General features: G+C 69.1%; 56 protein-coding genes and 1 riboswitch (1 of these 57 running past the window's edge). Of the genes, 31 read left to right on the forward strand and 25 right to left on the reverse strand.

All coding sequences use genetic code 11. From position 1 onward, the window contains the following. Nucleotides 1-289: 289 nt before the first annotated feature. From ACO073_RS07390 to ACO073_RS07425, 8 genes are all read left to right on the forward strand, one after another. Entirely contained in the window at nt 290-1,009 is a 720-nt protein-coding gene (locus ACO073_RS07390) for a GntR family transcriptional regulator (RefSeq protein ID WP_421996514.1), read from the forward strand. Beyond that, the gene (locus tag ACO073_RS07395) at nt 1,006-1,839 is read left to right on the forward strand and encodes a transporter substrate-binding domain-containing protein (protein WP_421996515.1); all 834 of its coding nucleotides are present in this window, start codon (nt 1,006-1,008) and stop codon (nt 1,837-1,839) included. The genes ACO073_RS07390 and ACO073_RS07395 overlap by 4 nt, the downstream gene beginning before the upstream one ends. A 1-nt stretch (nt 1,840) precedes the next feature. Next, nucleotides 1,841-2,521 carry an amino acid ABC transporter permease gene (locus ACO073_RS07400; RefSeq protein WP_421996516.1) on the forward strand — a complete coding sequence of 227 codons (681 nt, stop codon included), beginning with the start codon at nt 1,841-1,843 and terminating at the stop codon, nt 2,519-2,521. Further along, on the forward strand, nt 2,521-3,183 hold the full coding sequence (locus ACO073_RS07405) for an amino acid ABC transporter permease (RefSeq protein ID WP_421996517.1): 663 nt from the start codon (nt 2,521-2,523) through the stop codon (nt 3,181-3,183). Before ACO073_RS07400 ends, ACO073_RS07405 begins: the two co-directional genes overlap by 1 nt. Continuing rightward, complete coding sequence (locus ACO073_RS07410) at nt 3,180-3,920, forward strand: amino acid ABC transporter ATP-binding protein (protein WP_421996518.1); 741 nt, start codon at nt 3,180-3,182, stop codon at nt 3,918-3,920. The genes ACO073_RS07405 and ACO073_RS07410 overlap by 4 nt, the downstream gene beginning before the upstream one ends. 97 nt (nt 3,921-4,017) lie before the next feature. Continuing rightward, nucleotides 4,018-4,932: an aminotransferase class IV gene (locus tag ACO073_RS07415; RefSeq protein WP_421996519.1), complete on the forward strand. Its 915-nt coding sequence runs from the start codon at nt 4,018-4,020 to the stop codon at nt 4,930-4,932. 13 nt (nt 4,933-4,945) lie between these two features. Continuing rightward, on the forward strand, nt 4,946-5,830 hold the full coding sequence (locus tag ACO073_RS07420) for a LysR substrate-binding domain-containing protein (RefSeq protein WP_421996520.1): 885 nt from the start codon (nt 4,946-4,948) through the stop codon (nt 5,828-5,830). 101 nt (nt 5,831-5,931) lie between these two features. Then, complete coding sequence (locus ACO073_RS07425; protein ID WP_421996521.1) at nt 5,932-6,630, forward strand: glutathione S-transferase family protein; 699 nt, start codon at nt 5,932-5,934, stop codon at nt 6,628-6,630. Here ACO073_RS07425 and ACO073_RS07430 read toward each other — a convergent pair. Genes ACO073_RS07430 through ACO073_RS07440 form a run of 3 tightly spaced genes read right to left on the reverse strand, consistent with a single transcriptional unit; the run spans nt 6,587 to nt 10,523 of the window. Further along, nucleotides 6,587-8,254 carry a hydantoinase B/oxoprolinase family protein gene (locus ACO073_RS07430; RefSeq protein ID WP_421996522.1) on the reverse strand — a complete coding sequence of 556 codons (1,668 nt, stop codon included), beginning with the start codon at nt 8,252-8,254 and terminating at the stop codon, nt 6,587-6,589. The genes ACO073_RS07425 and ACO073_RS07430 overlap by 44 nt on opposite strands. Beyond that, the gene (locus ACO073_RS07435) at nt 8,251-10,266 is read right to left on the reverse strand and encodes a hydantoinase/oxoprolinase family protein (protein ID WP_421996523.1); all 2,016 of its coding nucleotides are present in this window, start codon (nt 10,264-10,266) and stop codon (nt 8,251-8,253) included. Before ACO073_RS07435 ends, ACO073_RS07430 begins: the two co-directional genes overlap by 4 nt. Beyond that, nucleotides 10,266-10,523, reverse strand: a complete 258-nt coding sequence (locus ACO073_RS07440) for an accessory factor UbiK family protein (protein WP_421996524.1) — start codon at nt 10,521-10,523, stop codon at nt 10,266-10,268. Before ACO073_RS07440 ends, ACO073_RS07435 begins: the two co-directional genes overlap by 1 nt. Nucleotides 10,524-10,622: 99 nt before the next feature. On the opposite strand from ACO073_RS07440, the gene ACO073_RS07445 reads away from it, so the two are divergent. The 5 genes from ACO073_RS07445 to ACO073_RS07465 all read left to right on the forward strand — a co-directional run bounded on the left by ACO073_RS07445 (nt 10,623) and on the right by ACO073_RS07465 (nt 13,884). Then, nucleotides 10,623-11,357 carry an enoyl-CoA hydratase/isomerase family protein gene (locus ACO073_RS07445; RefSeq protein WP_421996525.1) on the forward strand — a complete coding sequence of 245 codons (735 nt, stop codon included), beginning with the start codon at nt 10,623-10,625 and terminating at the stop codon, nt 11,355-11,357. A 6-nt stretch (nt 11,358-11,363) separates the two neighbouring features. Further along, on the forward strand, nt 11,364-12,161 hold the full coding sequence (gene proC / locus ACO073_RS07450) for a pyrroline-5-carboxylate reductase (protein WP_421996526.1): 798 nt from the start codon (nt 11,364-11,366) through the stop codon (nt 12,159-12,161). After that, a complete protein-coding gene (locus tag ACO073_RS07455; RefSeq protein WP_421996527.1) occupies nt 12,158-12,778 on the forward strand; it encodes a TetR/AcrR family transcriptional regulator in 621 nt (206 codons plus the stop codon). Before proC ends, ACO073_RS07455 begins: the two co-directional genes overlap by 4 nt. Before the next feature lie 134 nt (nt 12,779-12,912). Beyond that, nucleotides 12,913-13,347, forward strand: a complete 435-nt coding sequence (locus ACO073_RS07460; protein WP_421996528.1) for a phasin family protein — start codon at nt 12,913-12,915, stop codon at nt 13,345-13,347. A 198-nt stretch (nt 13,348-13,545) separates the two neighbouring features. Beyond that, complete coding sequence (locus tag ACO073_RS07465; protein ID WP_421996529.1) at nt 13,546-13,884, forward strand: tRNA-binding protein; 339 nt, start codon at nt 13,546-13,548, stop codon at nt 13,882-13,884. A 30-nt stretch (nt 13,885-13,914) separates the two neighbouring features. Here ACO073_RS07465 and ACO073_RS07470 read toward each other — a convergent pair whose 3' ends face one another. The 5 genes from ACO073_RS07470 to ACO073_RS07490 form a co-directional block, all read right to left on the reverse strand. Continuing rightward, nucleotides 13,915-15,006, reverse strand: a complete 1,092-nt coding sequence (locus ACO073_RS07470) for a branched-chain amino acid aminotransferase (RefSeq protein ID WP_421996530.1) — start codon at nt 15,004-15,006, stop codon at nt 13,915-13,917. Between the two features lie 106 nt (nt 15,007-15,112). Next, on the reverse strand, nt 15,113-16,468 hold the full coding sequence (locus ACO073_RS07475) for a sensor histidine kinase (protein ID WP_421996531.1): 1,356 nt from the start codon (nt 16,466-16,468) through the stop codon (nt 15,113-15,115). Then, on the reverse strand, nt 16,465-17,178 hold the full coding sequence (locus tag ACO073_RS07480) for a response regulator (RefSeq protein WP_421996532.1): 714 nt from the start codon (nt 17,176-17,178) through the stop codon (nt 16,465-16,467). Before ACO073_RS07480 ends, ACO073_RS07475 begins: the two co-directional genes overlap by 4 nt. Continuing rightward, complete coding sequence (locus ACO073_RS07485) at nt 17,175-17,675, reverse strand: MarR family winged helix-turn-helix transcriptional regulator (RefSeq protein ID WP_421996533.1); 501 nt, start codon at nt 17,673-17,675, stop codon at nt 17,175-17,177. The genes ACO073_RS07480 and ACO073_RS07485 overlap by 4 nt, the downstream gene beginning before the upstream one ends. A 114-nt stretch (nt 17,676-17,789) precedes the next feature. Next, nucleotides 17,790-18,728 (reverse strand): cation diffusion facilitator family transporter, encoded by a 939-nt coding sequence (locus ACO073_RS07490; protein WP_421996534.1) that lies wholly within the window; start codon nt 18,726-18,728, stop codon nt 17,790-17,792. A 151-nt stretch (nt 18,729-18,879) separates the two neighbouring features. On the opposite strand from ACO073_RS07490, the gene ACO073_RS07495 reads away from it, so the two are divergent. The 6 genes from ACO073_RS07495 (at nt 18,880) to ACO073_RS07520 (ending at nt 23,489) form a co-directional block, all read left to right on the forward strand. Beyond that, nucleotides 18,880-19,797: a branched-chain amino acid aminotransferase gene (locus ACO073_RS07495; protein ID WP_421996535.1), complete on the forward strand. Its 918-nt coding sequence runs from the start codon at nt 18,880-18,882 to the stop codon at nt 19,795-19,797. Between the two features lie 61 nt (nt 19,798-19,858). Continuing rightward, a riboswitch (TPP riboswitch) is annotated at nt 19,859-19,974 on the forward strand. Then, complete coding sequence (locus tag ACO073_RS07500) at nt 19,971-20,981, forward strand: FAD-dependent oxidoreductase (RefSeq protein WP_421996536.1); 1,011 nt, start codon at nt 19,971-19,973, stop codon at nt 20,979-20,981. It overlaps the preceding riboswitch by 4 nt. After that, complete coding sequence (gene thiS, locus ACO073_RS07505; RefSeq protein WP_421996537.1) at nt 20,950-21,147, forward strand: sulfur carrier protein ThiS; 198 nt, start codon at nt 20,950-20,952, stop codon at nt 21,145-21,147. Before ACO073_RS07500 ends, thiS begins: the two co-directional genes overlap by 32 nt. Beyond that, a complete protein-coding gene (locus ACO073_RS07510; RefSeq protein ID WP_421997408.1) occupies nt 21,144-21,923 on the forward strand; it encodes a thiazole synthase in 780 nt (259 codons plus the stop codon). Before thiS ends, ACO073_RS07510 begins: the two co-directional genes overlap by 4 nt. Nucleotide 21,924: 1 nt before the next feature. Continuing rightward, complete coding sequence (locus ACO073_RS07515) at nt 21,925-22,527, forward strand: thiamine phosphate synthase (RefSeq protein ID WP_421996538.1); 603 nt, start codon at nt 21,925-21,927, stop codon at nt 22,525-22,527. Next, the gene (locus tag ACO073_RS07520) at nt 22,524-23,489 is read left to right on the forward strand and encodes a ThiF family adenylyltransferase (RefSeq protein ID WP_421996539.1); all 966 of its coding nucleotides are present in this window, start codon (nt 22,524-22,526) and stop codon (nt 23,487-23,489) included. The genes ACO073_RS07515 and ACO073_RS07520 overlap by 4 nt, the downstream gene beginning before the upstream one ends. 161 nt (nt 23,490-23,650) lie before the next feature. On the opposite strand, the gene ACO073_RS07525 is transcribed toward ACO073_RS07520, so the two are convergent. The 9 genes from ACO073_RS07525 to ACO073_RS07565 form a co-directional block, all read right to left on the reverse strand. Next, nucleotides 23,651-24,892: an SMP-30/gluconolactonase/LRE family protein gene (locus ACO073_RS07525; protein WP_421996540.1), complete on the reverse strand. Its 1,242-nt coding sequence runs from the start codon at nt 24,890-24,892 to the stop codon at nt 23,651-23,653. A 75-nt stretch (nt 24,893-24,967) separates the two neighbouring features. Further along, nucleotides 24,968-25,450 (reverse strand): molybdenum cofactor biosynthesis protein MoaE, encoded by a 483-nt coding sequence (locus ACO073_RS07530; RefSeq protein WP_421996541.1) that lies wholly within the window; start codon nt 25,448-25,450, stop codon nt 24,968-24,970. A gap of 1 nt (nt 25,451) precedes the next feature. Beyond that, nucleotides 25,452-25,703 (reverse strand): molybdopterin converting factor subunit 1, encoded by a 252-nt coding sequence (gene moaD / locus ACO073_RS07535; protein ID WP_421996542.1) that lies wholly within the window; start codon nt 25,701-25,703, stop codon nt 25,452-25,454. Between the two features lie 10 nt (nt 25,704-25,713). After that, nucleotides 25,714-26,271, reverse strand: a complete 558-nt coding sequence (pgsA, locus tag ACO073_RS07540) for a CDP-diacylglycerol--glycerol-3-phosphate 3-phosphatidyltransferase (protein ID WP_421996543.1) — start codon at nt 26,269-26,271, stop codon at nt 25,714-25,716. 13 nt (nt 26,272-26,284) lie between these two features. Further along, entirely contained in the window at nt 26,285-28,174 is a 1,890-nt protein-coding gene (uvrC, locus tag ACO073_RS07545) for an excinuclease ABC subunit UvrC (protein WP_421996544.1), read from the reverse strand. Between the two features lie 323 nt (nt 28,175-28,497). Next, entirely contained in the window at nt 28,498-29,223 is a 726-nt protein-coding gene (locus ACO073_RS07550) for a PhoH family protein (RefSeq protein WP_421996545.1), read from the reverse strand. A 279-nt stretch (nt 29,224-29,502) separates the two neighbouring features. After that, nucleotides 29,503-30,849 (reverse strand): guanine deaminase, encoded by a 1,347-nt coding sequence (guaD, locus tag ACO073_RS07555; protein ID WP_421996546.1) that lies wholly within the window; start codon nt 30,847-30,849, stop codon nt 29,503-29,505. Nucleotides 30,850-30,875: 26 nt separating this feature from the next. Continuing rightward, a complete protein-coding gene (locus ACO073_RS07560) occupies nt 30,876-31,268 on the reverse strand; it encodes a hypothetical protein (protein ID WP_421996547.1) in 393 nt (130 codons plus the stop codon). Nucleotides 31,269-31,482: 214 nt separating this feature from the next. Beyond that, complete coding sequence (locus ACO073_RS07565) at nt 31,483-32,268, reverse strand: HpcH/HpaI aldolase family protein (protein ID WP_421996548.1); 786 nt, start codon at nt 32,266-32,268, stop codon at nt 31,483-31,485. 49 nt (nt 32,269-32,317) lie between these two features. Here ACO073_RS07565 and ACO073_RS07570 point away from each other — a divergent pair, with 49 nt between their 5' ends. The 10 genes from ACO073_RS07570 (at nt 32,318) to vapC (ending at nt 41,186) form a co-directional block, all read left to right on the forward strand. Beyond that, on the forward strand, nt 32,318-32,695 hold the full coding sequence (locus ACO073_RS07570) for a VOC family protein (protein ID WP_421996549.1): 378 nt from the start codon (nt 32,318-32,320) through the stop codon (nt 32,693-32,695). 106 nt (nt 32,696-32,801) lie between these two features. After that, on the forward strand, nt 32,802-34,400 hold the full coding sequence (locus ACO073_RS07575; RefSeq protein WP_421996550.1) for an ABC transporter substrate-binding protein: 1,599 nt from the start codon (nt 32,802-32,804) through the stop codon (nt 34,398-34,400). 30 nt (nt 34,401-34,430) lie between these two features. Continuing rightward, nucleotides 34,431-35,378, forward strand: a complete 948-nt coding sequence (locus ACO073_RS07580) for an ABC transporter permease (RefSeq protein ID WP_421996551.1) — start codon at nt 34,431-34,433, stop codon at nt 35,376-35,378. 6 nt (nt 35,379-35,384) lie between these two features. Continuing rightward, nucleotides 35,385-36,278 (forward strand): ABC transporter permease, encoded by an 894-nt coding sequence (locus ACO073_RS07585; RefSeq protein ID WP_421996552.1) that lies wholly within the window; start codon nt 35,385-35,387, stop codon nt 36,276-36,278. Further along, complete coding sequence (locus ACO073_RS07590; RefSeq protein ID WP_421996553.1) at nt 36,275-37,264, forward strand: ABC transporter ATP-binding protein; 990 nt, start codon at nt 36,275-36,277, stop codon at nt 37,262-37,264. The genes ACO073_RS07585 and ACO073_RS07590 overlap by 4 nt, the downstream gene beginning before the upstream one ends. Further along, entirely contained in the window at nt 37,257-38,246 is a 990-nt protein-coding gene (locus ACO073_RS07595; RefSeq protein ID WP_421996554.1) for an ABC transporter ATP-binding protein, read from the forward strand. Before ACO073_RS07590 ends, ACO073_RS07595 begins: the two co-directional genes overlap by 8 nt. Before the next feature lie 76 nt (nt 38,247-38,322). Beyond that, complete coding sequence (locus tag ACO073_RS07600) at nt 38,323-39,939, forward strand: GMC family oxidoreductase (RefSeq protein WP_421996555.1); 1,617 nt, start codon at nt 38,323-38,325, stop codon at nt 39,937-39,939. A 14-nt stretch (nt 39,940-39,953) separates the two neighbouring features. Then, complete coding sequence (locus tag ACO073_RS07605) at nt 39,954-40,409, forward strand: hypothetical protein (RefSeq protein ID WP_421996556.1); 456 nt, start codon at nt 39,954-39,956, stop codon at nt 40,407-40,409. Nucleotides 40,410-40,581: 172 nt separating this feature from the next. Further along, nucleotides 40,582-40,791, forward strand: coding sequence for a type II toxin-antitoxin system VapB family antitoxin (locus ACO073_RS07610; RefSeq protein ID WP_421996557.1), 210 nt, complete (start codon nt 40,582-40,584; stop codon nt 40,789-40,791). After that, entirely contained in the window at nt 40,788-41,186 is a 399-nt protein-coding gene (gene vapC, locus ACO073_RS07615) for a type II toxin-antitoxin system VapC family toxin (protein ID WP_421996558.1), read from the forward strand. Before ACO073_RS07610 ends, vapC begins: the two co-directional genes overlap by 4 nt. 30 nt (nt 41,187-41,216) lie before the next feature. Here vapC and ACO073_RS07620 read toward each other — a convergent pair whose 3' ends face one another. The 5 genes from ACO073_RS07620 to ACO073_RS07640 are packed head-to-tail and all read right to left on the reverse strand — an operon-like array spanning nt 41,217 to nt 46,591. Continuing rightward, nucleotides 41,217-42,281: a ketopantoate reductase family protein gene (locus ACO073_RS07620; RefSeq protein WP_421996559.1), complete on the reverse strand. Its 1,065-nt coding sequence runs from the start codon at nt 42,279-42,281 to the stop codon at nt 41,217-41,219. Nucleotides 42,282-42,291: 10 nt separating this feature from the next. Further along, nucleotides 42,292-43,056, reverse strand: coding sequence for an alpha/beta fold hydrolase (locus tag ACO073_RS07625; RefSeq protein ID WP_421996560.1), 765 nt, complete (start codon nt 43,054-43,056; stop codon nt 42,292-42,294). Nucleotides 43,057-43,065: 9 nt separating this feature from the next. Beyond that, nucleotides 43,066-44,949, reverse strand: coding sequence for an alpha/beta hydrolase domain-containing protein (locus tag ACO073_RS07630; protein WP_421996561.1), 1,884 nt, complete (start codon nt 44,947-44,949; stop codon nt 43,066-43,068). Beyond that, nucleotides 44,943-45,374, reverse strand: coding sequence for a VOC family protein (locus ACO073_RS07635; protein WP_421996562.1), 432 nt, complete (start codon nt 45,372-45,374; stop codon nt 44,943-44,945). The genes ACO073_RS07630 and ACO073_RS07635 overlap by 7 nt, the downstream gene beginning before the upstream one ends. A 17-nt stretch (nt 45,375-45,391) precedes the next feature. Beyond that, complete coding sequence (locus ACO073_RS07640) at nt 45,392-46,591, reverse strand: acyl-CoA dehydrogenase family protein (protein ID WP_421996563.1); 1,200 nt, start codon at nt 46,589-46,591, stop codon at nt 45,392-45,394. 550 nt (nt 46,592-47,141) lie between these two features. Between ACO073_RS07640 and ACO073_RS07645 the strand changes: the two genes are divergently transcribed. Beyond that, nucleotides 47,142-48,002, forward strand: coding sequence for an isocitrate lyase/PEP mutase family protein (locus ACO073_RS07645; RefSeq protein ID WP_421996564.1), 861 nt, complete (start codon nt 47,142-47,144; stop codon nt 48,000-48,002). Nucleotides 48,003-48,018: 16 nt separating this feature from the next. On the opposite strand, the gene ACO073_RS07650 is transcribed toward ACO073_RS07645, so the two are convergent. From ACO073_RS07650 to ACO073_RS07660, 3 genes are all read right to left on the reverse strand, one after another. Further along, complete coding sequence (locus ACO073_RS07650; protein WP_421996565.1) at nt 48,019-48,909, reverse strand: transglutaminase family protein; 891 nt, start codon at nt 48,907-48,909, stop codon at nt 48,019-48,021. Between the two features lie 11 nt (nt 48,910-48,920). After that, nucleotides 48,921-51,419 carry a circularly permuted type 2 ATP-grasp protein gene (locus ACO073_RS07655; RefSeq protein ID WP_421996566.1) on the reverse strand — a complete coding sequence of 833 codons (2,499 nt, stop codon included), beginning with the start codon at nt 51,417-51,419 and terminating at the stop codon, nt 48,921-48,923. 86 nt (nt 51,420-51,505) lie between these two features. Then, the gene (locus tag ACO073_RS07660; protein ID WP_421996567.1) at nt 51,506-54,874 is read right to left on the reverse strand and encodes a DUF2126 domain-containing protein; all 3,369 of its coding nucleotides are present in this window, start codon (nt 54,872-54,874) and stop codon (nt 51,506-51,508) included. Between the two features lie 148 nt (nt 54,875-55,022). On the opposite strand from ACO073_RS07660, the gene ACO073_RS07665 reads away from it, so the two are divergent. Beyond that, a protein-coding gene (locus tag ACO073_RS07665) for an SDR family NAD(P)-dependent oxidoreductase (RefSeq protein ID WP_421996568.1) crosses the window boundary here: on the forward strand, nt 55,023-55,284 show its start. It continues 482 nt past the right edge of the window; only the first 262 of its 744 coding nucleotides appear in the window; the start codon lies at nt 55,023-55,025; its stop codon lies beyond the right edge, outside the window.

Here is a 55,284-nt window from a genome sequence, read left to right on the forward strand (position 1 = left end):
CATATCGTGGTGGGTACCCAACAACCCACTACCCGTAGATTGCCAAAGGATCGGCCTGCCGGCAATAAAAAATCGGGCCGATTTCGGGGAAAGACTCAGTGATTCCATGAATTTAATCCCCAGAGCTAAGATTCGAGTCGTGAAATTCCGCCGTACGAATCGCGTCAGGGTCCCGGCCTTGGCGCCCCGCGGGTTCCGACAAGCGAACGCCCGAACGTGTCCTGAATCCTGTTGTTGCAGGTCCCGCGCGACGCGCTCATGATTGTCGACAATCGACGATTGACGCTTGATGGCTGTAATTTCGTCTCCTGACTCCTTCGCGGCGGCGCCGGGAATCGACCGGCTGCCCAAGGCGACCCTGCGCGCGCACATCGCCGAACGCCTGCGCTCGGCGATCCTGGCCGGCGACATCGCGCCGGGCGCGCCGATCACCGAGACGGCGCTGTCGGCGCGGTTCGACGTGAGCCGCGGGCCGCTGCGCGAGGCACTGCGCCAGCTCGTCGAGGAAGGGCTGCTGGTGACCGTGCCCTACACCGGCACGCACGTCGCCTCGCTGTCGGTTGCCGACGTCCAGGAGATCTATTCGCTGCGCACCACGCTCGAGGTCTTCGCCTTCGAGCTGGTTTGGGACCGTCGCGACGCCGCGTTCCGGGACGAGCTGCACCGGCGCAACCGCGCGCTGCTCGCCAGCATCGATGCCGGCGACGACCGCACCAGCATCTCGACCGAGCTCGAACTGCACGGGCTGGTCTACGAGGCGAGCGGCCACGCGCTGCTGCAGCGCGTCTGGCACGGGCTGCGCGGCCGCCTGCAGCTCTACTGGGCGGCCCACCATCGCGCCCACGGCCGCCGCGGGCCGCGCCGCGACAGCCACGACAGCTACATCGCCGCCGCGCTGGGCGACGATCTCGCCGCGCTGCGGCTCGAGATCGCCGACCACATGCGCCGCGGCGCGGCGGTCACGGAGAAGTTCGTCTCGGGGACATCGAACAAGGGAGACATGACATGACGATCAAGCGTCGCCACGCCCTCATCGGGCTCGGAGCCGGCCTCGCCCTGCCGGTGCTGCTGCCGGCCATCGCGCGCGCCGGTACGCTCGAGGAGGCCAAGAAGCGCGGCACGTTCCGCGTCGGCGTCACCCAGGCGCCGCCCTGGTTCTCCAAGGATCCCAAGACCGGCCAGTGGACGTCGGGTCTCGGCATCTCGATGGGCAAGGCCATGGCCGACAAGCTCGGCGTGAAGATGGAGACGGTCGAGGTGAGCTGGGGCAACGCGATCGCCGCCCTGCAGGCCGACAAGATCGACATCATGTTCATGCTCGACGCCACGGCGGAGCGCAAGAAGGCGGTCGATTTCCCGGCCTCGCCGCTGCTCTACTACTCGCTCGCGGTGCTGGCGCGCGACGACCTGCCAGCGAAGACCTGGGCCGAGCTCGACAAGCCCAGCGTCAAGATCGCGGTGCCGCAGGGCTCGTCGATGGACCGTTTCGTGGGCGAGTTCGCGCCCAAGGCGGACCTGCAGCGCTTCCCGGACAATGCCGCGTCGATCGCCGCCTTCCAGTCCGGCCGAGTCGACGCCGTCTGCCTCTTCCATCCGCCGCTGCTGGCGGCGCGGCAGAAGCTCGGCAAGGGCAAGATCGTGGTGCCGACCCCGGCCAAGTCGCAGGCCTCGAGCGCGGCGGTGCGCCAGGGCGATCCCGCCTTCGTGTCCTGGGTCGATCAGCAGTTCGCCGAGTACTACAAGAGCGGCCAGACGCAGAAATGGTACGAGGCGGCGCTCGCCGACTTCGGCCTCGATCCCAAGCAGGCGCCGCCGGTCATGAAGGAGATGATCAAGTAGCGTGGCCTATCAATGGGATTTCACTCCCGTCGTCGCCAACGCTGACCTGCTGGCGCAGGGGCTGGTCAACACGCTGAAGGTCACCGCCACGTCGCTCGTCTGCGGCCTGGCGCTTGGCCTGGTTCTGGCGCTGTTGCGGCTCTCGCGCCGGCGCCTGGCGTCGTGGCCGGCCGGCTTCGTCATCGAGGTCTTCCGCACCACGCCGCCCCTGGTCCAGCTCTTCTGGTTCTTCTTCGCCCTGCCGCTGATCGCCGGCATCGCGATGACGCCGTTTCTGGCCGCGATCGCGACCTTCTCCATCCAGTCGGCGGCCTTCTTCGCCGAGGTCTTCCGCGCCGGCATCGTGTCGGTCGAGCGCGGCCAGTGGGACGGCGCGCGGGCGATCGGCATGACGCATGGCCAGGCGCTGCGCCGCGTGGTGCTGCCGCAGGCGGTCAAGCGCATGATCCCGGCCTTCCTCGAGCGCGCCATCGAGCTGATGAAGACCACGACCCTGGTCGCCACCATCGCCTATGCCGACCTGCTCTACGCCGCCAACGAGATCGCCCAGAAGACCTTCCGGCCACTCGAGGCCTTCACGGTCGCGGCCCTGATCTATTTCGTCGTCATCACCGCGCTCAGCCTGGTGGCGCGGCGCTTCGAGCGCCGGCTGGCGGTCAGCGGCGAGGCCACGGTGCACTGATGGCGCAGTGGGACTTCGCCTCGGTCCTCGCCAACAGCGACGCGCTGCTGGCCGGTGCGCTGGGCACGCTGCACCTCTTCGCGATCTGCCTCGTGGCCGGCCTCGGCCTCGGGATGGTGGTCGGGCTCGGCCGCTACTCGCACCGGCGGCTCTTCTCCTGGCCGGCCACGGCCTTCGTCGAGTTCTTCCGCAACACGCCGGTGCTGGTCCAGATCCTGTGGTTCTACTTCGCGCTTCCGATCCTGGCGCCGTTCGCGATCAGCCCGCTGGCGGCCGCGGCGCTCGGCATCTCGCTCAACTCGGCGGCCTTCGCGGCCGAGATCTATCGCGGCGGCATCCAGTCGATCGATCGCGGCCAGTGGGACGGCGCGCGGGCGATCGGCATGAGCTGGTCTCAGGCGATGCGGCGCATCATCCTGCCGCAGGCGCTGAAGCGCATGACGCCCGCGCTGACCAACCGCGCCATCGAGATCTTCAAGATGACCACGCTGGCCTCGGCCGTGGCCTATGTCGAGCTGCTGCAGCAGGCCAAGCTGATCGCCTCGCTCAACTTCAACCCGATCGAGGCCTACACGGCGGTCGCGGTCATCTTCTTCGTGTTCCTGTGGCCGCTGGTCCAGGCCACCTACTGGCTCGAGCGGCGGCTGGCGAGGGACGAATGACCATCCTCGCCGTCGCCGGCCTCACCAAGCGTTTCGGCGGCCACACCGTGCTGGCCGGCATCGACCTCGACGTCGCCAGGGGCGAGCGCATCGCCGTGCTCGGCGCCTCGGGCTCGGGCAAGTCGACCCTGCTGCGCTGCCTCAACTTCATGGAGATGCCGGACGGCGGCACGGTCACCCTCGACGGCCGGACGGTCGGCCGCAGCGAGCGCGAGCTCGTGCAGGTGCGCCAGCGCGTCGGCATGGTGTTCCAGCAGTTCAACCTCTTCCCGCACATGACGGCGCTGGGCAACGTCATGGAGGGGCTGCGCACGGTGCGCCGCGTCCCCAAGCAAGAGGCGCAGGCCCGCGCCGAGCGCGAGCTGGCCCGCGTCGGCCTGGCCGACAAGGCGGCGCAGTATCCCGCCCACCTGTCGGGCGGCCAGAAGCAGCGCGTCGCCATCGCCCGCGCGCTCGCCATGGATCCCGAGCTGCTGCTGTTCGACGAGCCGACCTCGGCGCTCGATCCCGAGCTGGTGGGCGAGGTGCTGGGTGTCATCCGCTCGCTGGCCGAGGAGGGGCGGACCATGCTGCTGGTCACCCATGAGCTCGGCTTCGCCTATCACGTGGCGACGCGCGTGATCTTCCTGGCCGACGGCACGATCCACGAGCAGGGCACGCCCGACGAGGTACTGAAGCATCCGCGCCGCGAGCGCACCCGGGCGTTCATTGCCCGCCACAAGGAATTCAGTCTCTAGCGCGTTCAGACGCGCTGGCGGGCGGCAGCGCCTTCCGAGGCGAGAGAGCCCGCACGGTGCAGAACAGATGAGATCGGACGTAAAGGAAACGAGCGACATGACGACGGAGCAGGCAAGCGCCCAGGCCTACATGGCCGATGCGCGCAACGAGCAGGTGCTGGTCTACGTCAACGGCGCGTTCGTGCCGCGCGACGAGGCGCGCGTCTCGGTGTTCGATTCCGGCTTCGTGCTGGGCGACGGCGTGTGGGAAGGGCTGCGCCTGGTCAAGGGCCGGCTGATCAGCCTCGAGGCCCATCTCGACCGGCTGTTCGAGGGCGCGCGCTCGATCCAGCTCGACATCGGGCTCGACCGCGCGGGCGTCGTGAAAGCGGTGCAGGACACGCTCGACCGCAACGGCATGACCGACGGCGCGCACATCCGGCTGATGGTGACGCGCGGCGTCAAGAAGACGCCCAACCAGGACCCGCGCTTCGTGATCGGCCCGGCCACCATCGTCATCGTGGCCGAGTACAAGAGGCCGGTGCCCGAGGCCAAGGAGAAAGGCTATGCGCTTTTCACCTCGACCTTCCGCACGACCGGGCCCGACCAGTTCGACCTGCGCCTGAACTCGCATTCGCGCCTGAACCTGATCCAGGCGCTGATCCAGGCCATCAACGCCGGCGCCGACGAGGCGCTGATGCTCGATCCCCGCGGCTTCGTCGCCTCGTGCAACTCGACCAACTTCTTCATCGTGCGCGGCCGCGAGATCTGGACCTCGACCAGCCTCTACAGCTTCAAGGGCATCACCCAGGCCAACGTGGTCGACGCCTGGCGCGCCGCCGGCCACGTCGCGCGCGAATGCGACTTCACCCTGGCCCAGGTCTACTCCGCCGACGAGGCCTTCGTGACCGGCACGCTGGGCGGCGTCACGCCCGTGACGAAGGTCGACGGCCGCCTCATCGCCGACGGCAAGGCCGGCAAGGTCACCAAGGAGGCGAGCGATCTCTACTTGCGGTCGGTCGGCGCCCTCTGACTAGAATGGCGGCATGAGCCCGCTTCCCCTGCGCTCGATCGAGGCCTTCGTCGTGGTCGCGCGCGAGCGTGGCTTGGGCCGCTCGGCCAGCCGGCTCGGCATCACCGTGCCGGCGGTGAGCCGCCGGCTCCGCATCCTCGAGCAGCACCTCGGCACCCGCCTGTTCGATCGCACGCCGCGCGGCCTCGCGCTCACCGCCGCCGGCGAGCGCTACATCGCCGAGCTCGGCCCTGCCTGGGACTCTGTGCGCGCCGCCACGGAGGCGGCGCGGATGCCCCGGCGGGGCCGCTCGCTCACGGTCAGCGTCATCCCGACCTTTGCGGCCAACTGGCTGGTGCCGCGGCTGGTCGACGGCCATGCGCGCCTGCGCGGCCTCGACGTGTCCCTGGAGACGTCGGCGGACATTATCGAGCTCGCCGAGCGCCGCGACCTCGATTGCGCCGTCCGTCTCGGCCGGGGGCCGTGGGCCGGCACGGTGAGCGAGCGGATCCTGCCCATAGAGGCCTACCCGGTGGCGCGTCCGGGGTTCGTCGCCGGCGACCGCCTGGGCGGCGCGGCGGACCTGGCCCGCCACACGCTGGTCGGCTCCAGCCACCAGCCCGACTTCTGGCCGGAATGGTTCCGGCTGAACGGCGCGGCCTTCCACTGTGGCGCCTGCCGCAGCTTCGACAACCTGCAGCTCGTCTACGAAGCCGCCGCAGCCGGGCTCGGCATTGCCATCGGCCTCGACCCGCTGGTGCGCCCTTACGTGGAAAACGGCCGGCTCGTGCGCCTGCGGCCGGACGCCGTCACGCTCTCGCGCAGCTTTCACCTCGTGCGGCGCGCCGACGGCGCGGCCGACCGGCGCGTCGCGCGTTTCGGCGCGTGGCTGCGGACCGAGGCGGCGCGCGCCGCCTGAGCCTTCAGGATTCCTGAAGCCGCGCGTCGCGGGACTGAATGTCCGTGCGGCAACCCCCTCGTTACCGTCGGCCATCATCCGACCGCGCAAGGACGCCACCCGTGACCGCCTATCGCCTCCACTACTTCCCGGAATCCGGCAACAGCTACAAGCTCGCGCTGATGCTCACCCTGTGCGGCCAGACCTTCGAGCCGGTGTGGACGGATTTCGGCGGCGGCGTCACGCGGACGGCGCGCTGGCGGGCAACGGTGAACGAAATGGGCGAGATTCCCGTGCTGGAGGAGGACGGCAAGCGGCTCACCCAGACGGCGCCGCTGCTGCTGCGCCTCGCCGGGCGCTACGGCCGGTTCGGCGGCCGCGACGACGACGAGCGCTTCGAGGTCCTGCGCTGGCTGTTCTGGGACAATCACAAGCTCACGGGCTATCTCGCGACCTATCGCTACCACCGCGCCTTCACGCCCGCGCCCGACGCGGCGGTCCTCGCCTACCTGCGCCGGCGCATCGACGACTATCTCTCCATCCTGGAAAGGCACGTCGGCGAGCGCCCGTTCGTGGTCGGCGACCGGCCGACCGTCGCCGACCTGTCGATGATGGCCTATCTCTCGTTTCCCGGGCACGAGGCGGGCTACGACCTCGCGGTCTCCCATCCCGGCATCCACGCCTGGCTGTCACGGCTGGCCGGCCTGCCCGGCTGGCAGGCGCCGTACGACCTGCTGCCCGGTCCGCGCCTGCGCTGCTACGTCGAGGAGTGGGCGGCTACTCCGCCGCCAGCTTCCGCGCCGCCCGCGGATCGCGGGTGAGGAGCCCATCGGCGAGGTCGCGCTCGATCAGGGAGTCGGGACGCTCGCCGAGGCGGCCGAAGCCGCCGCCGCCGCCCACGAACATCTCGACCACGTCGCCCTTGCCGAGGTCGACGGCGGCCTTGCTCTTCAGCTCCTGCACGGTGCCGTCGGCGCGGTGGATGCGGCAATAGCCGCGCTGTCCGGGCTCGCCGCCCTGCAGCCCCTCGGGGGCGAGGCGGAAGCGGTCGGAGTAGATGGCGAGCTGCACGTCGTCGCGCAGGATCTCGCAGCGGCGGGAGAAGCCCGCGCCGCCGCGCCGCGCGCCCAGGCCGAACGAATCGGGCGCGAGCTCGTAGCCGACGATGCGGAAGAAGTCGTAGTCGATGTCGAGCGATTCGACCGGTGCGTTGGAGCAGTTGCTGAGCGGCGAATCGACCGCGTCGCAGCCGTCGGCATCCTTCGACGCGCCGTAGCCGCCGCCGAAGATTTCGAGATAGACGCTGTAGCCCCGCTCGCCGAGATGGCTGAGGCAGAAGGCCGTGGTGCAGTCGAAGCCGGTGGCGATCACCTTGTCGGGCAGCGCCTGGGCCAGCGCCTTCATGACGGCGTTGAACACGCGGTAGGCCGGGATCATGCGCGCCCGCACCGGCGCCGGCGGCCGCGGGTTGAGCAGCGAGCCGTAGGGCACCTTGATGCGGATCGGCCGCGCCATGCCCTCGTTGTAGAGGATGTCGGGGCTGGTCAGCACCGACTTCACGCAGGCGAGCGCGGCGGAGAGCGTGCTGGAATAGGGGCAGTTCAGGTTGCGCTTGACCTGCGGGCAGGTGCCCTCGAAGTCGATCTCGACCGAATCCTCCTTGATCGTGACCTGCGCCTTGATGACCAGCGGATCGTCGCTGAGACCGTCGTCGTCGATCGCATCCTCGCCGTGGAAGGTGCCCTTGGGCGCCTGGGCGATGGCGGCGCGGACGCGGCGCTCGGAATAGTCCTGCATCTCGGCCATCGCCGCCTCGACCTTGTCGGCGCCGTAGCGCTCGCAGAGCTGGCGGACGCGCTCGGCGCCGATGGCGTTGGCGGCGAACTGGGCGTTGAAGTCGCCGATCGTGAGGTCGGGCACGCGCACGTTGGCCGTCACCAGCCGCTCGAACGAGCCGCCGTTCCAGTCGTGGGCGAAGCTGTACTTGCTGGGCGGGAAGCGGAGCCCCTCCTGGTAGACGTCGGAGGCGTGGATGTTGAGCCCCGGCGCGCCGCCGCCGAGATCGAGGTGATGGGCCACCGAGGCGCCGAAGCCCACGACGCGGCCGGCGACGAAGATCGGCGTGAAGATGAACACGTCGGGAATGTGCTGGCCGCCCTCGAACGGGTCGTTGTTGATCAGGAAGTCGCCTTCCTTCAGCGTCTCGACGGGATGGCGCTTCAGGCAGGCGCGCAGCGTCTCGCCGATCGGGCCGAGCTGCATGGGGATGAGCTCGGCCTGCGCCACCGTGTTGCCGTGGCGATCCATCAGGCCGGCCGAGCCGTCGCGCGCCTCGCGCAGGATGGTCGAGTAGGCCGAGCGGATCAGCTTCACGCCCATCTCGCGCGCCGCGGCGATCAGCGCCTGGCTGATGACGGCATAGTCGATCGGACTGAGAGCGGTCATGTCGGTCTCCGCAGGATCAGGTTGTCGGCCTCGTCGAGCGTCGCCGTCCAGCCGGGCGGCACCCAGGTCGTGGCGGTATAGCCCTCGATCACGGCCGGGCCGGCGACCGCCTGGCCGGCCGACAGCGCCTCGGCGGTGTGGCGGGCGCAGTCGATCCAGTCCTCGCCGTGGAAGACGCGCGTGCTCTCGGCCGGTCCCGCCGCCAGCCGCTCGCGGTCGAGGCGCGGCGGCGTGCCGATCGGGAGCGTGGCGCCGACGCGCAGGGTCACGATCTCGACCGGCCGGTCGAGCGTGGCGCCGTGCATGAAGGTGCGATGATGGGCGTCGGCGAACAGCGCGGCGAGGGAGGTCGCGTCGAGCGCATCGACCCTGTCGGCCGGGACCTCGACGCCGACCTCGAAGGCCTGGCCGACGAAGCGCATGTCGAGCGTGTGGGTGTAGACCAGCGCGCCGGGGAGCTTCATGTCGGCGAACTGCGCCGCCAGCCGCGCCCGCATCTCACCGAACAGCCGGCCGGCCTCGGATGCGGCCGCCTCGTCGAGCTTCATCTTGCGCGTGACGGCGTCGAACTTGGTGTAGTCCGAGGCGACCAGACCGTAGGCCGAGATGACGCCGGCATTGGGCGGCACGACGATGGTCGCGATGCCGAGCTCCTCGGCGATGCGGGCGGCGTGCAGCGGCCCGGCGCCGCCGAACGGCACCAGCGCATAGTCGCGCGGGTCGCGGCCGCGCTCGGTCGAGACGAGCTGGATGGCGCGCACTATGTTGGCGTCGGCGAGCTGCAGGGCAGAGGACGCCGCCTGCTCGACGCTCAGCCCGAAGCGCCCGGCCAACGGCTCGAAGGCGCGCCGCGCCGCCGCGCCGTCGAGCTCCATGCGGCCGCCCAGGAAGGCGCCGGGCCGGATGGTGCCGATCACGATATGGGCGTCGGTCGTGGCGGGCTCGGTGCCGCCCTTGCCGTAGCAGGCGGGACCGGGATCGGCGCCGGCGCTCTGCGGGCCGACGCGCAGCATGCCGCCATCGTCCACCCAGGCGAGCGAGCCGCCGCCGGCGCCTACCGACACGATGTCGAGCACCGGCGTGCGGATCGGCAGGCCGTCGATCTCGCTTTCCGAGGCGAGGGACGGCCTACCGTCCTGCACCAGGCAGACGTCGGTCGAGGTGCCGCCCATGTCGAAGGTGATGAGGTCGCGGAAGCCCGAGCGCGCCGCCTGGCGCGTCGCGCCGACCACGCCGGCCGCCGGTCCCGAATAGAGCGCGGTGATGGCGCTCTGGCGCATCGCCTCGGCCGGCAGCCGTCCTCCGTTCGACTGCATGACCGTGAAGCGGCCCGTGAAGCCGGCGCCCGCCAGCTTGTCCTCGAAGCGGTGCAGGTAGCCGTCGATCACCGGCTGGACATAGGCCGAGAGCAGCGTCGTGGAGGCGCGCTCGAACTCGCGGAACTCGCGCGCCACCTGGTGGCTCGCCGTCACCAGCACGTCGGGCAGCGCCGCGGTGACCAGCGCCGACAGCCGCTGCTCGTGCGCCGGGTTGGCATAGGCGTTGAGCAGGCAGATCGCGACGGCGCGGTAGCCGCCGGCCCGCAATGCCGGGATCAGGGCGGCCGCGACCGCCGCCTCGTCGAGCGGCGTCTCGACCGTGCCGTCGGCGGCAAGCCTTTCGCTCACCTCGAAACAGTCCCTGCGCCGCACCGGCGGCGCCGGCTTGGCGTAGAACAGGTCGTAGATGTTGCGCCGGTCGTGGCGCTGCATGAACAGGAGGTCGCGGAAGCCTGCCGTCGCCACGAAGGCCACGGCCGCGCCCTTGCGCTCCAGCACGGCATTGGTGGCGACGGTCGAGCCGTGGCCGAGATCCTCGATGGCGGCGAGATCGACGCCCGACGCCGTCAGCGCGGCAAAGGCGCCGACGTCGGGGCTGCGCGGCGTGCTCGGCACCTTGGTGACGACGACCCTGCCGCCCTCGACGGCCACCAGGTCGGTGAAGGTGCCGCCGACCTCGACGCCGACGCGCATCAGGCCTGCGGCCCGCCCAGCCGGGTCTGCAGCTCGGCGATCTGCTTCCTGAGCTCCTCGTTCTCCTCGCGGGCCTTGGCGGCCATCGCCTTCACCGCCTCGAACTCGTCGCGGCGGGGGATGTCCATGCCGTCGAGGATCTTGGCGATCTGGTCACGGAAACGGGCCTCGACCTCGTCCTTCACGCCGCTCAGCGCGCCCATGGCGCCGTTGGCCACCTTGGTGAGGTCGTCGAGAAAGGGGTTGCGGGTCTGCATGGCTGTGACTCCTGACGCGGCCTTCTCTTGGGATGCGTCGAGTATGGGCGGCTGGTAGCATCCCATCAAGAACGCCAGGGGATTCAATCGGAGGACGCCGTGGGTCTGGTCAACGTCGAATCGAGCGAAGGCATCACCACCATCACCATGACGCGCGCCGAGAAGCGCAACGCGCTGAATCAGGCACTGTGCGACGAGCTCATGGACGCCTATGTCGCCTTCGAGGCCGGCGGCGACCAGGTGGCCATCCTCCAGGCTGAAGGGCCGGCCTTCTGCGTCGGCGCCGACCTCAAGGAACCGCCCGGCGCGATGTGGAAGGCGGTGCCGCATGTCAGCCACAAGCTCAGCAAGCCGGTGATCGCCGCGACCCAGGGCTGGGTAATCGGTGGGGCGATCTGCATGGTCATGACCTGCGACCTGATGGTGTCCGCCGACACGACCAAGTTCATGTATCCGGAGGCCAAGGTCGGCGTGTTCGGCGGCCTGATGCCCGGCATCGTGTCGCGCATGCCGCACAAGGTCGCCATGGAGCTGCTGCTGCTCGGCGAGGAGATCTCCGTGAAGCGCGCCTACGATGTCGGCTTCGTGAACAAGGTCGTGCCGCTCGGCGAGGAACGGCAGGAGGCCCGTCGCATGGCCAAGGTGATCGCCGATTCCGCGCCGCTGGTCATCCGAACGCTCCGCGACTTCGCCAACCAGACCCTGCCGCGCGGCCCGGCCGAGATCTTCGTGCCGGAACGCTTCAAGCTCGAGCGCATCGCCGGCAGCGAGGACCGCAAGGAGGGCGCCACTGCCTTCCGCGAGAAGCGCGCCGCGCGCTTCAAGGGGCGGTAGGCGGCGATGGGCGGGCTGCTGCTGGTCGGCTGCGGCAAGATGGGCGGCGCCATGCTGGACGGCTGGCTCGCCCGCGGGCTCGCGGCGACCGACATCGTGGTCGCCGAGCCGGTCGAGGCCCTGCGTCCCGGCAAGCCCGGGCTGCGCACCGTGTCCTCGTCCGCCGAGGTCAGCCAGCGGCCCGACATCGTCGTGCTGGCGGTGAAGCCGCAGTCGATGGACGAGGTGCTGCCCGACCTGCGGCGCTTTGCCGACCAGGGCGCGGTGTTCCTGTCGATCGCAGCCGGCAAGACCCTCACCTACTTCGCCGGCCATCTCGGTGCCGGGGCCAAGATGGTGCGCTCGATGCCCAACACGCCGGCTGCGGTGCGCCAGGGCATCACGGTGGCGACGGCCTCGCCCGGTGTCTCGGCGGCGGAGCGCCAGCGCTGCCACGACCTGCTCGAGGCGGTCGGCCAGGTCCTCTGGGTCGAGGACGAGGCCCTGCTCGATCCGGTGACCGCGCTCTCGGGCAGCGGGCCGGCCTATGTCTTCCTGCTGGTCGAGGCGATGGCTGCCGCCGGCGCCAAGCTCGGCCTCGCCCCCGACATGGCCATGCAGCTCGCCCGGGCGACGGTTGCCGGCAGCGGCGAGCTGCTGCGCCAGTCGAGCGAACCGGCCGGTCAGTTGCGCGTCAACGTGACCAGCCCCGGCGGCACCACGGCCGAGGCGCTGAAGGTGCTGATGGCGTCGGACGGAATCCAGCCGGTGTTCGACAGGGCCCTGGCGGCGGCTTCGCGTCGCTCGAAGGAGCTTGCGGGATGACCGACACTGCGGAGGCTGCGGTCGATGCCTTCATCACCTTGGTCGCTGAGCGGGGCTTCGTCGACGTCACGCTGCCCGACGTCGCCGAAGCGGCCGGCATCGGCCTTGCCGATCTCCATCGCGTCCATGCCGACAAGGTGGCACTGACGGCCGCCTTCATGGCGCGGGTCGATGGGCAGGTGCTGGGCGGCACGTCCACGCGCCGCGACCCGGAGGAGACGCCGCGCGACCGGCTGTTCGACGTCATGATGCGCCGCTACGACGCGCTGAGGCCCTACCGCGAGACCCTGCGGGCGATCCGGCGGGCGGCGACGCGGGATCCGCTGCTCGCCATCGCCATCGGTCCGGCCCTGCGCCGGTCGATGGGCGCCATGCTCCAGGCTGCCGGACTGCCCAGCGAAGGCCTGGCCGGAGCGGTGCGCGAGAACGGCCTGCTCGCCATCCACTATGCCGTCTCCCGTACCTTCGACCGCGACGAGACCGAGGACCTGTCGAAGACGATGGCGGCCTTGGACAGCCGGCTCAAGGTCGCGGAGCGCTGGTCGCAACTCTTTGAAAAATATAAGAGAAGTCGGCCTGAGGCGAAGGCGGACGGATTTGGCTCACCCTCCGGGTAGATTTTTTGTGCGGTGCACAAAAACTCCCCTTGACTTGGTGCAGCGCAAGCATACATTCACGTCGTTGTGCACCGCAGCATAGCGGTCAGATGACTTTCCGCGCCTCTTCAGCTTGCCTTGCCCCAGGAGAATCCATGTACGCCAACGGCACCTTCAAGAATCCGTTCACCGACTTCGACTTCACCAAGATTGCCGGCGAGTTCAAGCTGCCGACCGTCAACGTCGAGACCTTCGTCGAGACCGCCCGCAAGAACTTCGCGGCGCTGACCTCGGCCAACACCGCCGCCGTCGAGACCATGAAGTCCATCGCCCAGCGCCAGGGCGACATGGTCCGCGCCGCGATGGAGGACTTCTCCAAGCACGGCAGCGACGTCCTCTCGGCCGCCACCGTCGAGGAGAAGGCGCTGAAGCAGATCGACTTCGCCAAGAAGAGCTACGAGACGGCGATCGCCAATACCAAGGAACTGGCCGACATGGTCGGCAAGAGCCAGGCCGATGCGTTCGAGGCCCTGAGCGCCCGCGTCGCCGAGATGACCGAAGAGGTCAAGGCCGTCATCGCCAAGAAGTAAGCACCGTCGGCGCGGTTCGCCGATGCAAGGGGTCGCGGTTGCGACCCCTTTTTCTTTGCTGCAGCGGCTTGGGATAAATCGGGACCGCGTCGGCGGTCCCGATTTGTCGGAAACGCATCAAGTCGGGCAGTCCCTCCTTCGACATCGAGCGTTCGGCCGATTCCGACCGAACGGTCGATGTTATACGGTGAAGGGACCATGGATCTCATCACCTACGACGACTTCGCCCGTGTCGACATCCGGGTCGGCACGATCCTCGAAGCGGCGCCACTTGAGGGCGCCCGCAAGCCCGCGTTCCGGCTGTCGATGGATTTCGGCGCGGAGATCGGCGTGCTCAAGAGCTCGGCCCAGATCACGGTCCACTACACGCCCGAGCAACTCGTCGGCCGGCAGGTCGCGGCCGTGGTGAACTTCCCGCCGCGCCAGATCGGCAAGTTCATGTCGCAGGTCCTGACGCTGGGCTTCCCGGCCGAGGACGGCAGCGTGGTGCTGATCGGGCCCGACAAGCCGGTGCCGAACGGCGGCAAGCTGTTTTGACGCAGGCCTGGCGGCCGGCGCCGCCCCGCCTCAGAAGACCTTGTGGATCCAGTGGTGGGTGTCGGCGGCGCGGCCGCGCTGGATGGCGACGAGGCTCGTCTTCAGCTCCTCGGTCCTGGACCCCGAGCCGCCATTGCCGATCTTGAACTCGCCGTCCTTGCTGCGGACCGTGCCGATCGGGGTGACGACGGCGGCGGTGCCGCAGGCGAAGGCCTCGCGCAGCCGGCCGCTATGGGCATCGGTGCGCCACTGGTCGATCGAGTAGCGCTCCTCGCGGACCGTGATTCCCTTGTCGCGGGCCAGCACCAGCAGCGAATCGCGCGTGATGCCGGGCAGGATCGTGCCGCCGAGCGGCGGCGTCATCATCGAGCCGTCGTCGAACACGAAGAAGATGTTCATGCCGCCCAGTTCCTCGACCCAGCGCTGCTCCACGGCGTCGAGGAAGACGACCTGGTCGCAGCCATGGCGGGTCGCCTCGGCCTGGGCGAGCAGGCTGGCGGCGTAGTTGCCGCCGCACTTGGCGGCACCGGTGCCGCCGGGGGCGGCGCGCGTGTACTCGTTGGACACCCAGACCGACACGGCCGGCGCGTCTGTCTTGAAGTAGGCGCCGACCGACGAGGCGATGACGGCGTAGAGGTAGTCGGACGACGGCTTGACGCCGAGGAAGGTCTCGTTGGCGATCATGAACGGCCGCAGGTAGAGGCTGCCGTCGCCGTCGGGGATCCATGCCCGGTCGATGTCGACCAGCCGGTCCACCGATTCGAGGAACAGCTCCTCGGGCAGGACGGGCATGGCCAGGCGCTCGGCAGATTTCTGGAAGCGCCGGGCATTCTGCTCCGGCCGGAACAGGGTGGCGCCGCCGTTGGTGCGATAGGCCTTGAGCCCCTCGAAGATCTCCTGGGCGTAGTGCAGCACCGCCGCCGCCGGGTCCATCGCGATCGGCGCCCGCGGCTCGATCCGCGCATCGTGCCAGCCCTTCGACTCGTGGTAGCGGATGGTCACCATGTGGTCGCTGAAGACCCGCCCGAAACCGGGATTCTTCAGCAGCTCCGCGCGCTTGTCGGCGGGCAGCGGCGACGGATGCGGATGGTGGACGAACTCGAGCGACGGGGTCTTGGCCATTTCTCTCTCTGTCTTATGCGGGGGAGGTTGTAGCACAGGCTCCCCGGCCGCAAGGCGTCCTGCGGTTCCGCCTCTCAAACCGGCCGCCCGCCCACGCCCCGGGCCGTCAGACCGGGATGCGGACCACGACCCGCAGGCCGCCCAGCGCCGACTGGCCCAGCGACACGTCGCCGCCATGGCTGCGGGCCACGTCTCGGGCGATCGTGAGGCCGAGGCCGACCCCGCCGGTATCGACATTGCGCGACGGGTCCAGCCGGAAGAACGGCCGGAACACGTCCTCGCGCCGCTCGGGCGGGATGCCGGGTCCGTCGTCGTCGATGGTGATCTCGACCGAGGTGCGCCCGCGCACCGCCTGCAGCCGGACCGTGGTGCCGTAGCGCAAGGCATTGGAGACGAGGTTGGTCAGGCAGCGCTTCATGGCGAGCGGCCGGACCTCGACCTCCATGTCGCCGCTGAGGTCGACCCCGACATTGGCGTTGTCGCGTCGCGCCCCGGCCGCCACGTCCTCGAGGATCTCGCCGAGGTCGGCCGGCACGGGCTCCTCGTCGCCTTCGCCGCGGGCGAAGGCGAGGTAGCCCTCGATCATGCGCTCCATGTCGACGACGTCGTCGGCCAGCTCCTTGGTCTCCGGCGATTCGGGCAGGAGCGCGAGCGACAGCTTCATGCGCGTGAGCGGCGTGCGCAGGTCGTGGCTGACGCCGGCCAGCATCTCGGTGCGCTGCTGGATCGAGCGCCGCAGCCGGATGCGCATGGTCTGGAACGCGGTCGCCGCGTTGCGCACCTCGCGGGTGCCGCCCGAGAAGGCGAAGTCGGGCACGTCGCGACCCTTGCCCAGCGCGTCGGCGGCGACGCCGAGATGCTCGATCGGAACCAGCTCGCGGCGCATGAACCAGATGGCGAGGCCGAACAGGACCAGCGCCAGGCCGAGCTGGGCGATCACGTAGGCGAAGCTCGAGCCGAAGGTGAGGCGCAGGTGCGGTACCAGCACGTCCATGACGTCGCCGTCGTTGAGCTGGATCTCGATCAGCATCTGGCCGCCGCCGACCGTGTTGTCGATGTAGTAGGGGCGCCGGAGGTCGGCATCGATCGCGCCCTGGACCTCGCGCGCGGCGATGTCGAAATACTCCGGCTGCTTGAACGGCCGCACGATGCCCTTGCGGAAGCTGACGTAGAGCAGCAGGTCCTGGGCCGCATGGTTGATGATCCAGGCGCGGTGGGCGTCGTCGGGAAAGTCGGCGCGCAGCGCGATCAGCATGCGCAGGTCGCGCACCAGCAGGATCGCCAGCCGGTTGGTCACGTTGTCGCCGCGCTGGCTGTAGAACCACCAGGCGCTCAGCGCCTGCAGCAGCAGCATCGGCACGACGATGATGATCAGCGCGCGCGCGAACAGGGTCTGCGGCGAGTGCCGGTCGGCGAAGCGGGCGATGCGGTCGAAGACGTCGCGGGCGGCGGCGAATCTCATGCGTCGACCAGGCGGTATCCCTGTCCACGGACGGTGCGCAGGTAGCGCGGGAACGAAGGATCGGGCTCGATCTTGCGGCGCAGCCGCGTCACCTGCACGTCGATCGCGCGCTCGTTGACCGTGGCGCCGACGCTCTTCGACAGCGTCTCCCGGCTCAGCACGTCGCCCAGGCGGCCCGCCAGGGCGCGCAGGAGCGCGATCTCCGCGTCGGTCAGGGCGATCCGCCTGCCGTCCTCGTCGGTGAGCTCGCCGAGCTCGAGGTCGAACTGCCAGGGACCGAAGCGGGCCAGCCGCTGCGGCTCGCTGACCGATGCCGCGGCCGGCCGGTTGCGGCGCAGGATGCTCTGGATTCGCAGCAGCAGCTCGCGCGGCTCGAACGGCTTGCCGAGATAGTCGTCGACTCCGGTCTCGAGCCCGGCGATCCGGTCCTTGGGATCGCCCATCGCGGTCAGCATGAGGATCGGCACGTTGTCGGTGCGGCGCAGGTCGGTGGCGAACTCGAGCCCGGTCTGTCCGGGCATCATGACGTCGAGCACGATCAGGTCGAAGTCGAGGGCCGACAGGCGCTGGCGGGCCTCGTCGGCGCTGGCGGCGACGGTGACGCGAAAGCCGTTGCGCGACAGGAACGACCGCAGCAGCTCGCGCAGGCGCGTATCGTCGTCGACCACCAGGACGTGCGCCTTCTCGGCCGAGGCGTCGAGGACGCTCATCGTCCGCCGCCGCGCACCCTCTTGTCGACGACGGCGCGTTCGGCCGGATCGAGCAGACCCAGCAGCACCTTGCGGAAGCCCTCGACCGCCTCGGCGCCGGTCTCGCGATAGGCGCGGGCGAAGCGCTGGCTCTGCCGGTCGGTGAGATCCTGCTCGAGCTGCTGGCCCTTCTCGGTGAGCCACAGCAGCCGCTCGCGGCGATCGCGGGCGCCGCTCTTCTGCTCGACATAGCCCTGCTCGATCAGGTCCTTCAGCACCCGCGAGATCGACTGTTTGGTCACCTTCAGGATCGACAGGAGATGGCCGACCGTCCGGCCGGGATGGCGGCCGATGAAGTAGAGGGCGCGGTGATGAGCGCGGCCCAGCTGGTAGCGCTTGAGCTGCTGGTCCGATTCGAACGTGAAGTCGCGGTAGGCGTAGAACATCAGCTCTATGCCCTGGCGCAGTTCCTCTTCGCGCAGGAACAGCGGATTAGCGGGGGGTCTCGATTCCACCATGCCTTCAACATTGGTCGGCCGGCGCCGATTCTCTTCGATGCCCGACTATAGTGGCGGCGCGCAGGCTTGGCACCCCGTCGCCGGGCGGTCGGCGGGTGGCGCAGGACCCAGCCCTCAGTGGAGCGTGCGCGACTCGGCGTCGCGCAGGGCCTGGTCCTCGACCTGTATCGTCGTGTGGGTGAGACCGAAGCGCGTCTTCAGGGTCTCGCAGGCGGCCAGCAGCGTCTCGCGGGCGGTGGCCATGTCGGCCACGACCAGATGGCAGCTCATGGCGTCGGCCCCGGAGGTGATCGTCCAGACGTGCAGGTCGTGGACGGCGCGCACACCGGGAATCTCGGTCAGCGCCCGTTCCAGCAGACCGAGGTCGATCTCCGCCGGCGTGCCTTCCATGAGGATGTGGACCGCCTGGCGCAGCAGTGACCAGGTGCGCGGCACGATAAACAGGCCGATGCCGGCGCCGACGATGGGATCGGCCAGGCGCCACCCCGTCGCCATCACGGTCAGCGCGGCGACGATCACGCCGACCGAGCCCAGCATGTCGCTCATGACCTCGAGATAGGCGCCCTTCACGTTCAGGCTCTCGGACGATCCCGCCGCGAGAAGCTTCATGCTGGCGAGATTGACGGCGAGGCCGATGGCGGCGACCGCCAGCATGGGGCCCGCTAGGATCGGCGGCGGCTCGAGGAACCGCTCGACCGCCTCGAACAGGATGAAGACGGTGAGCACCAGCAGCACCACGGCATTGGTGAGGGCTGCCAGCACCTCGAGGCGAACATAACCGAACGTCTTGTCCGGTGTCGCCGGGCGCTCGGCGAAGCGCACGGCGATCAGCGCCAGGGCGAGACCGCCGGCGTCGGTCAGCATGTGCGCGGCGTCCGCCAGGAGCGCCAGGCTGCCCGTCAGAAGGCCGCCCACCACCTCCACCAGCATGAAGCCCGACGTCAGCGCCAAGGCGCCGAAGAGCCGGCCCTTGTGCCGGCCCGCGGCCGTTGCGCCCGCCCCATGCGCATGCCCGTGGCCGTGCCGGGCTCCATGTCCGTGTGCATGTCCCATCGTCGGGCATCCTAGCGCGCCGGCCGTGACAGATCGTGGAGTATTGACAAGGTCAATAATACTGACCTAACTACTCATAAGATTGCGATATGGAATCCGAATTGGACTTTAGTGGCAATTCGAGAGTGGGAGATCGGCAATGTCCTTAGGCATGGATGACCGTGACGGATTTATCTGGCTCGACGGCAAGCTGGTGGCGTGGCGCGACGCCGGGGTCCACGTCCTCACCCACGCCTTGCACTACGGCTCCGCCGTGTTCGAGGGCGAGCGCATCTACGACGGTCGGGTCTTCCGGCTGGCCGCCCATAGCGCCCGGCTGATCAACTCCGCCCGGCTACTCGACTACGAGATCCCCTGGACCCGACAGCAGATCGAGGAGGCGACGCGAGCGGTGGTGCGGGCCAACGGCCTGCTGTCCGGCTACGTCCGCCCGATCGCCTGGCGCGGCTCGGAGGTGATGGGCGTTTCGGCGATCGGCACGACGGTGCATCTCGCCATCGCGCCCTGGGCCCAGGAGGGGCGGCTGTCGGTGCAGGCGCGCGATTCCGGCATCAACGTCACCATGGCGAAGTACCGCCGCCCGTCGGCCGACTTCGCCCCCGGCCAGGCCAAGGTGGCCGGCCTCTACATCATTTGCGGCATCGAGAAGGACCGTGCCCTCAAGGCGGGCTTCGACGACGCGCTGATGCTCGACTGGAAGGGCGACCTGTCCGAGTCGACGGGCGCCAACATCTTCCTGGTGATCGACGGGACCCTGGTGACGCCGACGCCGGAGAACTTCCTCGACGGCATCACGCGCCGCGCCGTTATCGCAATGGCGCGCCGCCGCGGATGGACCGTGGAGGAACGCGCCGTGAAGCCGGAGGAGCTGAGGCGCGCGAGCGAGGTCTTCCTCTGCGGCACCGCCGCCGAGATCGTGCCCGTGGGCTCCGTCGACGGACATCACTATCAGGCGGGCCCGGTCGCCCGGACGTTGACGGCCGACTTCCAGGCCCTCGTGCGCGAGCCGGACTGCGAGGGCTTCGGTGAATCCACCCATCTCGCGCCGCAGCCGTCGCTGGCCGCCTGACGGGCGATTCGAGATGCCATGGCATGACTTGACAGAAGGGGACCGCTGACTATCTGCTTCGAAGACGTCCGAGGGGTGTCCGGCTTGCACGAGGAGCCGGGCTGAGACAGCCATGAGGCTGAACCCTTTGAACCTGATCCGGGTCATGCCGGCGAAGGAACGGGAGTTTGCCATTGGCCAGTCCACCCATTGTCGTCATCGGTGCCGGCGTTGCCGGCCTGACCTGCGCGCTCGAGCTCGCCGAGCGCGGCCTGCCCGTCGAGGTGGTCGAGCGCAGCGCCCGGCTGGGCGAGACAGCCTGCTCGTGGATGGCGGGCGGCATGCTGGCGCCGTGGTGCGAGCGTGCCACCACCGATCCCGAGGTCGCCGCCCGTGGCGCGGCGGCGATCGACTGGTGGTCCGATCGCGTTCCCGACACGGTGCGCGCCGGCAGCCTTGTGGTCGCGCCGGCGCGCGACGCCGCCGACCTCGCGCGCTTCGCCGATCGCACCGAATACTTCGACTGGCTCGACGGCGAGCGGCTCGCCGAGATCGAGCCCGATCTCGCCGGCCGCTTCCGCCGCGCGCTCTTCTTCGCGGGGGAAGCGCATCTCGATCCGCGCCGCGCGCTCGCCGCCCTGGCGGATCGCCTGTCGCGTCTCGGCGTGCCGATCCGCTTTTCCGTCGAGGGCCAGCCCACCGGGGACGGGATCGCCGTCGACTGCCGAGGGCTCGGCGCGCGCGACGTCCTGCCCGACCTGCGCGGGGTCCGCGGCGAGATGGTCGTGGTGCGCACGCCCGACGTGAGCCTGCAGCGGCCGGTGCGGCTGCTGCATCCGCGCTTCCCGCTCTACGTCGTGCCGCGCGGCGAAGGCCTGTTCATGATCGGCGCCACCATGATCGAGAGCGAGCGGCGCGGCCCGGTGACGGTGCGCTCCGCCGTCGAGCTGCTGAATGCCGCCTACACGCTGCATCCCGCCTTCGGAGAGGCCGAGATCGTCGAGCTCGGCTCGGACCTGCGGCCGGCCTTTCCCGACAACCTGCCGCAAGTCCGGCGCGACGGTCGCGTCGTGCGGGCCAACGGCCTGTTCCGGCACGGCTTCCTGCTGTCGCCCTGGCTCGCCCGCACGGCGGCCGACGCCGTCCTGTCTTTGATCGAAACGGAGAGCATCGATGCGGATCTTCCTCAACGACGACGCGCATGACGTCGATGCCGCGACGCTGGCCGCGGCGCTGGAGACGCTGGGCTTCGGCGGTCGCAAGATCGCGACCGCGGTGAACGGCCGCTTCGTCGCGGCGGCGGCGCGGCCCGCGACCCGGCTGGCCGACGGCGACCGCATCGAGGTCGTCGCGCCCATGCAGGGAGGCTGACCATGTTCTACGGCGTCGACCTAGCCTCGCGCCTGCTGCTGGGCACGGCGCGCTATCCCTCGCCGGCGGTGCTCGAACGCGCCATCCGCGCGTCCGGCGCGGAGGTCGTCACGGTCTCCCTGCGCCGCGAAGGCGGCGACGGGCGGGCGGGCCAGGGCTTCTGGTCGCTGATCCGCGCGCTCGGCCTGCGCGTCCTGCCCAACACGGCCGGCTGCCATTCGGTGAAGGAGGCAGTCACCACCGCGCATATGGCGCGTGAGCTGTTCGACACGCCGTGGATCAAGCTCGAGGTGATCGGCGAGGCCGACACGCTGCAGCCCGACGTGTTCGGCCTGGTCGAGGCCGCGCGCATCCTGTCGGAGGAAGGGTTCGAGGTCTTCCCCTACACGACCGAGGACCTGGTGGTGGCCGAGCGCCTGGTCGAGGCCGGATGTCGCGTGCTGATGCCGTGGGGCGCGCCGATCGGCTCGGCGCGCGGGCTGAACAATGTCTACGGCCTGAAGTCGCTGCGCGCCCACTTCCCGGACATACCGCTGGTGGTCGATGCAGGGCTGGGCGTGCCGAGCCATGCCGCGGCGGCGATGGAGTTCGGCTACGACGCCGTGCTGCTGAACACAGCGGTCGCCGAAGCGGGCGATCCCGAGGCCATGGCGCGGGCCTTCGCGCTGGCGGTCGAGGCCGGCCGCGCGGCGTTCCTGGCGCGGCCGCTGGAGCCGCGCGACATGGCGCAGCCCTCGACGCCCGTCATCGGCAAGGCCGTGCTGGGCGGGGGCTGACATGCTCGATCCCTTCTATCCGGTCGTCCCCGATGCGGGTTGGGTGAAGCGCCTGGTGCCGGCCGGCACACGGCTGATCCAGTTGCGCATCAAGGACCAGCCGGTCGACGAGATCCGCCGCCAGGTGGCGGAGGCGCGCGATGTCTGCGGGCGCCACGGCGCGCAGCTCGTCGTCAACGACTACTGGGACATCGCCATCGACGAAGGTTGCGCCTGGGTTCATCTCGGCCAGGAGGACCTGGTCGATGCCGACGTGAAGGCGCTGCGCCGCGCCGGCCTTCGGATCGGCGTCAGCACGCACGACCATGCCGAGCTCGAGACGGGGCTCGCCGTCGATCCCGACTATGTGGCGCTCGGACCGATCTGGCCGACCAGGCTCAAGCAGATGCCGTGGTCGCCGCAGGGCACCGAGCGCCTGGCTGAATGGAAGCGCCTGATCGGCGGCAAGCCGCTGGTGGCGATCGGCGGGCTGACGCTCGAGCGCGCGCTGCTCTGCCTGTCGTCGGGTGCCGACATCGCCTCGGTCGTGGGGGACATCGTCAATCACCCCGATCCGATCGCACAGGCACGGGCCTGGATCGCCGCCACGCGGAGGAAGCCATGAGCGATCGCTATGCCCGCCAGACAGTTCTGCCGGAGGTCGGCGCGGCCGGCCAGGCCAGGCTCGCCGCCGCGTCGGTGCTGGTCGTGGGGGCCGGCGGGCTCGGCTGCCCGGTGCTGCAATATCTCGCCGGCGCCGGTGTCGGACGGCTGACGATCGTCGACCACGACACGGTCGAGGAAACGAACCTGCACCGCCAGCCGCTCTACGGCATGGCCGATATCGGCCGACCGAAGGCGCAGGCGGCCGTGGCGGCCCTGGCGCGCCTCAACCCGGCAGCAACGACCGTCGCGGTCGGCGAGCGGCTGACGCCGCAGAATGCCCCGGGCCTCGTGGCCGCTTCCGACCTCGTCGTCGATGCCGCCGACAGCTTTGCCGTCAGCTACATGCTGAGCGACGCCTGTCTTGCAGCGGGCAAGCCGATGATCAGCGCGTCGGTCGTCGGAACGACCGGCTATGCCGGTGCCTTCTGTGGCGGCGCGCCGAGCTACCGGGCGGTCTTTCCCGACGTCTCGGCCGATGGCGGCACCTGCGCCACGCTGGGTGTCCTCGGCACCGCGGTGGCGGTGCTGGGCGGCCTGCAAGCGCATCTCGCGCTGCACCTGCTGCTCGGGCTCGAGCCGTCGGTGCTGGGCCGCGTCGTGACCTTCGATGCGCGCCGCCTGGCATTCGGTGGCTTCGCCTTCGCGGGCAGTCCGGAACCGCCTTCGGTCGTGCCGTTCATCGCGCCGGCGGCCGTGAGGGAAGACGATCTCGTGGTCGACCTGCGCAGCCTTGACGAGGCGCCGCAGTCGCCCTTCGCCGGCGCGCGTCGGATCGGCGTCGAGAGCATCGAGGCGCTGGCCGAGCCCGTGCCGTCGCGGCGTGTGGTCCTCTGCTGCCGCAGTGGCCAACGGGCCCTCGCAGCCGCCGACCGGCTGCGCGAACGCGGCGTCACCGACCTGGCGCTGGTGGCGCTGGGCTGAGGTTCCGCACACGCCCGGACGTTGCCGTCGCTCGAATTCCTCTCCCCCGATAGGGGGAGAGGTTAGGAGAGGGGGATAGCGCGGGCTGTGTGCCCCCTCACCCAGCCTCTCCCCCTGGCGGGGGAGAGGAGAATGAGAAGAGAGTGCGAGAGAGAATCTTCTCACCCCGGCGCAGCGCCCTGCGTGTTCACATACACGGCGTAGAGCGACTGGCTGGCGGCCATGAACAGGCGATTGCGCTTGGGGCCGCCGAAGCAGACGTTGCCGCAGACCTCGGGCAGGCGGATGCGACCGATCAGCTTGCCCTGCGGGTTCCACACCGTCACGCCGCTGTAACCCACGGCGCGGCCGGCGTTGCTTGAGACCCAGACGTTGCCGGCCACGTCGCAGCGCAGGCCGTCGGGGCCGCACTTCACCCCGTCGACCATGAAGTCGCTGAACAGCCGGCGGTCGGACGGCTTGTTGTCGGATCCGACGGTGAATGCATAGACCTCGCCCTTGCCACCGGGGCCGGTGTCGCCGGGCCCCTTGCCGGTGCTGGCGACATAGAGCGTCTTGTAGTCGGGCGAGAAGCAGAGACCGTTGGGGTCGGGCACCTGGTCCTCGCTCACCACGAGGTCGACGCGGCCGCTCGGGTCGATGCGGTAGCAATTGGTGGGCAGCTCGCGCCGGCCGGTGCCGATGCCGGGCGGCTGGCCAAGCTTCGGATTGAGCCTGCTGTCGGCATTGCTCGGACCGCCGCCGCCGTCCGGTGCACCCTCGTAGAGCTGGCCGCCATAGGGTGGGTCGGTGAACCAGTAGCTGCCGTCGGGGTGCGGCACCGCGTCGTTCGGCGAGTTGAGCTTCTTGCCGTTGAAGGAATCGGCCAGCACCGTCGTCGAGCCGTCGAGCTCGTAGCGCACGACGCGGCGCGTCAGGTGCTCGCACGAGAGCTGGCGGCCCTGGAAGTCGAACGTGTTGCCGTTGGAGTTGTTCGACGGCAGGCGGAAAACGCTCACCCGACCGTCATCCTCGAGCCAGCGCAGTTGCCGGTTGTTCGGGATGTCGCTCCACACGAGATAGCGGCCCTGCGCGTTCCACGCCGGGCCTTCCGCCCACAGCGCGCCGGTCCACAGGCGCTGGATGGGCGCATTGGGCTGGCGCAGCGCATTGAAGCTCGGATCGACCGTCAGGATGTCGGGGTCGGTGAAATAGACGTTGGGCGGCGCGTTGGGGCCGAAGTCGCGGGGCGGTGTCGTGACGGTCGATGGCGGGGCGGCTGGCCCCGCTGGCGCCGTCGCCGGCGTTTGGGCGAAGGCCCGCCCTGCCATCGCAGTAGCTGCGGCCGCACCGGCCACACCGACGAGCGCGCGACGGGACACCGTCGCTCCGCCCGTTTCCTCGAATCGCTTCGAAAGGGTCATGAGCGTCACTCCCAACATTTTTCGTTGGGCGGATTTTATCAGGGCGCCGCAGCGCGCAGGCGCATATCTCGGGCGCTAGCCGGGCGGGTCGCGCTTCTCCCAGCGGGCAGCCGCGGCATCGTCGCCCTCGTGGGCGTCGACCCACTTTTCGCCGGCCGGCGTGTCCTCGAGCTTCCAGAAGGGCGCCTTCGTCTTCAGCCAATCGACCAGGAACTCGCAGGCCTCGAAGGCGGCCTCCCGATGCGGCGAGCCCACGGCCACCAGCACGATGCGTGCGCCGGCCTCGAGCCGGCCGTAGCGATGCACGATCAGGGTCGCTTCGAGCGGCCAGCGCCGGTTGGCCTCGGCCTCGATGTCTTCCAGCGCCTTCTCGGTCATGCCGGGATAGTGCTCGAGGGTGAGCGCGTCGATTCGGTTGCGGTGCAGGCCCTCGCGCACGTGCATCTCGCGCACCAGGCCCACGAACACCGCGAGCCCGCCGATCCGCCGGTTGCCGCCCGTCAGACGGTCGAGCTCGGCGCCGACATCGAAGTCCTCGGCCTGCACGCGAACGGCCATGTCAGCCTCCGGTGAAAGGCGGGAAGAAGGCGACCTCGCGAGCGCCGGCGATCGGCACGTCGAAGGTCGCGGTGCGCTGGTCGACGGCGGCGCCGAAGGCCGCGCCCTCGGCCAGCGCCTCGGCATGTCCCGGGCTGCGGCCGCGCAGCCACACGACCAGGTCGCCCACCGTCCTCACCTCGGACGGCGGCTCGACCTGCTCTTCGGGCAGGCCGACCGTCCGCTTCATCCAGGCGAAGTAGCGCACCTTCATGCCTCGCCCCTCATGTCGGACCACCCTCGGCCATGTGACGCAGCCCGGTACGCAGATAGTCGTAGCCGGTGATGAGCGTGAGGCCGGCGGCGACCCAGATCAGCCCCACGCCGATTTGGTGGATGATCGGGGGCACGGCGTCACCCAGCAGCAGGAAGGTGATGGCCCCCATCTGCGCCCCGGTTTTCCATTTGGCGAGCTGGCTCACCGGCACGCCGACATTGAGTTCGGCGAGGAACTCGCGAAGACCGGATACCAGGATCTCGCGGGCGAGGATGATCAGGGCCGCCAGGACGTTGAGGCCGCTCAGCGAGCCGTTGTCGACCAGCATCACCAGCGCCGCCGCGACCAGCAGCTTGTCGGCAATGGGATCGAGGAAACGGCCGAAGCGCGAGATCTGGTGATAGCGCCGCGCGAAATAGCCGTCGAACCAGTCGGTGATGCAGGCGATGGCGAACAGCGCGGCCGACAGCCACTGTGCCCAGCCATGATCGAGCCAGAAGCAGGCAACGACCAGCGGGATCGCGACGATGCGCGAAAGGGTGAGCACATTGGGAAGGTTCAGCATGCGCCGAACATTCTTACCGGCCGCCCCGGAAGTGGTCATGGATTTTCTGGGCGAGCGCGCCGGAGATTCCCGGCACCGCCTTGATGTCTTCCAGGGTCGCGACGGCAACCGCACGCGCACTGCCGAAATGATGAAGGAGCGCCCGCTTGCGGCCCGCGCCGATACCCGGCACCTCGTCGAGTGCCGAGCGGGTGATGTCGGCCGAGCGGCGCGTTCGATGGGTGCCGATGGCGAAGCGATGGGCCTCGTCGCGCAGTCTCTGCAGGAAGTAGAGCACGGGATCGCGCGGCTCGAGCGAGAAGGGCGGTCGCCCCGCCATGAAGAAGCGCTCGCGGCCGGCGTCGCGATCCGGCCCCTTGGCGATGCCGACCGTGGCGATGTCGTCGAGGCCCAGCTCGGACAGGACCTGTCGCACTACCTCGAGCTGGCCCTGACCGCCGTCGATCAGCAGCAGGTCGGGCCAGGTCTCGTCGCCGCGCTCGGGGTCCTCGCGCAGGGCGCGGCCGAACCGGCGCGCCAGCACCTCGCGCATCATGGCGAAGTCGTCGCCGGCCGCGCCCTCGGTCTTGATGTTGAACTTGCGGTAGGCGTTCTTCATGAACCCGTCGGGACCGGCCACCACCATGGCGCCGATCGCCGCCGTCCCCTGGATATGGCTGTTGTCGTAGATCTCGATGCGCTCCGGCGGACCGTCGAGGCCGAACACGCGCGCCACGCCCTCGAGGAGCTGCCGCTGGGTGCCGCGCTCGGCCATGCGCCGGGCCAGCGCTTCGCGGGCATTGGTTTTCGCCTGGTCGAGCGCGTCCTTCTGGTCGCCGCGCTTGGGATGGCGGATCTCGACCTTGTGGCCGGCCGTCATCGCCAGCGCGCTCTCCAGCAGTTCGGCCTCGGCGACGTCGTGGCTGGTCAGGATCAGCCGCGGCGCGGTGCGGGCCTCGTAGAACTGGCCGATGAAGGCGGCCAGGATCTCCGGCTCGTCGAGATCGCGCGTGTGGCTCGGGAAGTAGGCGCGGTTGCCGAGGTTCTGGCCGGCGCGCAGGAAGAAGACCTGCACGCAGACCTGGCCGCCCTCGGCATGAGCCGCGAAGATGTCGGCCTCGTCGATCGACGGCAGGCTGATCGACTGGTGCGACTGGATGTGGGCCAGCGCGCGGATGCGGTCGCGCAGCACCGCCGCCCGCTCGAACTCGAGATTGCCCGACGCCTGCTCCATGCGCTGCGACAGCGCCTGCTGGACCTCGCGGTTGCGGCCGCCCAGGAAGTCGCGCACTTCGCCGACGATGGCGTCGTACTCGCCGTGCTCGATGCGGCCGACGCAGGGCGCCGTGCAGCGCTTGATCTGGAACTGCAGGCAGGGACGGGTGCGGGTGGCGAAGACGCCATCCGAGCAGGAGCGCAGGGGAAAGGCGCGCTGCAGCGCATAGAGCGTGCGGTTGACGGCGGTGGCCGAGGCGAAGGGGCCGAAATACTCGTTGGCGGGCTCGCGCGTGCCGCGATGCTTGGCGAGCTGCGGCCACGGCGTGTCGCGGCGGATCACGATGTAGGGGAACGACTTGTCGTCGCGCAGCAGCACGTTGAAGCGCGGCTTGAAGCGCTTGATCAGGTTGTTCTCGAGCAGCAGGGCCTCGGCCTCGCTGTCGGTGACCGCGAACTCCATGGTCCGGGTCGCCGAGACCATGCGCACGAGGCGGGTGTCGAGGCGGGTCGGCTGGGTATAGGCGGCCACCCGGCTGCGCAGCGACCGCGCCTTGCCGACGTAGAGGACCTCGCCGTCGGCGGCGATCATCCGGTAGACGCCCGGCTTGCGCGGCAGGGTGCGGACGAACTCGCCGATCACCCGCATGCCGTCGGCCAGCGTGCCTTCCGAGGGCGACGGTTCGGCCTCCGGGAGGTCGTCTTGCACGGTCTGTGGGGAATCGGGTTCGTTGATCACGGTGGCCTGCCGAAGAACGTACAATCGGTAGACCGAGGTCGGCTTTCAAGCCATGGAGCCCATTGTGGGGAACTCTGTGAACAAGCCGACCTTCAGGTCACCGTCGCGTCACCGTCACTATATTGACTTGATGTAGGCAGGGTGGCAGGAGCCCGCCAGGTAGCATCTAAGGTATTGAAATAGGGCGACAAATTAAGTGAATCCGCCCCCGCAGAAAAGGGTGGCGGCGCCGAACGTTCCCTCTTTGATCCGTTCGGCTGCCGCGTTCCTATCTGTGGGTAAAATCGGTCGTTTTACAGCACCGACAACATGCGGCCGACCAGCGGATGGCGCACCACATCCTTGTCGGTGAGCCGCACCACGGCGACGTCGTCGAGCCCGTCGAGCTTGGTGCCGATGGCGCCCAGCCCCGACAGTTCCGGTAGCAGGTCGGTCTGGTCGGGATCGCCGGTGATCACCATGCTCGAATGCCAGCCCAGCCGGGTCAGCAGCATCTTGAGCTGGCCGTAGGTGCAATTCTGCGCCTCGTCGATCAGGACGAAGCTGTTGTTCAGGGTACGGCCGCGCATGAAGGCGACGGGAGCGATCTCGATCGTGCCGTCGTCGAGGTGCTGGCGCAGGCGCTTGGGTCCCAGGCGGTCGTTCAGCGCGTCGTAAAGCGGCCGCAGGTAGGGGTCGAGCTTCTCGCGCATGTCGCCCGGCAGGAAGCCGAGATTCTCGCCGGCCTCGACGGCCGGACGCGACAGGACGATACGGGACACGCTGCCGCCCTCCAGCGCCTCGACGGCCGCCGAGATCGCCAGATAGGTTTTGCCGGTGCCGGCCGGCCCCATGGCGACGGTCAGGGGCTTCGCGTCGATCGCCTCCATGAGGATCCGCTGGTTGTCGCTCCGCGGACGGATGCGCCGGATATAGCTCTGGTCGCGGTCGTTGGCCGGAGTGTGGTCGAAGACCAGGCTGTGAATACGAGCGCTATCGATGTCATGCAGCTTGGCACGGCGAGTGGCGCGTTTGGCCATATTCGTACTCCGGGGGCTGGGACTGGAAGTGGGCACCGGTCGCCGAAAAGCAAAACGCCCCCGCAGGGCGGAGGCGTCGACGATCGGTCGGGCGGAAGGTGAGGCTGACAGCGCACACGGTGGGGACACCACCGGTGAACCAGTTTCCGTCAGGGTACGGTGACCTCGGACGGATTGAGCACCTCCTTCAGCTACCGAGGGAAGCGTACCCTGATTGGAGCAGACCGGCCACAATATTGTGGGTCTACACCCAAAATTCACACTACCGACGGGGGTCTGTCACGAAGCCCGCTGGTGCGCGAGGCGGCCGGCAACGTAGGTCGCCCGCACGGCCCGGTCGTCGCCCAGGGTCATCTGGACGAAGAGCTGCTCGGCGAAGTCGCGGGCCTGGTTCATGCGGAAATCGATGAGCGGCGTGGAGCGCATGTCGAGCACCACGAGGTCGGCCTCCATGCCCGGGGCGATGCTGCCGATCCGATCCTCCAGGTAGAGGGCGCGCGCCGAGCCCCGGGTCGACAGATAGTAGGCGTGGCCGGCGGACAGGGCGTGGCCGTTGAGCTGGGCGGCCTTGTAGGCCGCGCCCAGGGTGGCGAGGATCGAGAAGGACGTGCCGGCACCGATGTCGGTGCCCAGGCCGACGCGGATCGGGCGTGCCGGGTCGAGCGCCCGCGTCAGGTCGAAGGCACCGCTGCCGAGGAAGAAGTTCGAGGTCGGGCAGTGGGCGATGGCGGCGCCGCTTCCGTGCAGGCGCTGCAGCTCGTCGTCCTCCAGCCAGATTCCATGTCCGAACACGGCGCGCCGTCCGCATAGGCCGTGATGATCGTAGACGTCGAGATAGTGACGCCGGTCGGGAAACTGCTCGCGGATCCAGGCGACCTCGGCCCGGGTCTCGGCGATGTGGGTCTGCATCAGGCAGTCGCCATGCGCCCGCCACAGCGCGCCGGCGGCGGCGAGCTGCTCGGGAGAGCTGGTGCCGGCGAAGCGCGGCGTGATCGCGTAGAGCAGGCGGCCGCGACCGTGCCAGCGCGCGATTAGGGCGGCCGAGTCGTCGTAGCCCGACTGCGCCGTGTCGCGCAGCCCGTCGGGGGCGTTGCAGTCCATCAGGACCTTGCCTGCCGCGAGCCGGAGGCCCAGCGCCTCGGCCTCCTCGAACAGCACATCGACGGAATGCGGATGGACCGTGCAGTAGACGCAGCTCGTTGTGACGCCGTTGCGCAGGCACTCGCGCAGGAACACGCGAGCGACGCTGCGCGCATATCCCCGGTCGGCGAACTTGAGCTCCGTGGGGAAGGTATAGGTCTCGAGCCATTCGAGGAGCTGGGCGCCGTAGGCGGCGATCATCGGCGTCTGCGGAAAATGGACATGGCAGTCGACGAAGCCGGCCGAGATCAGCGAGTCCTTGCCGTAGTCGACGATGTCCGTCCCCGCCGGCAGCTCGGCGGCGACCTGGCCGGCCGGCCCGAAACGGGTGATGCGGCCGTCCGCCATGACGACCATGCCGTCCGGCTCGTGCACCATCGTCCGCTCCAGGCCGTCGCGGAACGGGTCGCCGGTGAACGTGAGCACGGGACCGCGCAGGGCAAGCGGGCGGCTCTGCTGGCCGTGCGTCGAGGCAGGCATCGTCATCGAGCGACCGGAGGAAGGACCACCCGCTACAGCCGACGGCGCCTGACCATCATCCCGGCCACCGCGCCGCCGATCAGCGAGGAGACCAGCATCAGGACACACAGGCCGACCACCGCCCAGATCGAATAGGTGATGGCCTTGGCACGGGCTTCGGCCACCGACTGGTCGACGGTCTTCTGCAGCCCGTCGATCCGCCGCTTCACGTCCTCGAGCAGGCCCTTGACCTCGGGCGGCAGCGTCATGGCCTTGACCTCGCCCGCCAGGCGCTCGGCGACCGGCGGCTTGTCCGGCGACGCAGGCGCCGGCGCCGTTTGCTGCGCGAGCGCCGCCGGCATCGCGACATCCGACACGCGCCCGGCGAAGAAGCCGATGGCGACCAACAGCAGGGCCGAAACGAAGGTTCGCAGGACTCTGGTCATGGATGGTCTCCCCTCAGGACGGCCCGACGCCGCGAACGACCCGCGCGTGGCGCCGCCCGGTCCGATCCGCCCAGCCTAGCGTCCGCTCCGCCGCGAGGAAACCGGACGCGCTCACGCGAGGGGCAGCTTCTCCATGAGGCCCTGTCGCGTGGAGGCCCTGTCGCGTGTTCCGCGTGCCTTCGGTATCGGCGCCGCTCTCCGGACTCCGACGCGCCTACTTCTGATAGGCGCGCACCTTGGCCTGGTGGGCGCGGGCGGCGCCGGTGAGCATGGGAAGGTCGTTGCCGGCCAGGATCAGCTTCATGCCCTTGCCGGTGTAGAGCTGCAGCAGTTCCTCGCTGTAGGCGCCGCCCATGCCCGGCCACTTCTTGTGCTTCGTGCAGGCCGCCACGACCTTGTCGACGGCAGCCTGGACTTTCTCGTGGCCGGTCTGCCCGGGGATTCCCATCTCCATGGACAGGTCGCTCGAGCCGACCAGCAGGCAGTCGATCCCGGGAACGGCAGCGATCGCCTCGGCATTCTCGACCGCCTTGGGCGTCTCGATCATCACGGTGATCAGCGTGTTCGCGTCGCTCTTCTCGGTCATCTCGCCGAGCGGCATCGGCGCGTAGTCGAACTGCGCCTGCCCGCCGCCGACCGAGCGATGGCCGCGCGGCGGATAGCGCAGACGGTCGGCGATCTCGCGCGCCTCCTCGGGCGTGTCGACGTGGGGGATGACGATGCCGAGCGCGCCGCCGTCCAGCACGCGGGTCGCCATGGCGAGCTCGCCGTAGGGCACGCGCACGATCGGCGCGATGCCGGAATCCTGGGCCGCGACCGAGATCTCGCACGCCGTCTCGATCGACATGGCGCCATGCTCGAGGTCGAGGAACAGCCAGTCGAAGCCCGCTGACTTCATGACCTTGATGATGTCGACGTTGCGCACCAGCCGCACGCCGATGCCGATCGCGAGCTCGCCTTTGCGCAGCCGCGCCTTGGCGGCGTTGATCGCATGAGCCATGTTTCCCCCTATGTGCCCGCCGGATCGAGTTTGCGAGAGGCTAGACGCCATGACCTTCCATGTCGAACGAATCGACCACGTCGTGCTGCGGGTCCGCGACCTCGCCGGCATGGTGAGCTTCTACGAGACGGTGCTGGGATTCCGTGTCGAGCGCACGCTCGAGCGCCTGGGCCTTGTGCAGATGCGGGCCGGCGCCTCGATGCTCGACCTGATCGCCGGCGAACGGCCCCGGGCCGGCGCCAACATGGACCATCTATGCTTCCGCATCGCGCCCTTCGATCGTGACGCCATCGTCACGCGCCTCGCGCCCTTCGGCATCGAGGTCGGCGAGACCGTCGAGCGCTACGGTGCCGAGGGCAATGGGCCGTCCGTCTATTTCCATGATCCCGAGGGGAATCAGATCGAACTCAAGGGCCCGTCGCATTAGGGCTTGGCCGTTTCATCCGATGTGCTAGCTTGGTCCTAACGGGGAATGCACTGCCGCCTCAAGAATGCGGCGCGTCCATGGGAGGAAATTGATGGCTACACGCTCAATGCGCGTTGCGTTTGCGACTGGGTCGATCGCTGCGCTTGTTCTGGCAGCAGCACCTGCCTTCGCTCAGAAGCAGGGCGGCACGCTCAAGGTCACGCATCGCGACAATCCGCCGAGCGCCTCGATTCACGAAGAGGCGACGATCTCGACCATCATGCCGTTCATGTCGGTCTTCAACAATCTCGTGATGTTCGATCCCAACGAGAAGCTGAACTCGGCGGACAAGATCGTTCCCGACCTGGCCGAGAGCTGGTCGTGGAGCCCGGACAAGACCAAGCTCACCTTCAAGCTCAGGCAGGGCGTGAAGTGGCATGACGGAAAGCCCTTCTCGGCCAACGACGTCAAGTGCACGTTCGACGCGTTGATGGGCAAGGAGGACGAGAAGTCCAAGGAGCTGCTGCGCAAGAATCCGCGCAAGGTCTGGTACATGAACCTCAAGGAAGTGTCCGTGGGCTCGCCCACCGAGGTCACCTTCCAGCTGGGACGGCCGCAGCCGTCGTTCCTGGCGATGCTGGCCTCCGGCTACACGCCGGTCTATTCGTGCCACGTCGACGGTCGCGTCATGCGTTCCAAGCCCATCGGCACGGGACCGTTCAAGGTCGTGGACTTCAAGCGCAACGAATCGATCAAGCTCGCGCGCAATCCCGACTACTGGAAAAAGGGGCAGCCCTATCTCGACGCCATCGAGTTCAGGATCGTCCCCAATCGCAGCACGCGCGTGCTGGGCTTCGTGGCCGGTGAATTCGACCTGACGTTCGATTCCGACATCACCTTCCCCCTCTTGAAGGACGTCAAGGATCAGGCCCCCAACGCGGTTTGCGAGGCACGGCCCACCAACGTTCGCTCCAACCTGATCGTCAATCGCGACAAGGAGCCGTTCGACAATCCCAAGATCCGCGAGGCTCTGGTCCTGGCGATCGACCGCAAGCCGTTCAGCGAGATCCTGGCCCAGGGCCACGACCTGATCGGCGCGGCCATGCTGCCGCCGCCAGCCGGCGTATGGGGCATGCCGCCGGAGGAGATCGCGAAGCTGCCCGGCTACGGTCCGGACCCGGCGAAGGACATCGCCGAGGCTCAGAAGATCATGCAGAGCCTCGGTTACGGTCCCGACAAGCCGCTCAAGGTCAAGGTGGCCACGCGCAACATCGCCATCTATCGCGATCCCGCGGTCATCCTGATCGACCAGCTGAAGAAGATCTACGTCGAGGGTGAGCTCGACCCGATCGACACCACGGTGTGGTTCACCCGGGTGCAGCAGAAGAACTACCAGATCGGGCTGAACCTGACGGGCGCCGGCGTCGACGATCCGGATGTCATGTTCTTCGAGAACTTCTACAGCACGTCGTCGCGCAACTACACAGGCTACAACAATCCGGAGGTCGACAAGCTGATCGTCGCTCAGTCGTCCGAGACCGACAAGGCCAAGCGGATGAAGATGGTGGCCGACATCGAGGCAATCCTGACGAAGGACGCCGCGCGGCCAACCATCCTGCACAACGTCGCCAATACTTGCATGCAGCCGTCCGTGAAGGGGCTCGTCCTCCAGCACAACGGCATCTACAACGGGTGGCGCTTCGAGAGCGTCTGGCTGGACAAGTAGCCCCACCGACGACGGCCCGGGGCGCGAACGATGGGAGCCTACCTGACGCGTCGCATACTGCTGATGGCGCTGACATTGTTCGGAATGTCGGTGCTCATCTTCGTGATGCTGCGCCTGGTCCCGGGCGACATTGCCGACATCCTGGTCGACTCGGCGGGCATCGTCGATGCCGACGAGAAGGCCAGGATCGTCAAGGAGCTCGGCCTCGACCGGCCGATCTTCGACCAGTATCTCCAGTGGGTGGGCGGCTTGTTCCGTGGCGATCTGGGCTTCGCGTACGTCTCGGAACGCCCGGCCATGGAGGAGATCGCTCCCCGCATTCCGGTCAGCGCCAAGCTTGCGGCGCTGGCGCTGATCTATTCCGTGGTGCTCGGCGTGCCGCTCGGCGTCATCAGCGCGGTTCGCCAGAACACCGGCCTCGACTATTTCCTGCGCGTGATGAGTCTCAGCGGGCTCTCGTTGCCGTCGTTCTGGCTGGCGCTGCTGATCCTCATGGCGTCGGTCCAGTGGTTCGGGGTGATCCCCATCTACAACAACGAGCCGCGCAGCCTGATCGACGAGCTGCTCCTGCTCAGTGTGCCGGCGGCGGCTGTCGGCTTCCGCAGCTCCGCGCTGATCATGCGCCTCACGCGTTCGTCGATGCTGGAAGTGCTGCGCCAGGACTACATCCGCACCGCTCGATCGAAGGGGGCGTCGCAGACCTCGGTGAACTACCAGCACGCCCTGCGCAACGCGCTTCTGCCTGTCGTGACCATCATCGGCATCGAGGCGGCCTTCCTGATCGGCGGTCTGATCGTCACCGAAACCGTATTCAACATCCCGGGCGTCGCCCGCTTCCTGGTCGAGGCCATCCAGTGGCGCGACTATCCCATCGTCCAGAATCTGGTGATGCTGATCGCGTTCATCGTCGTGATGGTGAATTTCCTGGTCGACATGGCCTACATGGTGCTCGACCCCCGCATCAAGTACGCAGACTGAGGGATCATGGCCATCATCGACCATGACGCCGAACTCGCCCGCGCCGGCGCCAATGTCTCCGGCTTCTGGGGGCATTCGCTGCACCTGGCGCGTCGCTATCCGCTCGGTGCGGTCGGCGGGCTCATCGTGGTGCTCTTCGTCCTGACCGCGGTGTTCGCCAACGTCATCGCCCCGATTGACCCGTTGGACACCAACGCGCGGGCGTCGCTGGCGCCCCCCGGCGGCACGTTCTGGCTGGGCGCCGATTTCATGGGGCGCGACATGTTCAGTCGCATCGTCTACGGCGCGCGCATCTCGCTCGCCGTTGCGGCAGGCGCGACGTCGCTGGGCTTCGTGGCGGGCATCGCGATCGGCCTGGCGAGCGGATTCCTGGGCGGTTGGGTCGACCTCGCCACGCAGCGCCTGATGGACATCATGCAGGCCCTGCCGCTCCTGGTCCTGGCGCTGGTCATGGCGGCCTCGCTCGGCCCTTCGATCGAGAACACCATCATCGCGATCGCCGTCGCCCTCGTGCCGAACGTGGCGCGGGTGGTCCGCTCGAGCACGCTGTCGCTGCGCGAGCAGCCGTTCGTCGAGGCGGCGCGCGCCGTCGGCATGGGCGAGGTGCGGATCGCGGTCAGGCACGTCCTGCCCAACACGCTCGCGCCTCTCATCGTTCTGGCGACCGCGCAGCTCGGCTCGGCCATTCTTACCGAGGCGTCACTCTCCTTCCTCGGCCTGGGCATCCCCGAGCCCTATCCGTCCTGGGGCCGGATGCTTTCGGAGTCGGCGGCGGAGTACGTGCGGACGGCGCCGTGGCTCGTCATCTTTCCCGGTGTCGCGATCAGCCTGACCGTGTTCGGAACCAACCTGCTTGGAGATGCATTGCGCGACATCTTCGATCCCCGGGAGCGCACATGAGCGCTCTCCTCGAGGTCGAGGACCTCGGTACGTGGTTCTATACCCGGCAGGGTATCGTCAAGGCGGTGGACGGCGTCGACTTCCAGGTCGCCTCGGGCGAGACCCTGGCGATCGTTGGCGAATCCGGCTGCGGCAAGAGCATGACGGCGCTGTCGCTGATGCGGCTGATTCCCGACCCGCCGGGCCGCATCGTGTCGGGTGCCGTGCGACTCGCCGGACGCGACCTCCTCAAGATCAGCGAGGAGGAGATGCGCGACGTGCGCGGCAACGAGATCTCGATGATCTTCCAGGAGCCGATGACTTCGCTCAATCCGGTGATGACCATCGGCAAGCAGATCGCCGAGGCGCTGATCCTGCACCGCGACATGGACCGCAAGGCGGCGCTGAAGCGCGCCGTCGAGATGCTCGACCTCGTGCGCATCCCGGAACCCGCGCAGCGCGTCAGGGAGTACCCGCATCAGCTCTCGGGCGGCATGCGCCAGCGCGCCATGATCGCCATGGCACTGGCCTGCAATCCCAAGGTGCTCATCGCCGACGAGCCGACGACGGCGCTCGACGTCACCATCCAGGCCCAGATCCTGGAGCTGATCGTCGAGCTGCAGCGCGAGTTCGGCGCGGCGGTAATCCTGATCACCCACGATCTCGGCGTCGTCGCCGAGACGGCGCAGCGGGTCATCGTCATGTATGCCGGCCGCAAGGTCGAGGAGGCGGAGGTGGGCGAGCTGTTCGCCCGGCCGCTGCACCCCTACACGTCGGGGCTGCTGGCCTCGATCCCGCGGCTCGACCTGATGCGCGGCGGCACGTCGAGCAACGCGGAGCGGCTGCAGGAGATACCCGGCATCGTGCCGCCTCTGTTCGATCTGCCTCAGGGGTGTGCCTTCGCGCCGCGCTGTGGACGGGCCGACGACCATTGCCGGCGGGAGCGGCCGGCCTACGAGGAGAAGAGGACAGGCCACTGGGCGGCCTGCTGGCATACCGATGGCTGACGTCGTGAGGCCGGGCGCGAACCTTCCCGTCGTGGCGGTCAAGGACCTGAAGAAGCACTTCCCGGTCCGCAAGGGGCTGCTGCGCCGCACCGTCGGCCAGGTCTATGCCGTCGACGGGATCAGCTTCTCGATCGGCGTCGGCGAGACGCTGGGGCTGGTCGGCGAGAGCGGCTGCGGCAAGACGACCGCCGGCCGCGCGGTGCTGCGCCTGATCGAGCCGACCTCCGGCTCGATCGAGGTGGCCGGGACCGAGATCGTCGGCCTGTCGAAGTCCGAGATGCGGCCCTACCGGAGGCAGATGCAGATCATCTTCCAGGATCCGTTCTCGTCGCTGAACCCGCGCATGACGGCGGGCGAGATCGTGGGCGAGCCGCTGATGGTGCATGGCGTCGCCAACCGGCGCGAGCGCAGCGAGCAGGTCGCGGACCTGTTCGCCCGCGTGGGCCTCAGGCCGGCCCAGATGACCAACTACCCGCACCAGTTCTCGGGCGGCCAGCGCCAGCGCATCGGCATCGCCCGGGCGCTCGCGCTCGGGCCCAAGCTGATCGTCGGCGACGAGCCGGTATCGGCGCTCGACGTGTCGATCCAGGCGCAGGTTATCAACCTGCTGCAGGACCTGCAGCGCGAGCGCCAGCTTTCGTATCTCTTCATCTCGCACAACCTCGCGGTCGTGGAGCACATCAGCCACCACATCGCGGTCATGTATCTCGGCCGCATCGTCGAATATGCCGACACGCGCTCGATCTTCACCCGGCCGCAGCATCCCTACACCGAGGCGCTGCTGTCGGCCGTGCCGGTGCCGGACCCGTCGATCCGGCGCAAGAAGATGGTGCTGCAGGGCGACGTGCCGAGCCCGGTCAAGCCGCCGTCCGGGTGCCACTTCCACACCCGCTGCCCCTATGCGGTCGAGCGCTGCCGGGTCGAATCGCCACCGCTGCGCGAAATCGCGCCGGGACATCAGGTCTCCTGCCACTTGCGGTAGAGCGCGCGCGGCCCGGCCGATTCCAGCCGAACTCCCGATGCTATAGAGTGCCTCCCATCACGGAGGAAACGAGATCATGGCGGACTGGGATTATGTGATCGTGGGCGGCGGCTCGGCGGGCTGCGTTCTCGCCAACCGCCTGAGCGAGGATGCCAACGTCAAGGTCCTGCTGCTCGAGGCCGGGCCGCCCGACAAGTCGATGTGGATCGAGATTCCTGCCGGCTTCACCAAGCTCCTGAACCACAAGACCTTCAACTGGAACTTCGAGATGGAGGCCGAGGAGGGCATGGCCGGCCGGCGCATTCCCTGCCCGCGCGGCCGCACGCTGGGCGGCTCGAGCTCGATCAACGGCATGCTCTACGTGCGCGGCCAGCCGCTCGACTACGACACGTGGGGGCAGCTCGGCAATCGCGGCTGGTCCTACTCGCAGATCCTGCCCTACTTCAAGAAGTCGGAAAATTTCGAGCGCGGCGGCGACGACAGCCGCGGCAAGGGCGGGCCGCTGAACGTCGCCGACATGTGCGACACCCATGAGCTGTGCGACGCCTTCATCGACGCTGCCGCGGCGAGCGGCTATCCCAAGAACAAGGACTACAACAACGGCGACCAGGAAGGCTTCGGCTACTACCAGGTGACGATGAAGAACGGCAGGCGTCAGTCGACGGCGCGTGCCTTCCTCGATCCCGTGCGTGGCCGGCCCAACCTCAAGATCGAGACCGACGCGCTGGTGCGCAACGTTATCCTGGACGGCAAGCGCTGCGTCGGCGTCGCCTACAGCGTGCACGGCATGCCGCTCGAGGCCCGGGTCAATCGCGAGGTCATCGTCTCCTGCGGCGCGGTGCAATCGCCGGGCGTGCTCGAGCATTCCGGCATCGGCCAGCCCGAGCTGCTGCGCCGCCACGGCATCGAGGTGAAGCACGAGCTGCCGGGCGTCGGCGAGAACTACGGCGACCATTTCGCGCCGCGCATGAACTGGCGGGTCAAGCTGCCGATCACGCTGAACGAGCAGACGCGCGGGCTCAACCTCGTGAGGGAGGTGGTCAAGTACTACACTACGGGCCGCGGCGCGCTCGCCCTGACCGCCGGCGTCGTCTACGGGTTCGTGCGCACGCGGCCGGGCCTGGAATCGCCCGACATGCAGTTCCACATGGCCCATGCCAGCTACGACACGGCGCAAAAGCGGCTGCTGGAGAAGGAGCCCGGCATGACCGTGGTGATCGGCCAGTGCCGGCCCGATTCGCGCGGATCGATCCACATCAAGTCGGCGACGCCGGGCGTGGAGCCGGCCATCCGGCCGAACTTCCTGTCGGCCCAGATCGACCGCGACGCGGTGGTCGCCGGCATGCAGATCGCCCGCAAGATCGTCTCGCATCCGTCGATGGAGAAGTACATCGCCTTCGAGAACAACCCGGGCAAGGACGTGAACAGCTACGACGAATGGCTCGACTTCGCCCGCGGCAACGGCCAGACGACCTACCACGTCATCGGGACCTGCAAGATGGGCCGCGACCCGATGGCGGTGGTCGACGATCGCCTGCGGGTGCACGGCATCGCCGGGCTGCGGGTGATCGACGCCTCGATCATGCCGACCGTGCCGTCGGGCAACACCAATGCTCCGACGATCATGGTGGCGGAGAAGGGGGCGGATATGGTCAAAGAGGATGCCAGGGCCGGCCTCAAGGCGGCCGCCTAACCAGGGAGACCGCGGTGAAGCCGTTGACGACCGTTCTTGCCCTTTGCGGGCTGATCACAGCCGTGGCGGCGTGCAACGGCAATTCCAACCCGCTGTCGCTCTCCTACAAGCCCGAGAGCAAGGACGACCTGCTGGCCGATTCGGGGTTCAAGGTCTACTCCCTGAACACCCCGGCCAAGGTGGCGGCCTTCAAGAAGCTGCCGGCGCACCGCCTGACCCAGACGACCTTCAAGGGCCGCCAAGTCTGGGTCTATCCCGACCGCAACGTCTGCGGCTGCCTCTATATCGGCTCGCAGCAGGCCTACCAGACCTTCCTCAAGAAGGGCCGCGAGCAGATGGTCGATACCGCGGCCAACCGCATGTACGACCCCGATCCGGGCGACCCGTACAACCCGACCGCGACCATGGCCAGCCTCGATTGGGGCGACGCCTGGGACGACGCCGACGCCTACGGGCTCTACATCAACTGAAGCGGTACGGCCGCAGCCATGCTGCTGCGGTCGATGCTGTGACCTGCGAGACCTCGGTGGCACCGCCTTGCCACAACGGGCAGCCGTGGTGGCGGCACATCCACGCCGATCTTGAACCGGCTCTTGGATGTGTATAGTAGTTGCCTTCCATACACATCGCGCCGGATGCCACGTGAGAACCAACATCGACATCGACGACGAGTTGCTGGAGCGTGCCATGGCCTTGACGGGCCTGACCACGAAGCGGGCAACCGTCGAGGAAGGGTTGCGTCTTCTGGTGCGCGTGAACCGGCAAGCCAGGGCGTTGGCGGACATCAAGGGCCTTGGCTGGCAGGGTGACCTCGATCGCATGCGTCGGGACCGTCAACCGGGCGAGAGATGATCCTGGTCGACAGCTCGATCTGGATTGCGCACCTGAGAGGCAAGGCGACGGCAGGGACGAGGACGCTCGAGGCCGCCGCCGCGCGGGAACCCTTGCTGGTCGGCGATCTCATCCTGCTGGAGGTCCTTCAAGGCGCCCGGGACGACGGCCAGGCGGCTCGAATCGAACGCGCGCTTCGAGAGTATGCCGTCGTCCCGCTGCTCGATGATCGTCTGGCCGTGCAAGCCGCCCGAAACTATCGGCGCCTTCGGGATTTGGGCATGACGGTCCGGAAGACCGCCGATCTCATCATCGGCACGTTCTGCATCGAGCATGGCCACGCGCTGCTGCACGATGACCGCGACTTCGAGCCGATGGAGACGCATCTCGGTCTCAGGACGGTTCGAGATCCCTGATCCCCGATTGGCGCCGTCCCCGCGAAGACTTCACCCGCCCAGCAGCGCCGGTGCGGCCTTGACCTCCTGGCGCTCGACCTTCTTCACGATGTCGGTCAGCTTCGCGTGGGTCGGCGCCGGCACGCCGATGTAGGTGCCGCGCTCGGCGACGTAGCCGTTCATGAACTCGATCTCGGTGCGCCGCCCCTTGCGGATGTCCTGCGCCATCGATGGCCGCTGGATGTCGGCGCGCGGGTTGGGATTGGTGTTGGAGCCGGGCCGCAGGATCGTCTCGATCTCGTCGAGCGCCGCCTTGTCGCCTTCCGAGGCCTTGGCCAAGGTCTCGGGCTCCATCTTGCCGATCTTCTCGATGTGGTAGCCCAGCGCCTGGCCGACTCGGACCGCCTCGCCGCCGAGCTTGATCGAGAAGCGGCGGATCGCATCGTTGCGGTCGCAGTCGGCGCCGGTGAGCCCGGTGGCGGCCGACACGCCGTTCTTCATGCCGTTCTGGCAGAGCTTGGACCAGCGCTCGCCCCACAGGTTGGTGGTCGTCTTGGCGCTGTCGATGCGGCCCACCATGTCGCGCAGCTCCTCGACCCGCCTGGTCAGGCGGCCGTGGACCTCGCCGACCCGGAACACCGTGTGCTTGTCGCCGCCCTTGGCGACGGTGCGGCGGATGCGGGCGGCCTCGAACATGTCGACCGAGATCAGCGACGCCACCATGCCCACGGTCTTGCCCCAGCCGACGACGCCGGCGATGCGCTCCTCGTTGAGGCAGTTCTGCAGCGACACGACGTAGCCGTCGGGCGCCAGGTACTGCTTGATCAGCGACGTCGCCCATTCGGTGTCGTAGGACTTCATGGAGACGAAGGCGATGTCGATCGGCTTCTGGCGCGACAGCGCCTCGACCTCGGTGAGATGCATGGTCTTGGCGTTCTTGACCGTGATCTTCTCCTCCGGCGTCACGCCGTCGAGCTCCAGGCCGCGGCTGCGGATCGTCTCGATGTTCTCCGGCCAGAAGTCGATCAGGGTGACGTCCTCGCCGGTATGGGCGAGCCAGCCGCCGACATAACCGCCCAGCGCGCCCGTTCCGACGACCGCAATCCGCTTGCCCATGATTTCCTCCTCAGGCTGCCGGCAGCCTGGCGAGGAACGCCTCGACTGCCTGATTGAACAGCGCGGGCTGGTGCAGGTTCGCCGCATGGCCCGCGTCCGGAATGACCGCCTTCTCGGCGCCCTTGATCTTGGCCGCCATGTAGTCGGTGGCGGCAAGGAAATTCGTGTCGTTGGCGCCCACCAGCACGAGGGTCGGCACGGCAACCTTGTCGAGCGACTGGATCACCCGGTCGTTCTCCTGGGCCAGCATGCCGCGGGCGGCGCGGGCGAGGCCCGTGGCGTCACGGTGACGCGTGAGCCTGACCTCGTCGCTGGTGTTGAGCGCGGCCAGGCCCTTGGCTTCCAGACCGGCCGCGCGCTGGTGCGCCGTCTCGTTCCACTTGGCGCGCGCCTCGTCCTTCTTGAAGCCGGGCCCGGTGTCGAACAGCATCAGTGCGCGCACGCGCTCGGGATGGGAGGCGGCGAAGGCGAGCGACATGTAGCCGCCCAGCGACAGGCCGGCGACGATCGCCGTCTTCGCCCCGACCTGGTCGAGCAGCACCTCCATGTCGCCCACGGTGAGGGCTTCCGAGTAGCAGGACGGGTCGGCCGGATAGTCCGACTCGCCATGACCGCGCATGTCCCAGACGACGACCTGGTAGCGGTCCTTCAGCGCAGCGATCTGGCCGTCCCACATGCGCGCCGTCGAGCTGTAGCCGTGGCTCAGCAGAACGGTCGGGCCGCTGCCATGGACCTCGTAGTGGATCCTGACGCCATTGCGGTCGAGCTTGGCCATGGTCCTCTCCTATGGTGCGACGCGCGGCTCTTTGTGGGCCCGTTCGACGTAGCGCTCGGCGTCCTCGGCCAGCAGCAGCCGGTCCTTCAGCAGGGCGGCGACCGCCGCCTCGACCTTCGACACATAGTCGGCCCCGCTCGTGTAGCGCTCGGCGACCGACGGGCGCGGATCGCCCGAGGCCTGGCGCGCCGCCCTGTCGGCCGGGAACGGGAGGCACGAGCCGTCGCGGTCGGCCAGCTCGCCCGCGGGGTAGGGCGGCTTGTACTCGTTCCAGCCGGTGTAGGTGGCGAGCGGCACGGCGATGTCGGGCAGGCGGATGCCGGCGGCCTCGTTGCCGTCGCCGTCGACCTTGCAGACCAGCGTGCGATAGGCCTTCTTCGGCGGCGCGGGAGTCACCCAGTCGCCCGGCGGCGCCACCTGGTTGGTGACCTTGACCACGGCCGCGCCGGGCACGGCGGGGAAGCCCGTCTTGCCCGGCTCCACCAGCGTGCCGGCCGCCAGCGTCGGCACGCGGCTGGGCGGCGGCTCCTTGCCCGACACGACCCAGTCGTCGAGCGCGACCAGCAGCGCGCGCACCGCCGGCATCGGGTTGTGCGGGTTGCGCGGATTGACGTTGGGGCCGGCGTCCGTCGTGGCGCCGGCTCGACCGCCATGCTGGGTGCCGGCGATCATGTAGATCCGCGAATTCCCGGGCGGCGTCAGGTCCCGGGTGCCGAGCGGATCGGTGTGCAGCAGTGAGGCGCCCTTCTGCCAGTACTCGGTCGAGGTGTTGGTCTCGATCAGCAGCGGGTCGGAGCCGTCACCGCGGAACAGCGAGCCCTTCCGGCCGGTCAGCGGATCGTCGACCGTCGCCGTCGAGAAGGGGAACTCGTTCTCGGGGAAGAAGTGGTCCTCGTGCTGCGTGCCGGTGCGGGCCGGCTGGGCGAACGGTGCGTTGAAGAAGATGCGGCCGACGCCGGCGATGTGGCTCAGGATGCCGTCGAAGACGCGGCGGCCTTCCTCGTCGCGGTTGAAGCCCTCGGAGATGTGGTTGCGCAGGTAGCGGCCGGCCTGGGAGAAGCCGATGGCGAGCGCATGGCCGATCGGCCCGCCGGTCGCGGCACGACCGGCCGGGTCGTGGCGCAGATGGCTCACCAGGTCGCGGGTCGCGGCGAAGCCCAGCGCCTGCACCTTGGGATTCTTCGCCTCGTAGTGGAACTCGTAGATCCAGCCCGGCCTGGGCTTCGTGCCTTCGCGCAGCTTGATCGTGCGGGCGTCGACGAAGGACCACTGGTTGAGCGGCAGTTCGCGCGGCTCGTCGTCGGCGCGTTCGCGCAGCGTCAGCCGGCAGCGCGGCTGCTCCGGCGTGGCGGCTTCATGCGACAGCTTGAAGGCCTCGAGGGCGCCGCCGCGCGTGCCCGAGACGAACTCGTCGCGCACCGCCTGGACGATCGGCTGGCCGTTGTCGGTGGCGACCGGCGCCGTCAGGCCGAGCCCCATGTTGGCGCGCGGGGCGTCGGGATCCCAGCCCGACCACACGATCGTGTAGCCCAGCCGCAGCGGGAAGCCGTTGCCGACGTCCTTTTCGGTCTTCGGGTCGTTCATGCCCTGTGGCCCGTCGGCGATGTTGCCGAACAGCATCTTGCGGCCGCGATTGTTGACCTCGTAGAGGATGCGGCCGTTGCCCTTCGCAGGGTCCCTGGGCCGCAGGATGAAGAAGTCGGTCGTGTACTCGACGCGCCCCCTTGCGTTCAGCGGCGCCTTGTCGATCAGGGCGATGCCCCGGTTGCCGGGATGGTTGGGATCGACCTCGCCGCGCGCCTTGCCGATCACGCGCTCGTAGGCACCCGCCGTGCCGAACGCGGCGCCATCGGCGAGCGGCTCGATCTTCTCGATGTCCAGGGAGATCAGCACTGGGCGCGGGCCTCTTTCCTGGCCTCTTCCGGCGGGAAGTTGAGCTCCACGCCGACGCCATCGGGATCGTAGAGGAAGATCTGGGCGGCGCCGGTACGCGGCACGACCTGCTCCCGGAACTTCACCTTCTTCGACTGCAGGCGCTGGCGCACGCCGGCCAAGTCGGTGGCGGCGAAGGCGATATGGTCGAAGCGGCCGGTGTCGTCGAACTTCTTCTCGGTGCCGCGCACGACGATGCCCTCGCGCGGCTGGCGGGCGCCCAGCAGGTGCACGGTCGGCACGCCGCCGGAATAGAGCCAGTAGCCGGGGAAGCCGAGGGGCGGCCGGTCGCCATTCTCCAGCCCCAGGACCTCGCAGTAGAAGTCCTTGGTGCGCTCGAGGTCGGACGGTTCGATCGTGTAGTGCTGCAGGATGCCCAGCGGCATGGTCCGTCTCCGGTCTGTCAGACGAAGGTGAGGTCGGCCTCGGCGCCCAGCATCCAGGCGCCCACCGTCTCGAAGTGGGACAGGCGCCCCTGGAGCTGCTGGGTGACCGTGTGGATGTCGCGGAAGCGGCGCTCCAGCGGATGGTTCTCGAAGATCGCCGTGGCGCCGGCGGCGTTGTAGGCGAAGTCGACGGCCTCGCGGGCGCGGTGGATGGCGTTGGTCGAGGCCATGCGGATGGTGATGCGCTGCTCGATGCTGAGCTTGTCGCCGGCCGAGACCTTCTTCCAGATCTCGGCGACCGACTGCAGCAGGAAGGCGCGGGCCGAGCGGATGCCGACCTCGACCTGGGCGAGGTTGGTCTGCACCACGGCATTGTCGCGGATCGGGCTCGACTTGCCGCGCGGGACCTTGTTGCGCGCCACGTCGATGAACGTGTCGAGGCTCGCCCGGGCGATGCCCAGCGCCACGCCGGAGAAGCCGAGCTCGTAGCAGGTCATGGCCGACATGCGGTAGAGCGGCCCGGGCTCGCGGCATTCCAGCTCGAACTCGCGCGTCATCGAATGGCCGGCCGGCACGAAATGGTCGGTGAGCGCGAACTGGTCGCTGGCCGTGCCGCGCAGGCCGACGACATTCCAGATGTCGGTCCATTCGACGGCGCTCGCCGGCACCAGCATGGTGCGCTCGACCGGCCGACCCTGCGCGTCGCGGCGCGGCGTGCCGTCGGCCTGGAAGATCGGGCAGTGGGCGCCGAGCCAGGTGGCGTGACGGCCGCCCGAGGCGAAGGCCCAGACGCCGGTCACCCGGTAGCCGCCCTCGCATTCGACGGCCCGCACCCGCGGACCGGGACCCCAGGCGAGGACGGCGCGCGGGTCGTCGCCGAAGATCGCCTGCGCCACCGGCAGGTCGAGATAGGCAGCCGACATGGCGCAGCCGCCGGCCTGGCTCAGGCACCAGGCGGTCGAGGCGTCGCCGCGGGCGATCGTCTCGATGACGTGGAAGAACGTGATGGGATCGGTCTCGATCCCGCCCGCGGAACGTGGCAGCAGCAGGCGGAACAGCCGCGCCTCGTGCAGCCGGTCGAGCAGGGCCGGCGGCAGCCGGCGCCCCTCCTCGATCTCGGCGGCCGTCGCCTCGACGACCGGCCGCAGCGCTTCCGCGGTGGAGATCACCGCCGTATCGCCCGCCAGGTCGGCGGCAGTCGGGATCAGCGTGTCCAAGACGATTCCTCCGAACGGGGCCTGTCAGTCGACGGCGGCCGGTCCGTGGCCGATCCGAGTCGGCGACATGCCCTTGGTTTCCTTCCCGCCGGAATGATAGACCGCCCCAGCCATCGGGAGCCAGTCATCGGGAGCCAGCCACCGGGACCGACGGAAGACGCAAGGATGTCAGACACGGCATTCCCCCTTGAGCCTCGATATTGGGAGCGGCTGCAGCGTACCGGCCCGTCGCTCCTGAGCGGCAACGCTACGCCCCGGACCTCGCCGGCGACAAAGGCTTTGCCCATCCTGGGACTGCCCCTCGAAATGCGACCCTGCAAGTCAGCAATGCCCGTGGACCGGCGACCCCCGACGGGACAGCGACGCGCCTGTTCCCGGCGGACGGTCCGTGCTCCAAGGCACGATGAGATTGGCTGGAACCAGCCAATCTCACCATGCCCTCCGGCAACCTACGACATTCGCGTGCGCGGATGAGATGAGGTGGAATCGTAAGCGATTCCACGTCATCTCATCCCGCTGTAGCTTCGCGCTGCAACAAGGGGAGATCGACATGAACTGGACCGACCGCCGCCGGCGCTTTCGCGCGATCCTCTCGGGCGACCGCTGTCACCATCCCGGCTCGGTGTTCGATCCGATCTCCGCCCGCATCGCCGAGGACCTCGGCTTCGAGCTCGGCATGTTCGCCGGCTCGACGGCGTCGCTCACCGTGCTGGGGGCGCCGGACCTGATCGTGCTGACGCTGTCTGAGTTCGCGGGCCAGGCCTATCGCATCGGCCGTGCCGGCAACCTGCCGCTGATGGTGGACGCCGACCATGGCTACGGCAACGCGCTCAATGCCCGGCGCACGGTCGAGGAGCTGGAGACCGCCGGCGTGTCCGGCCTCAGCCTCGAGGATACCGAGCTGCCGACTCCGTTCGGTGCGACCAAGCCCCGGCTCACCTCGATCGCCGAGGGCGCGGGCAAGATGAAGGCGGCGCTGTCCGGCCGCCAGGACCCGTTGCTGTGCATCGCCGGCCGCACCAGCGCCCCGCAGATCAGCGGGCTCGACGATGCCATCGCCCGCGGCAAGGCCTACGAGGCGGCCGGAGTCGATGCCCTGTTCTTCGTCGGCGTCCGTACGCGCGCCGAGCTCGACGCCATCGCCGCGGCCACGACGCTGCCGCTGATCCTCGGCGGCGGAACCCCGGAACTGTCCGACCTCTCGTACCTCGCCGCGCGACGGGTGCGGATCGCCTTGCAGGGCCACCAGCCCTTCGCCGCCGCGGTGAAGGCCGTGCACGACACGCTGAAGGCGCTCAGGGACGGCACGCCGCCGGGCAAGCTCAGCGGGATCGCCGATGCCGAGCTGATGAAGCGCGTGACGCGCGACGCCGACTACACGAAGTGGACCAGGGACTATCTCGGCGGATAGGGATCGCCGAAGCGTCTCAGCCGGTCGAGGACGGGATCGGGACCAGGGTGACCGCGACGCCGTAGGAATGCGATTCGCCGCCCAGGATGACCCCGCTCAGCGGGCTCACGTCGGCGAAGTCGCGACCCCAGGCGACGGCCACATGGTCCTCCCGCGCCACCAGGTCGTTGGTCGGGTCGAGATGCACCCAGCCGGCGCGTTCGCCGCACCACACCGCGACCCAGGCGTGGCTGGCATCGGCGCCGCGCAGTTCGATCTCGTCGGCGGAGTTCAGCGTGCGGATGTAGCCCGACACGTAGGCGGCGGCGACGCCGTGGGCGCGCATCGCCGCGATCTGGACATGGGCGAAGTCCTGGCAGACACCGGCCTTGCCCGCGAAGACGTCGGCCAGCGGCGTGCTGATGTCCGTGGCGCCCGGATGGTACTCGAAGTCGGCCCTGATGCGGGCGGTGAGATCGCGCGCCACCTCGAGGATTGGCCGCCCCGGCGTGAAGGACTTCGCGCCGTAGGCCTTGAGCGCCTCGACGCGCGGCACCAGCGGCGATTCGTGGACGAACTCGCTCGCCTCGACCGGCACGGGGAACCCGTTGCCGGCGAGAGCCTCGCGCACGTCCTCCCAGCGCGGCGTCTCGGCGGCGGGTGGCGGGTCGGGGAAGCGGACGTCGATCGTGGCGCGGACCTCGATGTCGAAGCGCGTGTGCGGCTGGTCGATCTGGTAGACGTCGATATGGTTGCGGAAATGGTCGAGATGCCGGGCCGTGAGCGCGGGCGTCGGCGTGGTCTCGATGCTGACCGCCTCGACCTTCTGCCCGACGAAGTCGCGGGCCCGCAGATGGGCGATGTGATGGGCGGAATCGACGCTGCTGCCGTAGGCGTAGGTGGTGCGATGCGAGAGCTGGTAGCGCATGGCGTCGATCCTCAGCCGACCGACAGGCCGAACGACTGCGACGCCGGCACGTGGGAGAAGTACGCGCGCGTCACGGCCTCCGACAGCCGGTCGAGCGTCTCCTCGGTGGTCGCGGTGACCTCGCGCAGGAGGGTGAGCGCCAGCCCTTCGTGGCGCCACGCCTTCTCGTCGCCGGCGAACTGCTGGACGGCATTGACGAGGTCGGTCTCGGTTGCCGGCCCGATCGCCGGCACGCGCACGCCGGACGCCTGGGCGAGACGGTCGAGATGGCCGTCGATGGCGCGCAGCTGGAACACCAGGGAGCGCGGGTTGCCGTCGTCCAGGATCACGAGGTCGAGCACCGGCGCGGGCTGCAGCTGGCCGAGGTAGCGCGTGCGGTAGGTGATGGTGCTGTCGCACATCTCCAGCGCCAGCCGCATCGAGGCGTCCCAGTCGATCGGCGTCTGGATGAACGGACCGAGCGCGCCGGTCAGGATGTAGTGCGCGCGCTCGACGCGCCGCCCGAGATCGAGGAAGCGCCATCCGGTGCCGCGCGTCATGTTCTCCTGGGCAAGGCCCGAGAGGGTTGCGACGAAGCGGACGACCTCGTCGAGCGCCGCCAGCAGCGGATCGAGGTTGCCGCGCGCCGACAGCAGCCGGTGCCGCACCTCGATCATGAGCGGGCCCGCCGCGGTCGTCATGTCGGCCGAGAAGCGGTCGCGCATGCTGCTGGTCAGCCGCCGGATCGAATCCAGCACCACCGACAGGCCGCGATCGTCCGAGGCGATGGCGGCCAGCCCCTGGTGGAAGGCGACGCTGTCGGGCGCCGACAGCGCGGATGTCTGGTCCATCAGGTTCGCCTCGTGCAGCAGCTTTCCGAGCAGCCGCAGCTCGGTCAGGTCGCGCGGTCCCATCGCGCCCTGGGCGACGCGCTGGGCGGTGATGCGCAGCAGCCGCGCATCGTTGTCCAGGCGCTCGATGTAGCGGCCGAGCCAGTAGAGATTGTCGGCGACGCGGCTCTGCAGGTCGGCGCTGCCGCGATCGACGGCAAGCTGGTGGAAACGCCGCGTCGAGGGAATCTGGACGTCTCCCGCATCCTCGGTGAGCACCCAGACATCCTTCAGCGTGCCGTTCAGCCGGCCAAGCGCGCCGAGGCAGGTGTCGCCCACCGGCTCGCGGGCCAGCCCGCCCGGCAGCACGCGGTAGCCCTCGCCGTCGGCGATCACGAAGACGCGCACGACCACGGCGGCGGGGATGAGGCCCTCGCCATCCCATTTCGGGCTGAGCGAGGGGGTGACGGGATACTGGGCGACGAATCGACCGGGCGTCGCGCGGATGCGAGCCTCGAGCGCGCGGCGCTCGCCCGCCTCCAGCATGCCGACGATGATCGGCTCGCGGTCGGCGCCCAGGCAGTCGCGGACGATCATCAGATCGAGATTGGCCAGCACGAAGGTGAGCGCCGGCGATTCGCCCAGCCACCACACGTCGAGCGACGGAAGCTCGAGCCTCTCGCCCAGCAGGTGCTCGCTCAGCCGCTCGAGGAACGGCATCATGCCCGGTGTCTCGACCAGCCCCGATCCGAGCGCGTTGGCGAGCGAGACGTGGGCGCTGCGCGTGGTCTCGACCATGCCGGTGATGCCGAGCGCCGAGTCGGGGCGCAGTTCCAGCGGATCGGCGAAGGCGCTGTCGAGCCGGCGCAGCAGCGTGTGCACGGGCCGCAGGCCGGCCAGCGTCTTGAGCGAGACGTGGCCGTCGCGCGCCACCAGGTCGCCGCCCTCGACCAGCGGCACACCGAGCGCACGCGCGAGATAGACGTGCTCGAAGTAGGTCGCCGACAGCGGACCCGGCGTCAGCAGCGCCATGCTGGGATTGGCGACCCCCGCGGGCGCCATGGCCGCCAGCGAATCGTGCCAGCCGTCGACGAACGGCCGCAGGTGGCGTACCGGGACGGAGCGGAAGACCTCCGGCAGGCTGCGCGCCAGCACGCGCCGCATCTCGAGCGCATAGCCGATTCCGGACGGCACCTCGGTGTGGTCGGCCAGCACGTGCCAGCGGCCGTTCCCCAGCCGCACGAGGTCGACCGCGTAATGGGTGAGGCGATGGGATGGCGCCTTGCCGTCGATCACGCGGCAGGCGCGCAGGAAGTGCCGGTTGGCGTGGACCAGCATCGGCGGCAGGAGGTGATCCTTCAGCAGGGCCTGCGGCCCGTAGAGATCGGCCAGGATCGAATCGAGCAGGCGCGCCCGCTGGATCAGGCCGCTTTCCAGACCCGCCCATTCGTCGGGCGTGATCACGAAGGGCAGCGGATCGAAGTGCCAGCGCGGGGCGCCGCGATCGTCGAGCAGGTTGACGGTCGCGCCCGACTGCTCGAGCTGGCGGCGCGCGCTCTCGACCCGCTCGCCCAGCCCGCCGGGCAGCGAGCGGATGATGCTCAGGATGCCTTGCCAGTGATAGCGGATCGACTTCTGGCCGGTGACCAGCTCGTCGTACGCGCTTGCCGGCGTCGAGGTAAGGCCGCGCAACGACTCCATGGGCCCACGGTTGAAGGTTCGGGACGGCGAGAGTCGCACGGGGCGGAGGCGGGGTCCACCGCGCCGTCCCGAGGAGGAACTGGGCTCTAGGTCGCCCGCCTGAGATCCAGCGTGAGCGGATGCTCGGGATTGTCGACCGGCCGCGGTTCGGGCATGCCGCCCGGCGAATGGCCGATCGGGAAGAAGCGGGCGCGGCGACGCGCCTCGGCTTCGTTGGCGTTGACCGGCATGCGGTCGTAATTGCGGCCGCCGGGATGGGCCACGTGATAGGAGCAGCCGCCGAGCGAGCGCCCGCTCCAGGCGTCGTGGATGTCGAAGGTGAGAGGCGCATGCACGCCGATCGTCGGATGCAGCGCGTTCGCCGCCTGCCAGGCACGGAAGCGCACGCCGGCCACGTACTCGCCGACCGTGCCGGTGGCGCGCAGCGGCAGCCGCCAGCCGTTGCAGGCGATGCTGTGACGCTGCTCGTTCAGTCCCATGACCTTGACCTGCAGGCGCTCGACTGACGAATCGACGTAGCGGACCGTGCCGCCGCCGCCCGGCTCCTCGCCCAGCACGTGCCAGGGCTCGAGCGCATGGCGCAGCTCGAGCTCGAGGCCGCGCTGGGCTACGTCGCCGATCTTGGGGAAGCGGAACTCGAAATGCGGCGCGAACCATTCCGGCTCGAAGCGGTAGCCGGCTTCGGCGAGGTCGGAGAGAACGTCGGAGAAATCTTGCCAGACGAAGTGCGGCAGCATGAAGTCGTCGTGCAGGCGGGTTCCCCAGCGCGTCAACGTGCGCTCGTAGGGCCGGTCCCAGAAGCGCGAAACGAGGCCGCGCAACAGCGCCTGCTGCGCCACGCTCATGCGCCAGTGCGGCGGCATCTCGAAGGCCCGCATCTCGAGGAGCCCGCGCCGGCCGGACGCCGAATCGGGCGCGAACATCTTGTCGATGCAGAACTCGGTGCGATGCGTGTTGCCCGTGGCGTCGACCAGCAGGTTGCGAAACAAGCGGTCGACCAGCCAGGGCGGCGTCTCGCGGCCCGGCTGGATCTGGCGGAAGGCGATCTCGAGCTCGTGCAGCGCATCGTTTCGCGCCTCGTCGACGCGCGGATGCTGGCTCGTCGGGCCGATGAACAGGCCGGAGAAGAGGTAGGAGAGGGACGGGTGGTTGAGCCAGTAGCCCAGCAGGCTCTTCAGCAGGTCGGGCCGGCGCAGCAGGGGCGATTCGGCGGCCGAGGCGCCGCCCAGCGTGACGTGGTTGCCGCCGCCGGTGCCGGTGTGGCGGCCGTCGATCATGAACTTCTGGGCGCCGAGCCGCGTCGCGCGCGCCTCCTCGTAGACGATCTCGGTCTTGGCGACGATCTCCTTCCAGCTGGCGGAAGGATGGATGTTGACCTCGATCACGCCCGGGTCGGGCGTCACGCTGAAATGCTGCAGGCGCGGGTCGCTGCCCGGCGGCGGATAGCCTTCGATGAAGACCGGCTGGCCGAGCTCCTCGGCGGTGTCCTCGATCGCGGTGACGAGCTCGAGATAGTCCTCGGTGCGCTCGGTCGGCGGCATGAAGACGAAGAGATGGCCGTCGCGCGGCTCGAAGGCCATCGCGGTGCGAACGACGTTGGCGGCCGACGTGCCGATGCCGGGCCGCGGGCCGAGGTCGGGTGCCAGCGCGCGCCGCCACGCCTCGCGACGCGCCTCGCCGTCGCCGCCGGTGTCCTGCGGCCGGCTGGGATCCTGGCGGCGCAGGACGGGCGCCCGGCGGAAGGCGTCGAGCGGCGGCAGGTCGGGATGCGGCGCCATCGGGTCGGGCTCGGCCATGAAGCCGGCATCGGCCGGCGCGGCCCAGGGCAGCGAATCGAGCGGCAGGCGGAAGCCGAGCGGCGAATCGCCGGGAATCAGGTAGCACTTCTCCGAGCGCAGGAACCACGGGCCGCTGCGCCAGCGGCCACGGCCGTTGTGCTCGCGCCCATGATCGCGGGAGATCGGCAGCACGGTGCCGACGGCCGTCTCCAGGCCCTTCTCGAAGATGCGCGCCAGCCGCTCGCGCTCCAGCGCATCCTTTACCTTCGACTGGTCGATCGTGACGTTGCTGGGCAGCCGCCGCTCGCGCCACAGATAGTACCAGGTGTCCTCGAACGCCTCGAAGAGATAGTCGGGATCGAGCTGCAGGCGATGGGCGAAGGCCAGCGCAAAGCGTTGTGCGATCTCCGCCGTCGCCCCGGCCGGTCGCGCCTCGAGGGCATAAAGATGCGGGTCGCGCCAGATCGGCTCGCCGTCCTTGCGCCAGTGGCAGTTGAGCGCCCAGCGCGGCAGCTGCTCGCCCGGGTACCACTTGCCCTGGCCGAAGTGCAGCAGCGGCGCGGTCGCGAAGCGGTCGGCGAGCTTGCGGAACAGCACGCCGGCCAGGCGCCGCTTCTCGGGCCCCAGCGCGAGCGTGTTCCATTCGGCGCCGTCCATGTCGTCGATCGACACGAAGGTCGGCTCGCCGCCCATCGTCAGGCCGAGATCGTGCCGCTCCATGTCGCGCTCGACCGTCTCGCCGACCGCCAGGAGCGCGGCCCACTGTTCGTCCGTGTAGGGCTTGGTGGTGCGCGGCGTCTCGCGTACCCGCGTCACCTTCATGTCGTAGGCGAAGGTGACTTCGCTCTCGTCGACCGCACCCTCGATGGGCGCCGCGCTCGACGGCTCGGGCGTGCAGGCGAGCGGGATGTGGCCCTCGCCGGTGAGCAGGCCCGAGGTCGGATCGAGCCCGATCCAGCCCGCGCCGGGCAGGTAGACCTCGCACCAGGCGTGGAGGTCGGTGAAATCCTGCGTCGGTCCTTCCGGCCCCTCGAGCGGCTTCTCGTCGGGCGTGAGCTGGATCAGGTAGCCGGAGGCGAAGCGGGCGGCGAAGCCGAGGTGGCGCAGGATCGTCACCAGCAGCCAGGCCGTGTCGCGGCACGAGCCGCGCGCGAGCTGCAGCGTCTCCTCGCAGGTCTGAACGCCCGGTTCGAGGCGCACGATGTAGCCGATCTCCTTCTGCAGGCGCGCGTTGAGGCCCACGATGAAGTCGACGGTGCGCTGGCTGCCGCGATCGACCGTGGCCAGCCAGGCGGTCAGCAGGGGGCCGGGCGGTTCCAGCTTGCGGAAGGGCGCGATCTCCTCGGCCAGCGAGGCGTCGTAGGCGAACGGCCACTGCTCGGCGTCGGGCTCCAGGAAGAAGTCGAACGGATTGATCACCGTCATGTCTGCGACCAGGTCGACCACGACCTCGAAGCGATCCGTCTTCTCGGGGAAGACCAGGCGGGCGAGATAGTTGCCCTGTGGGTCCTGCTGCCAGTTGATGAAGTGCCGGGCGGGCGCGATCTTCAGCGCGTAGGAGAGGACCGCGGTGCGCGAATGCGGCGCCGGCCGCAGCCGCACCACCTGCGGCCCCAGCGCGACCAGCCGGTCGTAGCTGTAGGTCGTCCGATGATGGAGAGCGACGTGAATGCTCATGGAAAGGCCCGCCCGCTCCCGCTCAATTTCGCTCCACAATACACTTAGCAAGTGACATGCCAGCAACAAAAATGGCGTAGTGCAATCCAAAGCGCCCGCCCTGAGCGCGGCTCCTCAGGACGAGGTTTTCTTCTGTGAGATGCGAGCAATGACGGACTATTTCGATCTCTCCGGCAAGGTCGCCCTGGTGACCGGCGGCAGCCGCGGCCTGGGTTACCAGATGGTGAAGGCCTTCGCCGCCCACGGCGCCGATGTCGTGATCACCAGCCGCAAGCGCGAGGCCTGCGAGGCGGTGGCGGACGAGGTGCGGGCGCTCGGACGACGCGCCGCGACGCATGCCTGCAACGTCGCCAACTGGCAGGAACTGGACGGGCTGGTGGAGGCCGCCTACGCCGCCATGGGAAAGGTCG

Origin of the sequence: Reyranella sp., from assembly GCF_965229815.1 — a bacterium.
Classification (GTDB): domain Bacteria; phylum Pseudomonadota; class Alphaproteobacteria; order Reyranellales; family Reyranellaceae; genus Reyranella.

Coding starts and splice junctions, on each gene's coding strand:
- ACO073_RS07550 (WP_421996545.1), bottom strand. CDS start 29,223: ATGGCCAAACGCGCCACTCGCCGTGCCAAGCTGCATGACATCGATAGC.
- ACO073_RS07635 (WP_421996562.1), bottom strand. CDS start 45,374: ATGCCGCTGGGCATCCTGCAGCACTACACGATCGAACCGTCCGACCTC.
- ACO073_RS07440 (WP_421996524.1), bottom strand. CDS start 10,523: ATGCAGACCCGCAACCCCTTTCTCGACGACCTCACCAAGGTGGCCAAC.
- ACO073_RS07405 (WP_421996517.1), top strand. CDS start 2,521: ATGGCGCAGTGGGACTTCGCCTCGGTCCTCGCCAACAGCGACGCGCTG.
- ACO073_RS07515 (WP_421996538.1), top strand. CDS start 21,925: ATGCTCGATCCCTTCTATCCGGTCGTCCCCGATGCGGGTTGGGTGAAG.
- ACO073_RS07620 (WP_421996559.1), bottom strand. CDS start 42,281: ATGGGCAAGCGGATTGCGGTCGTCGGAACGGGCGCGCTGGGCGGTTAT.
- ACO073_RS07480 (WP_421996532.1), bottom strand. CDS start 17,178: ATGAGCGTCCTCGACGCCTCGGCCGAGAAGGCGCACGTCCTGGTGGTC.
- ACO073_RS07485 (WP_421996533.1), bottom strand. CDS start 17,675: ATGGTGGAATCGAGACCCCCCGCTAATCCGCTGTTCCTGCGCGAAGAG.
- ACO073_RS07585 (WP_421996552.1), top strand. CDS start 35,385: ATGGCCATCATCGACCATGACGCCGAACTCGCCCGCGCCGGCGCCAAT.
- ACO073_RS07525 (WP_421996540.1), bottom strand. CDS start 24,892: ATGACCCTTTCGAAGCGATTCGAGGAAACGGGCGGAGCGACGGTGTCC.
- ACO073_RS07395 (WP_421996515.1), top strand. CDS start 1,006: ATGACGATCAAGCGTCGCCACGCCCTCATCGGGCTCGGAGCCGGCCTC.
- ACO073_RS07570 (WP_421996549.1), top strand. CDS start 32,318: ATGACCTTCCATGTCGAACGAATCGACCACGTCGTGCTGCGGGTCCGC.
- ACO073_RS07495 (WP_421996535.1), top strand. CDS start 18,880: ATGGATGACCGTGACGGATTTATCTGGCTCGACGGCAAGCTGGTGGCG.
- ACO073_RS07520 (WP_421996539.1), top strand. CDS start 22,524: ATGAGCGATCGCTATGCCCGCCAGACAGTTCTGCCGGAGGTCGGCGCG.
- ACO073_RS07590 (WP_421996553.1), top strand. CDS start 36,275: ATGAGCGCTCTCCTCGAGGTCGAGGACCTCGGTACGTGGTTCTATACC.
- ACO073_RS07660 (WP_421996567.1), bottom strand. CDS start 54,874: ATGAGCATTCACGTCGCTCTCCATCATCGGACGACCTACAGCTACGAC.
- ACO073_RS07430 (WP_421996522.1), bottom strand. CDS start 8,254: ATGACCGCTCTCAGTCCGATCGACTATGCCGTCATCAGCCAGGCGCTG.
- ACO073_RS07460 (WP_421996528.1), top strand. CDS start 12,913: ATGTACGCCAACGGCACCTTCAAGAATCCGTTCACCGACTTCGACTTC.
- ACO073_RS07465 (WP_421996529.1), top strand. CDS start 13,546: ATGGATCTCATCACCTACGACGACTTCGCCCGTGTCGACATCCGGGTC.
- ACO073_RS07650 (WP_421996565.1), bottom strand. CDS start 48,909: ATGCGCTACCAGCTCTCGCATCGCACCACCTACGCCTACGGCAGCAGC.
- ACO073_RS07575 (WP_421996550.1), top strand. CDS start 32,802: ATGCGCGTTGCGTTTGCGACTGGGTCGATCGCTGCGCTTGTTCTGGCA.
- guaD (WP_421996546.1), bottom strand. CDS start 30,849: ATGACGATGCCTGCCTCGACGCACGGCCAGCAGAGCCGCCCGCTTGCC.
- ACO073_RS07410 (WP_421996518.1), top strand. CDS start 3,180: ATGACCATCCTCGCCGTCGCCGGCCTCACCAAGCGTTTCGGCGGCCAC.
- ACO073_RS07530 (WP_421996541.1), bottom strand. CDS start 25,450: ATGGCCGTTCGCGTGCAGGCCGAGGACTTCGATGTCGGCGCCGAGCTC.
- proC (WP_421996526.1), top strand. CDS start 11,364: ATGGGCGGGCTGCTGCTGGTCGGCTGCGGCAAGATGGGCGGCGCCATG.
- ACO073_RS07455 (WP_421996527.1), top strand. CDS start 12,158: ATGACCGACACTGCGGAGGCTGCGGTCGATGCCTTCATCACCTTGGTC.
- moaD (WP_421996542.1), bottom strand. CDS start 25,703: ATGAAGGTGCGCTACTTCGCCTGGATGAAGCGGACGGTCGGCCTGCCC.
- ACO073_RS07580 (WP_421996551.1), top strand. CDS start 34,431: ATGGGAGCCTACCTGACGCGTCGCATACTGCTGATGGCGCTGACATTG.
- ACO073_RS07595 (WP_421996554.1), top strand. CDS start 37,257: ATGGCTGACGTCGTGAGGCCGGGCGCGAACCTTCCCGTCGTGGCGGTC.
- ACO073_RS07390 (WP_421996514.1), top strand. CDS start 290: ATGGCTGTAATTTCGTCTCCTGACTCCTTCGCGGCGGCGCCGGGAATC.
- ACO073_RS07490 (WP_421996534.1), bottom strand. CDS start 18,728: ATGGGACATGCACACGGACATGGAGCCCGGCACGGCCACGGGCATGCG.
- ACO073_RS07655 (WP_421996566.1), bottom strand. CDS start 51,419: ATGGAGTCGTTGCGCGGCCTTACCTCGACGCCGGCAAGCGCGTACGAC.
- pgsA (WP_421996543.1), bottom strand. CDS start 26,271: ATGCTGAACCTTCCCAATGTGCTCACCCTTTCGCGCATCGTCGCGATC.
- ACO073_RS07565 (WP_421996548.1), bottom strand. CDS start 32,268: ATGGCTCATGCGATCAACGCCGCCAAGGCGCGGCTGCGCAAAGGCGAG.
- vapC (WP_421996558.1), top strand. CDS start 40,788: ATGATCCTGGTCGACAGCTCGATCTGGATTGCGCACCTGAGAGGCAAG.
- ACO073_RS07625 (WP_421996560.1), bottom strand. CDS start 43,056: ATGGCCAAGCTCGACCGCAATGGCGTCAGGATCCACTACGAGGTCCAT.
- ACO073_RS07645 (WP_421996564.1), top strand. CDS start 47,142: ATGAACTGGACCGACCGCCGCCGGCGCTTTCGCGCGATCCTCTCGGGC.
- ACO073_RS07475 (WP_421996531.1), bottom strand. CDS start 16,468: ATGAGATTCGCCGCCGCCCGCGACGTCTTCGACCGCATCGCCCGCTTC.
- ACO073_RS07420 (WP_421996520.1), top strand. CDS start 4,946: ATGAGCCCGCTTCCCCTGCGCTCGATCGAGGCCTTCGTCGTGGTCGCG.
- ACO073_RS07435 (WP_421996523.1), bottom strand. CDS start 10,266: ATGCGCGTCGGCGTCGAGGTCGGCGGCACCTTCACCGACCTGGTGGCC.
- ACO073_RS07415 (WP_421996519.1), top strand. CDS start 4,018: ATGACGACGGAGCAGGCAAGCGCCCAGGCCTACATGGCCGATGCGCGC.
- ACO073_RS07600 (WP_421996555.1), top strand. CDS start 38,323: ATGGCGGACTGGGATTATGTGATCGTGGGCGGCGGCTCGGCGGGCTGC.
- thiS (WP_421996537.1), top strand. CDS start 20,950: ATGCGGATCTTCCTCAACGACGACGCGCATGACGTCGATGCCGCGACG.
- ACO073_RS07470 (WP_421996530.1), bottom strand. CDS start 15,006: ATGGCCAAGACCCCGTCGCTCGAGTTCGTCCACCATCCGCATCCGTCG.
- ACO073_RS07560 (WP_421996547.1), bottom strand. CDS start 31,268: ATGACCAGAGTCCTGCGAACCTTCGTTTCGGCCCTGCTGTTGGTCGCC.